Origin of the sequence: Mesorhizobium sp. CA5 (assembly GCF_020165105.1) — a bacterium.
GTDB lineage: Bacteria > Pseudomonadota > Alphaproteobacteria > Rhizobiales > Rhizobiaceae > Mesorhizobium.
In genome coordinates this window covers 1-56372 of the sequence record NZ_JAIUHJ010000018.1, presented here as the reverse complement: position 1 = coordinate 56372, position 56372 = coordinate 1, and the positions used below count along the sequence as shown (strand labels likewise).

At 63.7% G+C, this 56372-nt stretch carries 55 protein-coding genes, 1 tRNA gene and 1 other RNA gene (1 of these 57 running past the window's edge); 38 read left to right on the top strand and 19 right to left on the bottom strand.

Translation table 11 applies throughout. The annotated features are described in order from the left end of the window. From LB529_RS21870 to LB529_RS21855, 4 genes are all read right to left on the bottom strand, one after another. Positions 1-465, bottom strand: the 5' portion of a protein-coding gene (locus LB529_RS21870; RefSeq protein WP_224712318.1) for an RNA polymerase sigma factor. 78 nt of this gene lie to the left of the window's left edge; the window shows 465 of its 543 coding nt (coding positions 1-465); the start codon lies at positions 463-465; its stop codon lies off the left edge, out of view. Positions 466-510: 45 nt separating this feature from the next. Continuing rightward, entirely contained in the window at positions 511-954 is a 444-nt protein-coding gene (locus tag LB529_RS21865) for an EF-hand domain-containing protein (RefSeq protein ID WP_224712317.1), read from the bottom strand. Between the two features lie 155 nt (positions 955-1109). Beyond that, positions 1110-1298, bottom strand: a complete 189-nt coding sequence (locus LB529_RS21860; RefSeq protein WP_095766010.1) for a YodC family protein — start codon at positions 1296-1298, stop codon at positions 1110-1112. 1511 nt (positions 1299-2809) lie between these two features. Continuing rightward, positions 2810-2885 (bottom strand) — tRNA-Thr (locus LB529_RS21855). A 338-nt stretch (positions 2886-3223) separates the two neighbouring features. Here LB529_RS21855 and LB529_RS21850 point away from each other — a divergent pair. Next, positions 3224-4420, top strand: coding sequence for a hypothetical protein (locus tag LB529_RS21850; RefSeq protein WP_224712316.1), 1197 nt, complete (start codon positions 3224-3226; stop codon positions 4418-4420). 107 nt (positions 4421-4527) lie between these two features. On the opposite strand, the gene LB529_RS21845 is transcribed toward LB529_RS21850, so the two are convergent. Both LB529_RS21845 and LB529_RS21840 read right to left on the bottom strand, forming a co-directional pair. Continuing rightward, the gene (locus LB529_RS21845; protein WP_224545203.1) at positions 4528-6129 is read right to left on the bottom strand and encodes a cisplatin damage response ATP-dependent DNA ligase; all 1602 of its coding nucleotides are present in this window, start codon (positions 6127-6129) and stop codon (positions 4528-4530) included. Between the two features lie 235 nt (positions 6130-6364). Next, positions 6365-7375 (bottom strand): ligase-associated DNA damage response exonuclease, encoded by a 1011-nt coding sequence (locus LB529_RS21840; RefSeq protein ID WP_224712356.1) that lies wholly within the window; start codon positions 7373-7375, stop codon positions 6365-6367. A gap of 110 nt (positions 7376-7485) precedes the next feature. Between LB529_RS21840 and LB529_RS21835 the strand changes: the two genes are divergently transcribed. The 3 genes from LB529_RS21835 to LB529_RS21825 all read left to right on the top strand — a co-directional run bounded on the left by LB529_RS21835 (position 7486) and on the right by LB529_RS21825 (position 9530). After that, on the top strand, positions 7486-8430 hold the full coding sequence (locus LB529_RS21835) for a methyltransferase domain-containing protein (RefSeq protein ID WP_224712315.1): 945 nt from the start codon (positions 7486-7488) through the stop codon (positions 8428-8430). Between the two features lie 135 nt (positions 8431-8565). Then, positions 8566-8940 (top strand): hypothetical protein, encoded by a 375-nt coding sequence (locus tag LB529_RS21830; protein ID WP_224712314.1) that lies wholly within the window; start codon positions 8566-8568, stop codon positions 8938-8940. A 59-nt stretch (positions 8941-8999) separates the two neighbouring features. Next, positions 9000-9530: an AAA family ATPase gene (locus tag LB529_RS21825; protein WP_224712313.1), complete on the top strand. Its 531-nt coding sequence runs from the start codon at positions 9000-9002 to the stop codon at positions 9528-9530. On the opposite strand, the gene LB529_RS21820 is transcribed toward LB529_RS21825, so the two are convergent. From LB529_RS21820 to LB529_RS21790, 7 genes are all read right to left on the bottom strand, one after another. Then, positions 9527-10468 (bottom strand): 2-hydroxyacid dehydrogenase, encoded by a 942-nt coding sequence (locus LB529_RS21820; RefSeq protein ID WP_224712312.1) that lies wholly within the window; start codon positions 10466-10468, stop codon positions 9527-9529. The two genes, LB529_RS21825 and LB529_RS21820, sit on opposite strands and share 4 nt — an antisense overlap. 40 nt (positions 10469-10508) lie before the next feature. After that, positions 10509-12137 carry an ABC transporter ATP-binding protein gene (locus LB529_RS21815; RefSeq protein ID WP_224712311.1) on the bottom strand — a complete coding sequence of 543 codons (1629 nt, stop codon included), beginning with the start codon at positions 12135-12137 and terminating at the stop codon, positions 10509-10511. Continuing rightward, on the bottom strand, positions 12134-13273 hold the full coding sequence (locus LB529_RS21810; protein ID WP_224712310.1) for an ABC transporter permease: 1140 nt from the start codon (positions 13271-13273) through the stop codon (positions 12134-12136). The genes LB529_RS21815 and LB529_RS21810 overlap by 4 nt, the downstream gene beginning before the upstream one ends. After that, positions 13273-14367 carry a microcin C ABC transporter permease YejB gene (locus LB529_RS21805; protein WP_224712309.1) on the bottom strand — a complete coding sequence of 365 codons (1095 nt, stop codon included), beginning with the start codon at positions 14365-14367 and terminating at the stop codon, positions 13273-13275. The genes LB529_RS21810 and LB529_RS21805 overlap by 1 nt, the downstream gene beginning before the upstream one ends. 30 nt (positions 14368-14397) lie before the next feature. After that, a complete protein-coding gene (locus tag LB529_RS21800; RefSeq protein ID WP_224712308.1) occupies positions 14398-16275 on the bottom strand; it encodes an extracellular solute-binding protein in 1878 nt (625 codons plus the stop codon). Continuing rightward, positions 16275-18155, bottom strand: coding sequence for an extracellular solute-binding protein (locus LB529_RS21795; protein WP_224712307.1), 1881 nt, complete (start codon positions 18153-18155; stop codon positions 16275-16277). The genes LB529_RS21800 and LB529_RS21795 overlap by 1 nt, the downstream gene beginning before the upstream one ends. A 255-nt stretch (positions 18156-18410) precedes the next feature. Further along, the gene (locus LB529_RS21790; protein ID WP_140687576.1) at positions 18411-19082 is read right to left on the bottom strand and encodes a c-type cytochrome; all 672 of its coding nucleotides are present in this window, start codon (positions 19080-19082) and stop codon (positions 18411-18413) included. Positions 19083-19275: 193 nt separating this feature from the next. Here LB529_RS21790 and LB529_RS21785 point away from each other — a divergent pair, with 193 nt between their 5' ends. Further along, positions 19276-20004, top strand: coding sequence for a 3-deoxy-manno-octulosonate cytidylyltransferase (locus LB529_RS21785; RefSeq protein WP_224712306.1), 729 nt, complete (start codon positions 19276-19278; stop codon positions 20002-20004). A gap of 9 nt (positions 20005-20013) precedes the next feature. After that, entirely contained in the window at positions 20014-20877 is an 864-nt protein-coding gene (locus LB529_RS21780; protein ID WP_224712305.1) for a prephenate dehydratase, read from the top strand. 251 nt (positions 20878-21128) lie between these two features. Here LB529_RS21780 and LB529_RS21775 read toward each other — a convergent pair whose 3' ends face one another. The 3 genes from LB529_RS21775 to LB529_RS21765 are packed head-to-tail and all read right to left on the bottom strand — an operon-like array spanning position 21129 to position 22847. Beyond that, positions 21129-21431 carry a Dabb family protein gene (locus tag LB529_RS21775; protein WP_224712304.1) on the bottom strand — a complete coding sequence of 101 codons (303 nt, stop codon included), beginning with the start codon at positions 21429-21431 and terminating at the stop codon, positions 21129-21131. Positions 21432-21441: 10 nt separating this feature from the next. After that, positions 21442-22383: an NAD(+) diphosphatase gene (nudC, locus tag LB529_RS21770; RefSeq protein ID WP_140843770.1), complete on the bottom strand. Its 942-nt coding sequence runs from the start codon at positions 22381-22383 to the stop codon at positions 21442-21444. 44 nt (positions 22384-22427) lie between these two features. Next, on the bottom strand, positions 22428-22847 hold the full coding sequence (locus LB529_RS21765) for an HIT domain-containing protein (protein ID WP_140629353.1): 420 nt from the start codon (positions 22845-22847) through the stop codon (positions 22428-22430). Between the two features lie 183 nt (positions 22848-23030). On the opposite strand from LB529_RS21765, the gene ffs reads away from it, so the two are divergent. The 12 genes from ffs (at position 23031) to LB529_RS21705 (ending at position 36004) form a co-directional block, all read left to right on the top strand. Next, positions 23031-23127: signal recognition particle sRNA small type (ffs, locus tag LB529_RS21760), an RNA gene on the top strand. A 106-nt stretch (positions 23128-23233) separates the two neighbouring features. Further along, positions 23234-25048, top strand: a complete 1815-nt coding sequence (locus LB529_RS21755) for a DNA polymerase III subunit gamma/tau (RefSeq protein ID WP_224712303.1) — start codon at positions 23234-23236, stop codon at positions 25046-25048. A 22-nt stretch (positions 25049-25070) separates the two neighbouring features. Beyond that, positions 25071-25394: a YbaB/EbfC family nucleoid-associated protein gene (locus LB529_RS21750; protein WP_095765991.1), complete on the top strand. Its 324-nt coding sequence runs from the start codon at positions 25071-25073 to the stop codon at positions 25392-25394. A 217-nt stretch (positions 25395-25611) separates the two neighbouring features. Then, positions 25612-26592, top strand: a complete 981-nt coding sequence (locus LB529_RS21745; RefSeq protein ID WP_224712302.1) for a cell wall hydrolase — start codon at positions 25612-25614, stop codon at positions 26590-26592. Positions 26593-26792: 200 nt separating this feature from the next. Further along, entirely contained in the window at positions 26793-27398 is a 606-nt protein-coding gene (gene recR, locus LB529_RS21740) for a recombination mediator RecR (RefSeq protein ID WP_224707701.1), read from the top strand. 191 nt (positions 27399-27589) lie between these two features. Beyond that, complete coding sequence (locus LB529_RS21735; protein ID WP_224712301.1) at positions 27590-28867, top strand: lytic murein transglycosylase; 1278 nt, start codon at positions 27590-27592, stop codon at positions 28865-28867. A 266-nt stretch (positions 28868-29133) separates the two neighbouring features. Continuing rightward, the gene (locus LB529_RS21730; protein ID WP_224712300.1) at positions 29134-30771 is read left to right on the top strand and encodes an ABC transporter substrate-binding protein; all 1638 of its coding nucleotides are present in this window, start codon (positions 29134-29136) and stop codon (positions 30769-30771) included. Between the two features lie 15 nt (positions 30772-30786). Further along, the gene (locus LB529_RS21725; protein ID WP_224631245.1) at positions 30787-31854 is read left to right on the top strand and encodes an ABC transporter permease; all 1068 of its coding nucleotides are present in this window, start codon (positions 30787-30789) and stop codon (positions 31852-31854) included. A gap of 196 nt (positions 31855-32050) precedes the next feature. Further along, positions 32051-32971: a nickel transporter permease gene (gene nikC / locus LB529_RS21720; RefSeq protein ID WP_224712299.1), complete on the top strand. Its 921-nt coding sequence runs from the start codon at positions 32051-32053 to the stop codon at positions 32969-32971. After that, positions 32968-33804 (top strand): ABC transporter ATP-binding protein, encoded by an 837-nt coding sequence (locus LB529_RS21715; protein ID WP_095765985.1) that lies wholly within the window; start codon positions 32968-32970, stop codon positions 33802-33804. Before nikC ends, LB529_RS21715 begins: the two co-directional genes overlap by 4 nt. Next, the gene (locus tag LB529_RS21710; protein ID WP_224712298.1) at positions 33801-34547 is read left to right on the top strand and encodes an ABC transporter ATP-binding protein; all 747 of its coding nucleotides are present in this window, start codon (positions 33801-33803) and stop codon (positions 34545-34547) included. Before LB529_RS21715 ends, LB529_RS21710 begins: the two co-directional genes overlap by 4 nt. A gap of 179 nt (positions 34548-34726) precedes the next feature. Further along, on the top strand, positions 34727-36004 hold the full coding sequence (locus tag LB529_RS21705) for a 4-aminobutyrate--2-oxoglutarate transaminase (RefSeq protein WP_224526736.1): 1278 nt from the start codon (positions 34727-34729) through the stop codon (positions 36002-36004). A 46-nt stretch (positions 36005-36050) separates the two neighbouring features. Here the strand turns inward: LB529_RS21705 and LB529_RS21700 are convergent, their stop codons facing one another. Genes LB529_RS21700 through LB529_RS21690 form a run of 3 tightly spaced genes read right to left on the bottom strand, consistent with a single transcriptional unit; the run spans position 36051 to position 37904 of the window. Further along, positions 36051-36377, bottom strand: coding sequence for a type II toxin-antitoxin system RelE/ParE family toxin (locus LB529_RS21700; RefSeq protein ID WP_224526733.1), 327 nt, complete (start codon positions 36375-36377; stop codon positions 36051-36053). Positions 36378-36381: 4 nt separating this feature from the next. After that, entirely contained in the window at positions 36382-36612 is a 231-nt protein-coding gene (locus tag LB529_RS21695; protein WP_224526731.1) for a type II toxin-antitoxin system ParD family antitoxin, read from the bottom strand. Positions 36613-36650: 38 nt separating this feature from the next. Next, on the bottom strand, positions 36651-37904 hold the full coding sequence (locus tag LB529_RS21690; RefSeq protein WP_224712297.1) for an NAD(P)/FAD-dependent oxidoreductase: 1254 nt from the start codon (positions 37902-37904) through the stop codon (positions 36651-36653). 416 nt (positions 37905-38320) lie between these two features. Here LB529_RS21690 and LB529_RS21685 point away from each other — a divergent pair, with 416 nt between their 5' ends. The 20 genes from LB529_RS21685 to LB529_RS21590 form a co-directional block, all read left to right on the top strand. After that, positions 38321-39610: an imelysin family protein gene (locus LB529_RS21685; protein ID WP_224712296.1), complete on the top strand. Its 1290-nt coding sequence runs from the start codon at positions 38321-38323 to the stop codon at positions 39608-39610. Between the two features lie 93 nt (positions 39611-39703). Further along, on the top strand, positions 39704-40015 hold the full coding sequence (locus LB529_RS21680; protein ID WP_224712295.1) for a (2Fe-2S)-binding protein: 312 nt from the start codon (positions 39704-39706) through the stop codon (positions 40013-40015). Beyond that, a complete protein-coding gene (bfr, locus tag LB529_RS21675) occupies positions 39981-40466 on the top strand; it encodes a bacterioferritin (RefSeq protein WP_224712294.1) in 486 nt (161 codons plus the stop codon). Before LB529_RS21680 ends, bfr begins: the two co-directional genes overlap by 35 nt. A 129-nt stretch (positions 40467-40595) precedes the next feature. Then, entirely contained in the window at positions 40596-42080 is a 1485-nt protein-coding gene (locus LB529_RS21670) for a di-heme oxidoredictase family protein (RefSeq protein ID WP_411962567.1), read from the top strand. Positions 42081-42100: 20 nt separating this feature from the next. Continuing rightward, the gene (locus LB529_RS21665; protein ID WP_224545244.1) at positions 42101-43174 is read left to right on the top strand and encodes an imelysin family protein; all 1074 of its coding nucleotides are present in this window, start codon (positions 42101-42103) and stop codon (positions 43172-43174) included. Positions 43175-43178: 4 nt separating this feature from the next. Continuing rightward, the gene (locus tag LB529_RS21660; RefSeq protein ID WP_224545228.1) at positions 43179-44285 is read left to right on the top strand and encodes a DUF1513 domain-containing protein; all 1107 of its coding nucleotides are present in this window, start codon (positions 43179-43181) and stop codon (positions 44283-44285) included. Between the two features lie 139 nt (positions 44286-44424). After that, on the top strand, positions 44425-45180 hold the full coding sequence (gene tsaB / locus LB529_RS21655; protein ID WP_224545229.1) for a tRNA (adenosine(37)-N6)-threonylcarbamoyltransferase complex dimerization subunit type 1 TsaB: 756 nt from the start codon (positions 44425-44427) through the stop codon (positions 45178-45180). Beyond that, entirely contained in the window at positions 45180-45674 is a 495-nt protein-coding gene (rimI, locus tag LB529_RS21650; RefSeq protein WP_224545230.1) for a ribosomal protein S18-alanine N-acetyltransferase, read from the top strand. Before tsaB ends, rimI begins: the two co-directional genes overlap by 1 nt. A 128-nt stretch (positions 45675-45802) precedes the next feature. After that, positions 45803-46603, top strand: coding sequence for a lysophospholipid acyltransferase family protein (locus LB529_RS21645; protein ID WP_224545231.1), 801 nt, complete (start codon positions 45803-45805; stop codon positions 46601-46603). Positions 46604-46749: 146 nt separating this feature from the next. Then, positions 46750-48159: a tRNA (N6-isopentenyl adenosine(37)-C2)-methylthiotransferase MiaB gene (gene miaB, locus LB529_RS21640; RefSeq protein ID WP_224712293.1), complete on the top strand. Its 1410-nt coding sequence runs from the start codon at positions 46750-46752 to the stop codon at positions 48157-48159. A gap of 84 nt (positions 48160-48243) precedes the next feature. Continuing rightward, entirely contained in the window at positions 48244-49236 is a 993-nt protein-coding gene (locus tag LB529_RS21635; protein ID WP_411962568.1) for a PhoH family protein, read from the top strand. Between the two features lie 11 nt (positions 49237-49247). Continuing rightward, the gene (gene ybeY, locus LB529_RS21630) at positions 49248-49745 is read left to right on the top strand and encodes an rRNA maturation RNase YbeY (protein WP_224712292.1); all 498 of its coding nucleotides are present in this window, start codon (positions 49248-49250) and stop codon (positions 49743-49745) included. A 27-nt stretch (positions 49746-49772) separates the two neighbouring features. Next, positions 49773-50846 carry a hemolysin family protein gene (locus LB529_RS21625; protein WP_224712291.1) on the top strand — a complete coding sequence of 358 codons (1074 nt, stop codon included), beginning with the start codon at positions 49773-49775 and terminating at the stop codon, positions 50844-50846. Positions 50847-50858: 12 nt separating this feature from the next. Continuing rightward, positions 50859-51329: a VOC family protein gene (locus tag LB529_RS21620; protein ID WP_224712290.1), complete on the top strand. Its 471-nt coding sequence runs from the start codon at positions 50859-50861 to the stop codon at positions 51327-51329. Positions 51330-51514: 185 nt separating this feature from the next. Beyond that, positions 51515-53101 carry an apolipoprotein N-acyltransferase gene (lnt, locus tag LB529_RS21615; protein ID WP_224712289.1) on the top strand — a complete coding sequence of 529 codons (1587 nt, stop codon included), beginning with the start codon at positions 51515-51517 and terminating at the stop codon, positions 53099-53101. 139 nt (positions 53102-53240) lie between these two features. Further along, positions 53241-53663 carry a helix-turn-helix domain-containing protein gene (locus LB529_RS21610; RefSeq protein WP_140545192.1) on the top strand — a complete coding sequence of 141 codons (423 nt, stop codon included), beginning with the start codon at positions 53241-53243 and terminating at the stop codon, positions 53661-53663. A 162-nt stretch (positions 53664-53825) separates the two neighbouring features. Beyond that, positions 53826-55091: a methionine adenosyltransferase gene (metK, locus tag LB529_RS21605; RefSeq protein WP_095765968.1), complete on the top strand. Its 1266-nt coding sequence runs from the start codon at positions 53826-53828 to the stop codon at positions 55089-55091. After that, positions 55088-55798 (top strand): tRNA (guanine(46)-N(7))-methyltransferase TrmB, encoded by a 711-nt coding sequence (gene trmB, locus LB529_RS21600; protein WP_224527093.1) that lies wholly within the window; start codon positions 55088-55090, stop codon positions 55796-55798. Before metK ends, trmB begins: the two co-directional genes overlap by 4 nt. A gap of 174 nt (positions 55799-55972) precedes the next feature. Continuing rightward, positions 55973-56215, top strand: coding sequence for a CopG family ribbon-helix-helix protein (locus LB529_RS21595; protein WP_224526699.1), 243 nt, complete (start codon positions 55973-55975; stop codon positions 56213-56215). Then, positions 56212-56372 (top strand): type II toxin-antitoxin system RelE/ParE family toxin (locus tag LB529_RS21590; RefSeq protein ID WP_224527091.1); only part of this gene is annotated, 161 nt, incomplete at its 3' end. The genes LB529_RS21595 and LB529_RS21590, both read left to right, overlap by 4 nt.

Below are 56372 nucleotides of genomic sequence, written 5' to 3'. Positions count from 1 at the left end.
GACGCTGACCTGCATGGCGCCGGCGGCCTCGATGTTGGACAGCTCCTGATAATACACCAGCACGATGGCCTCGCGCTGGCGTGGCGCGATCCGCTGCAGCGCTTGGTTGACCCTGCGTTCTTCGTCGCCCGGCATGACATCGGGAAGCGGCGCCTCGTCCGCCACCTCCGGCAGCTCGTCCGTCGTCCATTCGCGCCGGCGCCGCAGCCGGTCGTAGCAGAGGTTGAGCGCGACGCGGTGAATCCAGGTGTCGAAGCGTGCGTGCCCCTGGCGCCAGCCCGAGGCATGGCGCCAGATGCGCACGAAAGTCTCCTGGGCGACGTCCTCTGCTTCCGCCGGGTCGCCAAGCATCCTGGCGGCCAGGGCCAGGATGCGCGGCAGCTTGCGCGCCACCATCGCCTGCACCGCGGCGGTGTCGCCGGTGCCGATGCGGCGTACCAGTTCCTCGTCCGGATCGGCGCCCATCACGTCGGGCGCTCGCGGCTGTCATTGTGCGGCATAGCCTCTTGGTCATTGCTCCTGATTGGGAGCGGTTTTATGGCCCGGCCTCTCGTCGGCGCCGAGCACGCCGTCGCTATTCTTGTCGAGCCTGGCGAAGCGCTCGGCGAGAAAGGCGTCGAGCTCGCCCCTGTCGACGAAACCGTCCTTGTTGGCGTCGATGCGCGCGAAGGATTTGGCCGGATCGCCCTTGGCCTTGCGCGCGGTCTGGAAAGCGGTCCATTCGGTGAGGCTGACCTTGCCGTCATTGTCTGTGTCGGCCCGCATGAACGCCCTTTCCCGGCGCGCCTCGAACTTTTCCAGCGTCAGGCCGGATTTGGGTTGGTCAGACTTGCCGGCCGGAGCCGGGCTGCTCGGCGCCGTCTGGGCCGGGGCAGGGAGCGGCGTCGTTGTCTGGGCGACCGCGGCCGCGGTCTGCAGGCCAAGGGCAACGACGAATATGGTGGGGCGCATCATGCTCTCGTCTCCGGTTGGGCGCGGCCATTGGCGGCCACGCTTCAGCCGTTGAACGCGAGACAGAGCAAAATCCGTCGGTCTTTTTCGACCGGACACCAACCTACCGGATCCGGCGCAGCCGGATCGAAGGATTGCTAAGGACAGGAGGGCGACGGCTATCTCGGCTGGTCGACCGCCACCAGCTGGTCCTGCTTGAAACCTGCATGTTGCGGCGTCCAGACGTCGCCCTCGCGGTTGAACCAGTGGCACAGATACGTGCCGGAAGCCGCCCCGTCGCTGACAGTCATTTCGGGGCCTCCGGACTTCAGCCTGACGACGTCTCCGGTCTTGAAACTATTGGGCATTTCGACCTCCCATGCTGACAAAGGGAGTTTCCCACCAACAGCTGTTCCCGACAATGGCCGAGATGCGCCGATCACGTGGTGCAGGAGGAAGGCGTGAGAATGATGCCGCTTGTGAAACACGCCAGGTAGCACCGTAGGCGTGGCCAGATCATGTCGAGGCTTTGGAGCCGAAGCGAGCGACCCGATCGCTCCTTGGGTTCAATCGGTGTCGCGCCGTGGGGCCGGCGGCTGTGCCGATTGGCTGTCTTCTGCGGCCGGGCGGACGGTCATGGACCTTTCATCGGGCCACAATGCCTGTGCCTTCATCACCGCCGCCAAAAGATTGTCTGCTTCAACGCTTCCGATTTCAGTTAGAAGCTGTCTGCTGCCCCCTGCTCTGAAACCGACGTGATAGACCGTCCAACTCCTCATTGCATTTCCGACAAATTGCGTCACGGCACGGGCACGCGGATGGAAGCCCGGCTCGCTTTTGTGGTTAGGATTTTGAGGTCCGCAAGCCGGGCATGCACCGACCGATAGGGCGGGGGGCTTGGGGTTATCAGCCGGTGCGATCGCGAGACTGTCTGATTTGCCCGCCAGCCCACAATCGACCGAGGTCCATCCTGCCGAACGCATTGGTCCGAAAGGACCAAAGATATAGCCCCTTATTCCGTTGGGGCAGGTTGCCCCCGCTGGTGACTTTTTGTCATCCGCCGATGGCCCATGGTTCACGGCAGACCGCTCAAGCGCTCGGCCTCCGCTAATGCGCCTGGGCAGAGATGGCGGGGACCGGCGAATCGCGGGACGTGAACCGCTGGACCTCACAGGCCCAGCATTTCGCCGGAGCCTGTGAGGAAGATCCGCCCTAGCCCCCGTTAGCAGGTGCCGGTGCCGGTTTGGCGGGAGCGGCGGGCTTGGAGACGGACGGTGCGGACGGCGCCTCAACCTTGGGCGTGTTCACGCTAACGTTCACATCCTTACCTCCGCCCCCATTTATGTTTATCACCCCCGTGAAGAATAGTAGGGCAACAACTGCGATGATGCCAAGGATTATCGCAACGGCTGTTCCGCCACCACCAGAGTTTACGACTGTAGGGCCGTCAGACATGGCTTTTCTCCTTTTCTTGAGTTCTCACTCGGAAGAAAAGAGAACTTTGTGGTATTTGTTCCGCACTCGGGCCACAGTCTTAAAGTACATACGACCGAAGTCCATTGACTGGAATGCCCAGACGGTTGTCGCCGAGCTGTGACAGAATGAAAAAACCCGCCGGCCGAAGCCAGCGGGTGAAGGTGGTTGGGCTCGGCCCCGCCAGGACCGAGCGCCCTATCATGTGCACACGGCCGAACTGGTCGCGCCTACAAATGTTAGGGCTAAAGGAAATTCCGAAGCACGGTCTAGGCGAGCAGGGAGAAAGTTAGCTGATCAGACGGTGAAGTTCGCGGTCGCTCAGGTCTACAGCCTTCGGCATCAGGTGTTTCTGTGCGGTTTCTGTACAAATCCGGCGAGGCGATCGGCTAAGTTATTGGAAATTTGGTGCCGCTTGCGTGACTCGAACACGCGACCCCATCATTACGAATGATGTGCTCTACCAACTGAGCTAAAGCGGCCCGGGAAGCGTCAGGCTTCCAGAATGGGCTGGGTGATAGACTCAACCGCTCGCTAATTCAAGATGGGCAGCGGTGAATTTCCGGCCTCGCCGGCGGCAATTCCGATCTACGGTTACCGCGCGATGGGCGCCGGCGCGGCCCGCGGCGGCGTGCGGGTAAGCGGTCCTTCGCATCCGGCTGGCCGGCGCGGCTGCAGCCGCGGTGACGAAAAATGTTGATTCTTCAACAAAAAATGCCGAAATGGCTTTGGCCGGCAAGGCAGCCGCTCGCCGTTGATCGATCGGTCGTCTGCGGCTGACGACCAGACAACCGGGAGCGAACGCGCAGAGGGAGCTCGCTTGGACCCCATCGAGAAAGCGATCCGCAATGCCTTCGAGAAAGGCAATGCCGAGGACCGGGCGTTCCGCGAGAGGGTCTATCGATCCGCCTTTGCCGCGCTCGACCGCGTCCTGCAGGCCAATCCGAACGTCACGGTCGAGGCCGCCATCAGCCGCCGCAAGGCAGTCCAGGCCAAGATCACCGAGATCGAATCGGAGTTCCTGCCGGCCGTGCCAGAGGTGACGCTGCCGCCGGAAAACGTAGCGCCCGCCGGCAATGGCGCACCGGACCCCCGCGTCGAAGCGCCGTCCGAATCGGCCGCGCCGTCTGTCGACGCGCCGCTGCCGCCGTCGCAAACCGCGCCCTCGCCCTCGATCACCGTCGACGGCCCGGTCCAGCCCGATGCGTCGGACCGGCCGCGTGCGCGTGTGCTGCCGCGCGTGCCCGACATCATGCCGGATGAGACAGCGCTTCCCGATGCGCCCTCGCTCGATGATTCGCCGGGTGCTCCCATCGGCAACGGCGCGCAGGTCGCGCCCGACCGCGACGAGCGGCGCATCAGGGGCCGGCGCTTGCCGCTCACCGCGATCTTCGTCGTCGCGACATTGCTCGCGGCCGCCGGCATCGGCCTCTACTTCGCCAAGCAGACCGGTGTCTTCAAGACGGCGGCCGAGCTCAACACCGGCCCGCCGGAGCCGGCGCCGGCGCTGGACGACGAGGACTCCTCGCAGCCGACCGAGCCAGGCTCGCCGCAGAAACCGGGCGAAGCCGACCAGTCGAAGAACTGGATCAACGTCTTCTCGCCCGCCGACCCGACCCATGTCAGCGCGCCGTCCGACGCCGCCGCCGAGGTGATGAAGGACGACACCGGCCAGTTCCTGCGCATCCGCTCGGGCGCGTCCGGTTCGGCCATCGCCTTCGATGTCGGTCAGGGCGTGCTGGAGAAGCTTGCGGGCAAGCATGCCATGTTCGACATCGTCGCGCGTTCGGAAGAAGGCAAGGAGACGCAGATCTCGATCGACTGCAATTTCGGCGATCTCGGCGATTGCGGCCGCAAGCGCTACGCGGTCGGCCACGAGCGCAACGAATATCTGTTCGACGTGCAGTTCCCGAACAAGCATCCGGGCGCCGCCGGCACGATCGCCGTCAATTCCGATTTCGACCAGAAGGGCAAGTCGGTGGATATCTACGAGATACGCGTCTCGATAGCGCAGTGATCGCGCCGCTCTATCCGCCAACGCAGGCGCTGCACCCCACCCGCGCCTTCGGCGTGGGGAAGGTCGGCGCGAAGCGCCGGGTGGGATGAAGCGCCGGCGCTCGATCTTTAGCTATCCAGCAATGCCTGCAGCGTCTCGATGCGGTCGGCTTCCGCCGCCGGCTTGTCCCAGCGCAGCCGTGAGATGCGGGGAAAGCGCATCGCGACGCCCGATTTGTGGCGGGTCGAGCGGTTGAGGCCTTCGAACGCCACCTCCAGCACCAGGCCGTTCCTGCGGTCGGCGCGCACCGAGCGCACGGGCCCGAAACGCTCGATCGTGTTGTCGCGCACATATTTGTCGATTTCTCTCAGCTCCTCGTCGGTGAAGCCGAAATAGGCCTTGCCGACCGGCACCAGCTCTTCCGAGCCCTCCGGACCGGACCAGACGCCGAACGTGTAGTCGGAATAAAAGCTCGAACGCTTGCCATGGCCGCGCTGCGCATACATCAGCACCGCGTCGATGGTGTGCGGGTCGCGCTTCCACTTGAACCACGGGCCTTTCGGCCGGCCTGCAAGATACGGCGAATCCCAGCGCTTCAGCATCACCCCTTCGATGATCGGATGCGGCGGCGCCTGGCGCAGCCGCTCCAGCGTCTCCCAATCGGAAAACGCGACCAGCGGCGAGAGATCGAAGCGGCTCGGGTCGAGGGTTTTGACGAAAGCCTCGAGCCGCTTGCGGCGCTCGGCGAAAGGCAGCGCGCGCAGGTCCTCGCCGTCGATCTGCAGCGCGTCGTAGCAGCGCATGAAGGCCGGATATTGCTGCTGGATCTTTGGCGACACGCTCTTGCGGTTTAGTCGCTGCTGCAGGTCGGAGAAGGTTCCGGTCGCCTCGCGCGGGTCGCCGACCAAAAGCTCGCCGTCCAGCGCCGCCTCGAAATTCATCGCGGCGGCAAGGTCCGGGAAGGCGCCCGACACGTCGTCGCCGGTGCGCGAATAAAGCCGGCGCACACCGCCTTCGCACACCGCCTGCACGCGTATGCCGTCCCACTTCCATTCCGCCGCATAATCGGCCGGATCGAGCTTTTCGAGGTCGCCGTCGTCGACGGCATTGGACAGCATCACCGGACGGAACAGCGCCAGCGCGGCGCTCGTCGGCTTTTCCGCCCGGCCCTCGAGCCAAGCGAACAGCTCGGTGTAAGGCGGCGCCAGCCCGTGCCAGAGCTCCTCGATCTCAGCGACGTCGACTTGGCCAAGGTCGGCCAGCGCCTGCTTGGCGAGCCGCGCCGACACGCCGATGCGCAAGCCCCCGGTGACCAGCTTGATGATGGCGAAGCGCGCCGAGATGCTGGCGTCGTCGAGCAGCCGTGACAGAACCTTCGGCCCGTCGGAGCGGCTCGCCGCCTGCAGTCTGCCGACCACCTCGGCAAGCGTCGGCACATGATTGGGGATGTGCCCTTGTGGTTGCGGCCAGACCAGCGACACGGTCTCGGCGAGGTCGCCGACATAGTCGTAGGAATAGCCGAACAGCACCGGATCCATGCGCTCGACCACCAGCGCGCGCAGCATCGCCGGCTTCACCGCCGCGATCGAGAGATCGCCGGTGATGGCGGCGAGCGCCAGACCGCGATCGGGATCCTCGACGCTGCGGAAATAATCAGTCAGCAGCGTCAGCTTGCCGTTGCGCGACGGCGTCAGCACAAGGCGGTCGAGGAGCTCGGCGAAGCGGTTCATGGGCGGCACGCCAATGACGAAGGCCGGCGCGAGGCACCCCCCTCTGTCCTGCCGGACATCTCCCCCGCAAGGGGGGAGATTGGCAGCTTCGGTGCTGTCGCATCTCCCGCGACGTTGGAAATTGGCGAAGGCCGTCGCGACATCCGATCTCCCCCCTTGCGGGGGAGATGGCCGGCAGGCCAAAGGGGGGTGTGAAGGATCGCGGCGGTGGCGATTTTCTTATGCGCGTACGCCATCAATCGCCCTCATCCTCATACCCTACGAGATGCAGCGGCCGCGCCGCGATGCCCTCCAGCTCGCACCAGCGCACCAGCGCCTCCTCGCGGCCATGCGTGACCCAGATTTCCTCCGCGCCGGTTTCCTTGATCGTGATGATCAGCTCGTCCCAATCGGCGTGGTCGGAAATGATCAGCGGCAGCTCGACCCCGCCCTGCTTGGCGCGCTGGCGGATGCGCATCCAGCCCGAGGCGAAGCAGGAGATCGGATCCGGGAAACGCCGCGCCCAGCGATCGGCGAAGGCCGATGGCGGGCCGACGACGATCGCGCCGGCGAAATCGGCCTTGCCGCGGCTTTCCACCGTCCCCGGCTCGAGCTTGCCGAGATCGATGCCTTGGCTCTGATAATATTCGCTGAGCTTGGCCAGCGCGCCATGGATATAGATCGGCCTGTCGTAGCCGGCGTGGCGCAACAGCCGCATCACGCGCTGCGCCTTGCCGAGCGCATAGGCGCCGATCAGATGCGAGCGTTCGGGAAATTGCGCCGCCGATTTGAGCACGCGCGCGATCTCGTCCTGGTCCGGCGGATGGCGAAACACCGGCAGGCCGAAGGTTGCTTCGGTGATGAAGACATCGCATGGGATAGGCTCGAACGGCAGGCAGGTGGCGTCCTTCTGCCGCTTGTAGTCGCCGGAGGCGACGATGCGCATGCCCCCGTGCTCGACGCAGATCTGCGCCGAGCCCAGCACATGCCCGGCCGGATGGAAGGTGACGGCGACGCCGTTGATGTCGATCGTCTGACCGAAAGCAGCCGCCTGCGTGGTCCCGGCGAAATCCTCGCCGTAACGCAGCCCCATGATGTCGAGCGTCTCTTGCGTGGCCAGCACCGAGCGGTGGCCGGAGCGCGCATGGTCGGAATGGCCATGCGTGATCAGCGCCCGCCCGACGGGCCGCACCGGATCGATGAAGAAATCGCCGGGCGGGCAGTAGAGGCCCTCCGGCCGGGGCTTGAGCAGGTCGCTGGCGCGCATGGCTTTGAACATAGTGGCTAAATTCCGCGCGGGAAGCCTGTTGCAAGAGACTGCTGACTCGTCCTACAGCCCCTTGCCGGCCCCGCCTCGCCGGTGGGATTCTTCAAAAGATGAAACCGCTCCAGGCCTCGTCGGGCGATTTGAACGCCGATCGCCGCGCCGATTTCGCCGAGATGCTGCTCGCCTCTGGCGAGCCGGCGCAGGCGGCCGAACTTTTGCTTGGCGCGCTGGAACTGGCGCCGCAATGGGCGGCGGGCTGGTTTCGCCTCGGCGAGATGCAGGAGGCGGCAGGCCTGCTCGACCAGGCCGTGCAGGCCTGGGCCATGGCGCTGAAGCTCGAGCCCGCGGACCGCCTTGGCGCCGCGCTGAAGCTTCAACTGATCGGCAAGGCGCCCGCCGCCGAGGCGCCGCCCAGCGCTTTTGTCGAGACCTTGTTCGATCACTACGCCGACAGTTTCGAGGACTCGCTTGTCGGGAAGCTCGGTTATGGGCTGCCGGATTTTCTCTGGCGCGCCATAAGCAAGGCACGGCCCGGCCGGTTCCGGTTGGCCCTCGACTTCGGCTGCGGCACCGGCCTGATGGGCGAGAGGCTGCGCCCGTTCGCCGACCGACTGGAGGGCTACGACATCTCGGCCGGCATGCTGAGGAAGGCGAAGGCCAAGGGCATCTACGACCGGCTGGCCAAGGCCGACCTCCAGCATTTCTCTTACACAGGCGCCAAGGCCGACCTCGTGGTCGCGGCCGACGTGTTCATCTATCTGGGCGCGCTCGAACGCATTGTCGGCGCGGTCGGGAACATACTTGCCGATGGCGGCCTGTTCGCCTTTTCGCTCGAGACGCTTGCCGGCGGCGGCGATTTCGCCCTTTTGCCGTCACGGCGCTATGCCCATTCCGAGGCCTATGCGCGGCGCGTGCTTCGCGCCAACGGGCTTGCAGTCCTGTCGCTGGAAAGCACGGTTATCCGGCACGACCGGCGGGATCCGGTCGAGGGCCTGGCTATTGTGGCTGGGTTTCCCGCTGCAGCCGCCGAGCTGGGGAATCCGGCAACGGCATGAGGTCGACCTTGCTGCGAAAAAGCCCGAATGGCATGGTCGGGGTTGCGCGGGGCGGATACCGAGTCTTTGTTTTTGCGCAATTCCGGACGGAAAACCACGACGCACTTTTCCTGGAATTGCCCTAGGGAGATATCCATGCGCTGGATCATGGTTGCGTTGGCGTCTTGCCTGACGGTCTCCGGCTGTGTCGGCGGCACGTCGATGGCCGAGCGTCAGGACGAGGATGTCCAATCCTCATTGCAATACGACGATGTGCCTTGCGATCAGTTGCTGGCGCAGCGCAATCAACTGGCGCGGCAGAACAATCTGCCCGTCACCGCCAAGCCGGGCTTCTCCAATCCGGCCATGGGCTTCGGCCCGTTCCTGCCGGATGTGCGCTCCAAGGCGCAGCGCGCCAGCAACAAGGCGAGCGGCGAGATCGACGCCATGAACCGCTCGATCGAACGCCGCGACTGCGGCAAGCCGAAGAAGAAGGAGACGCTCGGGCTGCCCGGTTCGAAACCTTCCTGAGCCCCGTTTGACGCTCGGATGGACCGGCGAGCGTTTGATCGCGCTTGAAAGACCGCCCGATGAACCTCTCAGACCTTGGCGACCGCATCTGCATCCTAGGCCCGTCCAATAGCGGCAAGTCCACCCTTGCCGACGCGATAGCGCGCAAGCGCGGCCTGGAAGCCGTTCACCTCGATCAGCTCTTTCATCTGCCCAATACGGATTGGGAGCAGCGTCCGAGGGCCGAATTCATTGCTCTGCACGATGCCGCGATAGCCGGCGAGCGCTGGGTGACGGACGGGAACTATTCGGTTTGCATGCCGCAGCGACTTCGGCGGGCGACAGGCTTGATTCTGCTGGATAGCTCCACGGCCGCGAGTCTTCTGCGCTATTTAAGGCGAACGCTGTTCGAGAAGGACAGACTCGGCGCTCTGGAAGGCGGGCGCGACAGCATCAAATGGGACATGATCCACCACATCGCCGTCACCACGCCGCGAAACCGCAGGAAATACCGGGCGATGTTCGACGCGCTCGATCTGCCGAAGCTGCAGCTGTCTTCGCTGCGGGCGATCAAGCAGCGCTTCCGCGACTGGGGTCTGACTCCCGATTAATACCCCGCCTTGCGGTCGACCAGGTTCTCGAGCTTCTCGCCGCGCTCGAAGGCGGCCATCTGGCGAAGCATGATCGGCACCAGATGCGCCGGGTCCGACGTCGCCGCCGCATGCGGCGTGACGAACACTTTCGGATGGCTCCACAGCGGGCTGGTCTTCGGCAGCGGTTCGACCTCGAACACGTCGAGGCTCGCTTCCTTCAGCGTGCCGTCGTCCAGCGCGCGCAAAATGTCGGCGTCCTTCTGCAGCGGTCCGCGCCCGGCATTGATCAGCACCGCGCCGCCAAGCCCGTTGCGCCGGCGCAATTCCTTGAGCAGTCCGTAATTGACGATGCCTTGGGTCTGCGGCGTGAGCGGCAAGAGCACAACCAGGATGTCAGTGGCATTGAGGAAGGGGATCAGCCCCGCCTCGCCGGCATAGGTCGAAACGCCCTTCATCCCCCGCTCGCTGCGCGACCATCCGTTGACGGCGAAACCGAGCGACAACAACGCCGAAGCCGCGGCGCGGCCAAGACTGCCAAGCCCCATGATGCCGACGGAGACGTCGCCCGCCACCCGTTGCGGCGGCTCGTGCCAGATCTTCTTTTGCTGCTGGGCCCGGTAAAGCGAGGCCTGCCGATGGTGGTCGAGCACGCGCCAGACTACATATTCGACCATGTGCTGGGTAAGATTGTCGGCGACGACCTTGACGATCGGAACGTCGGGCAGGCCGGGATCGGCAAAGATGTGGTCGACGCCGGCGCCAATGGAGAAGATGGCGCGCAGATTGGGCAGCGACTTGAGAAGGTTGGGCTTCTGCTTCCACACCACCGCATAGGTGATCGAAGGATCGTCGGCGCCGTTCGGCTCCAGCACGACCTCGCGCTCGGCCGACAGCAGCTCGTGCCAGCGCTGCGGGTGGATGCCCGTGAGGGCAAGCAGGATTTTGCCTTTTTCCATTCTCGGATTTTTCTTCCCTGTTTCGCCGGTGCGGATCCGGCTACTCGCTGACCACGCCGGTCGGCGCGGTCTCGATCTTGAAGGCCGCCGCCATCAGCGCCCGCGTATAATCGGTTTGCGGGCTGCTGAAAATCTGCTCGGAAGGTCCCGCCTCGACGATCCGGCCATTGCGCATGACGATGACATCATTGGCAAGGGCTCGGACGACCTTGAGGTCGTGGCTGATGAAGAGGTAAGCGAGATTGTGCTTGGCCTGCAGGCTGCGCAAAAGGTCGACCACCTGCGCCTGCACGCTCATGTCGAGCGCGGAGGTCGGCTCGTCGAGCATGACGAAGCGCGGGTTGAGCACCATGGCGCGGGCGATGGCGACGCGCTGGCGCTGGCCGCCGGAGAATTCATGCGGATAGCGGTGGCGCGTTTCGGGATCGAGGCCGACCTCTTTCAGCACGGCGACCACCTTGTCGTCGCGCTGGTCGGCCGAGAGCTTCGGCTCGTGGATCTTCAGTCCTTCCTCGATGATCTCCGAAATCGACAGGCGCGGGCTGAGCGATCCGAACGGATCCTGGAAGACGATCTGCAATTCGCGCCGCAGCGGCCGCATGGCGCCGAAGGAGAGCTGGTTGATGTCGCGTCCGTTGAAATTGATCGTACCGGTCGAGGAGATCATCCGCGCGAGCGCTAGGCCCAGCGTCGTCTTGCCCGAGCCGGATTCGCCGACGACGCCAAGGGTCTGGCCGGCCCGCACCGTGACGTCGATGCCGTCCACGGCCTTCACATGGTCGACCGTGGTCCGGAAGAAGCCTTTCTTGATCGGGAACCAGACTTTGATGTCCTTGCCGGTCATGACGGATTTGGCGCCCGGGTCGGTTGTGGGTGGCTTGCCCTTCGGCTCGGCCGCGAGCAGATGCTTTGTATAGTCATGCCGCGGATTGGCGAAGATTTCCCTGGTCGGGCCGCTCTCCACGATCTTGCCCTTGGTCATGACGCAGACGCGGTCGGCGATCCTGCGCACGATGCCGAGATCATGCGTGATGAACAGCAGCGACATGCCCTTGCGGGCTTTGAGCTCCGCCAGCAATTCCAGGATCTGCGCCTGCACGGTAACGTCGAGCGCGGTCGTCGGCTCGTCGGCGATCAAAAGCTCCGGCTCGTTGGCCAGAGCCATGGCGATCATGACGCGCTGGCGCTGGCCGCCGGAGAGCTGGTGCGGATAGGCGTCGAGGCGTTTCTGCGGATCGCGGATGCCGACCTCGGTGAGCAGTTCCAGCGTGCGCGCGCGGGCGGCTTGATCGCGCAGGCCCTGATGCAATTGCAGCACCTCGACGATCTGCTGCTCGATCGTGTGCAGCGGGTTGAGCGAGGTCATCGGCTCCTGGAAGATCATGGTGATCTTGTTGCCGCGCACGCCGCGCAACGCCTTCTCGTCCATGGCGAGCAGGTTGGCCCCGCTGAACAGGATTCTACCCGACGGATGGCTGGCTGCCGGATAGGGCAGGAGCTTCAGCACCGACAGCGCCGAGACCGATTTGCCCGAGCCGGATTCGCCCACCAGGGCCAGCGTCTCGCCCTTGGCGATGTCGAATGAGATGTGATCGACAGCGATCGCCTGCTTGCCGCCTTGCGCGAAGGCGACGCTCAGGTCTTGGACGGAAAGCAGGGCTTGGCTCATTTGAACGTCTTGCGCGGATCGAAGGCGTCACGCGTCGCCTCGCCGATGAAGACCAGCAGCGACAGCATCAGCGAGATCACGATGAAGCCGGAGATGCCGAGCCAGGGGGCGTTGAGGTTGCGCTGCGCCTGTTTCAGCAATTCGCCGAGCGAGGCCGAGCCCGGCGGCAGGCCGAAGCCGAGATAGTCGAGCGAGGTGAGCGTCGAGATCGAGCCAGAGAGCAGGAAGGGCAGGAAGGTCAGCGTCGCCACCATCGCGTTCGGCAGCAGGTGGCGGAACATGATGGTGAGGTTTGGCACGCCCAGCGCGCGTGCCGCGTTGACATATTCGAAGTTGCGCGCGCGCAGGAATTCGGCCCGCACCACGCCGACCAGCGCCACCCATGAAAACAGCAGCATCAGGCCGAGCAGGATGAAGAAGCCGGGCGGCAGGATGGCCGAGATGATGAGCAGCAGATAGAGCACCGGGATCGCCGACCAGATCTCGATGAAACGCTGGAAGAGAAGGTCGGTCCAGCCGCCGAAATAGCCTTGCACCGCGCCGGCCGCGACGCCGATCAGCGACGAGCCGAGCGTCAGGATCAGGCCGAACAGAACCGAGATGCGGAAGCCATAGAGCACCCGCGCCAGCACGTCGCGGGCCTGGTCGTCCGTGCCCAGCCAGTTCCAGTTGCCGACGGTGCAGTTGGCATCGGCGTCGCCTTGCGGATACTGGCTGCAGCGGGTCTTTTTGTCGTAAAGCCAGGACGGCTTGGCCGGCGCCGGTTCCGGAATGGCGTTGTTGACCGTCTGATAGGAGTAGCGGACCGGTGGCCAGATCATCCAGCCGTTGGAGTTGATCTCGTCCTGGATCACCGGATCGCGATAGTCGGTGACGGCATAGAAACCGCCGAACTTCTCCTCCGGATAGGCGACCAGGACCGGAAACAGGATCTCGCCCTTGTAGGAGGCGACGATCGGCTTGTCGTTGGCGATCAGCTCGGAAAACAGCGACAGCACGAACAGCAACAGGAAGATCCAGAGCGACCAGTAGCCGCGCCGGTTGGCCTTGAAGTTCTGCAACCGCCGCTGGTTGAGCGGCGACAGAAATGGCCTGCGGGGCCGAACCGGGGCGCTTTGGATCGCGGCCTCGGCCATCAGATGTCTCTCCGCTCGAAGTCGATGCGCGGATCGACCCAGGTGTAGACCAGGTCGGACAGAAGGCCGACAAACAGGCCAAGCAGCGAGAAGATGTAGAGGGTGGCGAACACCACAGGATAGTCGCGGTCGATCACCGACTTGAAGCCGAGCAGGCCGAGGCCGTCGAGCGAGAAGATGTTCTCGATCAGCAGCGAGCCGGTGAAGAAGGCCGAGATGAAGGCGCCGGGAAAACCGGCGATGACGATCAGCATGGCGTTGCGGAACACGTGGCCGTAGAGCACCTTGTGTTCCGACAGCCCCTTGGCGCGCGCCGTCACCACATATTGCTTGCGGATTTCTTCGAGGAAGGAGTTCTTGGTGAGCAGGGTGGTCGTCGCGAAAGCCGAGAGCACGAGCGCCGTCAGCGGCAGCGTCATGTGCCAGAAGTAATCGGCGATCTTGCCCGGCCAGGACAGCTGATCCCAATTGTCCGAAACGATGCCGCGCAGCGGAAACCAGTCCCAGAACGAACCGCCTGCGAACAGCACCATGAGCATGATGCCGAACAGGAAGCCTGGAATGGCATAGCCGACGATGACGACGCCGCTGGTCCACACGTCGAAGGTCGAGCCGTCCTTCACCGCCTTGCGGATTCCGAGCGGGATCGAGATCAGGTACGACAACAGCGTGATCCACAGGCCGATGGAGATGGAGACGGGCATCTTCTCCAGGATCAGGTTCAGCACCGAGATATCGCGGAAATAGCTGTCGCCGAAATCGAAGCGGATATAGTTCCACAGCATCATGCCGAAGCGCTCGAGCGGCGGCTTGTCGAAGCCGAACTGCTTTTCCAGCTTCTTGATGAATTCGGGATCGAGCCCCTGCGCGCCGCGATATTTCGAGCCGACATCGCCGGCAACGTCGAAATTGCCGCCGGCGGCGTCGCCGCCACCGCTGCCGAGGCGGTCGTTGCCGCCCTGGTTGGTCAGCCGGGCGATTACCTGCTCGACCGGCCCGCCCGGCGCGAACTGGATGACCGCGAAGGAGATCGCCATGATGCCGAACAGCGTCGGGATCATCAGAAGAATGCGGCGCAGGATATAGGCGCCCATCAGGCGACGGGCCCCGCGCGAACAGTGATGTCAGGCTTTGCCAATCTTTGCCGCCTTGCCCTTGTCGAACCACCACAGCGCCTCGACCGGAAAGCCGAAATCGGGTTTCTGTTCGGGGAAGCCGAACATGTCCCAATAGGCGCTTCGGTGATTCGCCAGATACCAACTTGGAATCCAATCGCGCCGCGCGCGCAAGGCCCGGTCCAACGCGCGCATGGCGGTGGTCAGGCTTTCACGATCCTTGGCGGCGCCGACGGCATCGATCAGCGCATCGATTGCCGGGCTTGCAACGCCCGACAGGTTGCGTGAACCCGATACTGAGGCGCTGCGCGAATGGAAGAAAATTTCCAGATCGTCGCGGGTCGGCGTGGCGCTGAAATTGAAGGCCGCCGAGAGCAGGTCGAAATCGAATGTCGATTGCCTGAGCTGGTATTGCGCCGAATCCACCAGGCGGATCGAGGCATCGATGCCGATGGCCTTCATGTTGGCGACCCAGGGCGAATAGACCTGCACGAATGTTTCGTCGTCGACCAGGAATTCGGCGGCCAGCCGCCCGCCCTTGTCGTTGACCACGAAATCGCCGGAGCGTTTCCAACCGGCCTGTGCGAGCAGTTTCAGCGCCGCGCTCAGCTGCTTGCGGTCTCGTCCGGAGCCGTCCGACGGCGGTTGCGTCACCGCCTCGCCGAAGGTCTCTGGCGGCAGCTGGTCGCGCAACGGCTCCAGCAGCGCCAGCTCCTGCGGCGTCGGCATGCCCGCGGCCCGAAAGTCGGATTTTTCGAAGCAGGATTGCGAGCGCTCATAGGAACCGTAAAAGAAGTTGCGCCGTGTCCATTCGAAATCGAAGCAGAGCGCGATCGCTTGCCGCACGCGTGGATCCTTGAACTGCTCACGCCGCTGGTTGACCGCGGTGGCCTGCATGGATGGCGTGGTTTCAGCCGGGAACTCATGCTTGATCACCTTGCCGGCGGTAAAGGCCGGAAAATCGTAGGCCGTCGCCCAGACGCGCGACGTGAATTCCTCGCGGTAGAGGATCTCGCCCTTCTTGAAGGCCTCGAAGGCGGCCGTGCGATCCTGGTAGAATTCGATGCGGATGCGCCCGAAATTGTTCAGGCCGCGATTGACCGGCAGGTCGTTGCCCCAATAGTCGGCCACCCGCTCATATTCGATCCAGGCGCCCGCCGACCAGCGGCCGACCTTGTAGGCGCTTGAGCCGAGCGGCGGATTGAGCTGCGAGGAATCGAACGGGTTGGCCGTAAAGAAGGCCTTCGAAAGGATAGGGAATCCGACGACGTTGAGGATGGTGCGGGCCGACTGCTTGCCGGAGAATTTGAGCTCGACCGTGTGGGTGTTCTTCGCCACCGCGTCATCCAGATGCGTCAGCGACAGCGCATAGTCCGGATGCCCTTTGTCCTTCAGCAGCTTGAAGGTGAAGGCGACGTCTTCGGCGGTGAGCGGCGTGCCGTCATGGAAGCGCGCCTGCGGGCGCAGCGAGAAGGTGAAGGTGTTGCGGTCGTCGGAAATCGTGACACTCTCGGCGATCAATCCATAGGCCGCATCCGGCTCGTCAAGCGCCCGCACCATCAAGGAATCGAAGCACATTTCCATGCGCTGCGGGGAATCGCCCTTGGGGACGAACGAATTCAGCGTGTTGAAGGTCTGCGGGCTCTGGTTGGCGCCCCAGTTGGGCGGCGAGAAGTTGAAGGTGCCGCCTTGCGGCGCATCGGCATTGACATAGTCGAAATGCGTGAAGTCAGGCTTGTATTTCAGATCGCCGAAGGCCGACAGGCCATGCAGCCTGATGCCGGTCGGGGTATCGGCAAAGGCGCGGCCGGGCAGCAACGCGGCGGCCGTGGCCGCGGCGCCGAGCGCCAGGAAGTCGCGGCGACGAAGCAAAGTCCGCCGCTCCATCAATTGACGCCTTTGTACTTGGCGGCCAGCGCCTTTTCCTTGGCCGTGTCGATCCACCAGGAATCGATATCGGCGCCGCGGTAGCTGGGCTGCGTCTGCGGCATGCCGAACTTGTTCCAATAGGCCAGCCAAACCACCGCGCGATAGTATTGCGGAACGACGTAGTAGTTCCACAGAAGGATGCGGTCGAGTGCATGGGTCGAGGCGACGAGGTCGTCGCGGTCGGTGGCGAAGATGATGCGGTCGACGAGCGCGTCGACGACCGGGTTTTTGATGCCGGAATAATTGCGCGATCCGGGCGTGTCGGCGGCCTTCGAGCTCCAGAAATCGCGTTGCTCGTTGCCGGGCGATTCCGACTGCTGTAACTGGCTGGTGATGACGTCATAATCGAAATTATTGACGCGGTTGATGTACTGCGTCTGGTCGATCATGCGCAGATTGGCGTCGACGCCGATCTTGCGCAGATTGGCGATCCAGGGGCTGGAGATCACTTGATCGGTGTCGTTCCAGCCAAGGATCTCGAATTTGAGCGGTTCGCCGGTCTTGGCGTTCACCATTTTGCCGCCCTTGATCACCCAGCCTGCCTGGGCAAAGAGGTCGACCGCCTGCTTCAGATATTTCCGTTCCGCCTGCGGCGAATCGTAGACCGGCAGCTTGAACTCTTGCGTGAACAACTCGGGCGGGAGCTTGTCGCGGTATTTTTCGAGGATTTCCAGCTCCTTGCCCTGCGGCAGTCCGCTCGACGCCAGCTCCGTACCCTGGAAATAGCTATGGGTGCGTGTGTTCGAATTGTAGAACAGCGTGCGGTTCATCGTTTCGAAGTCGAACGGAAGCGTCAGAGCCTCGCGCACGAGGCGGTCTTGGAACAGCGGTCGTCTCTGGTTGAGTATGAAGGCCTGCATGGGTTCCGGCGAGGTGGTCTTGAACACCTGCTTGACCACGTCGCCGGCGCTCACCGCCGGAAAATTATACGCCGTATTCCATCGCCGAGAGCTGTTTTCCGGCTTGATGTCGTCCAGCCCACCCTTGGTGAAGGCCTGCCAGGCGGCATTATCGTCGAGAATGTAGGTGAAGCGCTGGACGTCGAAATTCTCGCGGCCGATCTTCACCGGCAGCTTGGCGCCCCAATAATCCGGCACGCGCTGCCAGACGATCTCCGAGCCCGGCTTGAAGCTGGCGATCTTGTAGGCCGCGGAGCCCAGCGGCGGCTCCAGCGTCGGCCTGGTGATGTCTCGCTTCTTGCCGCTGGAGTCGGACCCTTCCCACCAGTGCTTTGGCAGCACCACCAGATCGCCCATGATCTTGGGCAACTCGCGGTTGCCTTTCTGGTTGAAATGGAATTCGACCTCGCGGTCGGAGATGGCTACAGCGTCGGTGACGTTCTCGAAATAGCGGTTGTATTGCGGGGCGTTCGCTTTCAGCACATTGAACGACCAAACCACGTCGTCGACGGTGATCGGCTGGCCGTCATGCCATTTTGCTCGCGGATCGAGCCGGTAGGTCGCGGACGAATAGTCGGCCGGATATTTGTAGGCCTCGGCGACCAGCGGGTGGCTGACGCTGCCCTCGTCGGTCGCCTGGTCCATAAGCGTGTCATAGAGCAGCCCGCCGCCGAAACCGACCAGCCCCGCGGCCGGCGATCCCTGCACAATGTAGGGGTTGAAGCTGTCGAAGGTGCCGGTGACCACGGAGTTGTAGGTGCCGCCCTTCGGCGCATCTGGATTGACGTAGTCGTAATGCTGAAAATTCTCGCCATACTTCGAAGGTCCGATCAGCGACGACGTCGTGCGCCATTCATCGGCGAAGCCGGCCTGCAGGCTGGCGGCGAAGGCGAGCGCGAACGCCGATGCGAAAAGCGTGCGGAAACGGCCAACCTTCATGCGTTCTCCTCGTCGCGAACTCCAGAGCGGTTCATCGGTTTCCGGAAACGACAACCGCTCTATCGCTTTGTTTCGAAGCAATTCCGGACGGAAACCGGTTCTCCCTTCCTGGAATTGCTCTGTCCACCCGCAATTTAGATCATTTGACGCGGGTGGAAACCGCAAGTGCCGCCTTTGTCGCGGTCCATGCAGCTTTCCTAACAGAAAAGCCGGGATGAACCCGGCTTTTCCAAGGAAGTCTCTATGACGAATTGTTTATTGAGCGGGCGCGGCGGGCTTGGCCGGAGCGGTTCCCTCGGCCGGCTTGGCCGGCGCGGCGCCTTCGGCGGGCTTCGCGGGTGCGGCACCTTCCGCCGGCTTGGCTTCCGCCGAAGCACCCGGCTGCGGCAGCGGCTTCGGATTGTCCGACAGCGTACGCAGATAGGCGATCACATTGGCGCGGTCTTCATCCTTCGGCAGGCCGGCGAAGCCCATCGCCGTGCCCTTCACGAACTTCTTCGGCGAGGTGATGAAGTGGTTGAGATTGTCGTACGTCCAGTGCTCCTGGCCGCCCTTGGAGAAATCCTTCATTCCGGCCGAATAGGCGAAGCCTTCATGCTCGGCGACGGGGCGGTCGACGATGTCCCAAAGGTCTGGACCGACCTTGTTCGGACCGCCTTTCTCGCCGGAATGGCAGGCCTGGCATTTCTTGAAGATCGCGGCGCCCGCCTCGGCATTGGCGGTGGCGAGCAGGTCGGCGATCGGCTTGGCTTCCGCCGCGGGAGCAGCCGGACCGCCTTCGGTCGGTTCCTGTGCTTCGATGGCGAAGCCGGGCTTTTCGGGCGTCGGCGAGGCGAACAGCCCGTCCGAGACGAGGCCTATGGAAAAGACGATGAAGCAGGTTCCAAGAAATCCGCCGAGCAGCTTGTTGACTTCGTTGGAATCCATACGCCCCTTGCTCCCTTTTCCGGCGGACCGTCCCGTCCACTCCGTCCGTCGGTATCGCGAACTGCCCTGAAAGGCCAGTCAAACCGCGCGGAAACTAGGTCTTTTGCTCTGGCGTTGCAACACCTATAAGGGCGCTTCCAGTGAGACCTTTTGCCACTTTTCCATCCGCTTTTTTCGGCCGCCCTGAAATCCGATGTCGACCTTGATCCTGATCCCCGCCCGCATGGCCTCGACGCGCCTGCCGGGCAAGCCGCTGGCCGACATTGCGGGCGTGCCGATGATCGTCCATGTCGCCCGGCGCGGAGCCGAGGCCGGGCTTGGCCGCGTGGTGGTGGCGACCGACACGGAAGCGGTCGCGCAGGCCGTGCGGGCGCATGGTTTCGAGGCTGTCATGACCCGCGCGGATCACGAATCGGGCTCCGACCGCATCTTCGAGGCGCTGACGGCGCTCGACCCCGAAAAGCGGGTGAAAACGATCGTCAACGTCCAGGGCGATCTGCCGACCATCGCCCCCGAAATCATCGGCGCGTCGCTGCGGCCGTTTGAGGACAAATCGGTCGATATCGCCACGCTCGGCGTCGAGATCGTGCGCGACGAGGAGAAGACCAACCCCAATGTCGTCAAGATCGTCGGCTCGCCGCTGTCGTCGACACGGCTGAAAGCGCTCTACTTCACCCGCGCCACCGCGCCCTGGGGCGAGGGGCCGCTCTACCATCATATCGGCCTCTATGCCTATCGGCGCGCCGCGCTGGAACGTTTCGTCGCGCTGAAGCCGTCGCCGCTGGAGCGTCGCGAGCGGCTGGAGCAGCTGCGCGCGCTGGAAGCCGGCATGCGCATTGACGCCGAGATCGTCCATTCCGTGCCGCTCGGCGTCGACACGCCGCATGATCTCGAGCGGGCAAGACAGATCCTTTCAAATTGAGATATCGGCATGGCTGACAAGACCAACAGAATTTCCTTCCAGGGCGAGCCCGGCGCCAATTCCGACACGGCCTGCCGCAACATGTTCCCGTCGATGGAGCCGTTGCCGTGCCCGACCTTCGAGGATGCCTTCAACGCGGTCGAGACCGGCAAGGCCGAGCTCGCCATGATCCCGATCGAGAACACGATCGCCGGGCGCGTCGCCGACATCCACCACCTCTTGCCGGAATCGAAGCTGCACATCGTCGGCGAATATTTCCTGCCGATCCATTTCCAGCTCATGGTGCTGCCGGGCGTGAAGCGCGAAGAGATCAGGACCGTCCACAGCCATATCCACGCGCTCGGCCAGTGCCGCAAATATATCCGCAAGAACGGCTGGAAGCCGGTGGTCGCCGGCGACACGGCGGGTTCGGCCAAGATGGTGTCGGAGGTGAAGGACCGCACCATGGCCGCGCTGGCGCCGGCTCTGGCGGCCGAGCTCTATGGGCTCAACATCATTGAGAAGAATGTCGAGGACACCGATTCCAACGTCACCCGCTTCGTCATACTGACCAAGAACAAGCAATGGGTGGAGCGCCCCGCGCCGGACGCAAAGATGATGACCACCTTCATCTTCCGTGTCCGCAACGTCCCGGCCGCGCTCTATAAGGCCATGGGCGGCTTCGCCACGAACGGTATCAACATGACCAAGCTCGAGAGCTATCAGCTTGGGGCCTTCACCGCGACGCTGTTCTACGCCGACATCGAGGGCCACCCGGACGACCCCCTGGTCAAGCTGGCGCTCGACGAGCTGCGCTTCTTCTCGCGCGAAATGCGCATTCTAGGCGTCTATCCAGCCAGCGCCTCGCGCGAGCAGTGGAAGGTCGCGGATTAGGGCTAGCTTCGAGGTTGGCCGAGACAACGCCGCTTCGTCATCCACGGGCGGAGCAAGGAGCGAAGCGACGCGCGCAGACCCGAGGATCCATTCCGTTACGCCGGAGCGCCGCCCAACAGTCCAGAATTCTGCTCCGCTGCACCCTTCCGCCGAGGTCACGACATGGATTCCAGGGTCTCGCTTCGCTATCCCTGGAATGACGATGTCACGGGCATTCCGGCTAATCTCGGACGCCGCCGCTCAATCCCATCTCAGCCGAACCCCAGCGGCACGTAGTCAATCTCCATGAACTTCTCGACCTCGGGCACCCAGCGGTCGCGCACGAAGGCGACATGGTCGGGGTGCTCGTTGTAGCGCGTGTAGGCCGCCTGGTCGGCGAATTCCATCGAGAAGCCGAACTGGTAGTCGTTCTTCGGGCTCACCTGCCGCAACTGCTCGAAATGCGTGACGCCCTTGATCCCGGTCAGGATATTCTTCGCATCGTGGAGGAAGCGTTTCGTCTCCAGCGATTGCAGCGGATGCTTCAGCGTGAACACGACGGTGTGGCGGATCATGTCTCGGCTCCTATTCGCTGTCGACCCAGGCGCGGATGAGGTGATGGGCGATCGCCCCTTTCGGCGGTGTAATCAAGCCGTCGGCATGCTGCCTGTCGAGCATGGAGCGCACCTCGTCGCGGAAGAACCAGCGGCAGTCCTCCAGCTCGTTGAGGTCGGCCTGGATATCCTCGTTAAGCGGCTCGCCGAAACAACCGATCATCAGCGAATACGGGAACGGCCAGGGTTGGCTGGCGTGGTAGACGACGCGGCCGAGCCGGATGCCGGCCTCTTCGAGCGTCTCGCGCCGTACCGCCGCCTCGATTGTCTCGCCCGGCTCGATGAAGCCTGCAAGCGCCGAATACATGCCCGGCGCGAAATGCCTGCCGCGCCCCAATAGGCATTTCTCGCGCGTCACCGTCAGCATGATTGCCACCGGATCAGTGCGCGGGAAATGGTCGGTGCCGCAGGCAGGGCAATGGCGCCGGTAGCCGCCGGCGCGCATCTCCGAGCGGTTGCCGCATTTGGAGCAGAAGGCATGGCTTACGTGCCAGGCAAGCAGCGCCGCGCCTTGCGCCAGCGCGCCGGCCGCCGCCTCGTCGACCAGCCCTTGCATATAGACGGAACGATAGTCGATCGCCTTGATCGTCTCGGGCAGCTTTTCCGGCTCGATGCCGGCGGGCACGGCCAGCACCGGCCCGCTGTCAGAGAAGCCGAGCAGCACGCCGCGATCGAGTGCGGCTTCGAAAGCTCCACTCTCATCCGTCCTGAACCAGGGGTCGAACGTGCCATCCTCGAGTTTGAGATAGAGCCGGCCGGCATGCATCAGCATCAGCCGCGCGGCCTGGTCGGCCAGCGCTTTTTCGACCGCATCATCGGCGCGGTTCTCGGACTGCCGATCGATCCGGTTGCCGGCGAAACCGACGAATTGGCTGGGCTCGCGCAAGGGCGCGTCGAACAGGTGAAAGCTCATGGAGACTCGGGTGGGCTCGATGTGCGGAATGGACACTGGTCAGCTTATAGCGCCGCCTTGATCGTTTCGGCAAACCGCCTGATATCGGAGCGCTGGTAGGGCTCGCGTATGCCATAGCCCCAGACCGGTCCCGGCCAGCCGGGATCGCCCTCCGAGCGGGCGACGACGTGGACATGCAGCTGACGCACGATGTTTCCGAGCGCGCCGGTGTTGATCTTGGTGCATCCGGTCACCCGCTTCAGCGCCTGCGCCACCATATTGGTCTCGAAGGTCAGCATCGCCTGGTCGAGCGGCGTCAGGTCGTGAATTTCCTCCACGCCCGGCCGCTGCGGCACCAGAACCAGCCATGGCCAGCGGCGGTCGTTCATCAGCCTGAGCTCGCAAAGGCCAAGCCACATAAGCTGCTCGCTGTCCGCCTCCAGCCGGGCGTCCAGCGTGAATCCGGCCTCGAGGCCCGGCAGCATGAGCGTTTCCTTCGCTTTTGTTGCAAGCATTTTCCAAACCAGGAACGCTAGAGCGGCGGCAGGGTGGCTGCAAGCGATTCATTGACCGCCATTATCGATTTGAAGGACTTTCCGCCTTCGATGCGGTTGCGGGTTCCGGCTCGGCCCTTGCATTTCGCTGCCGAATTGCCGATATGGAGCGCGGGAGGTTGGTGGTGGACGATCCACTCGCCAACCGGGTCAGGTCCGGAAGGAAGCAGCCCTAACGAGCCCGGAACGGGTCATTGTTCCAGCCTCCCACCTCTTCGCCTTTCTCCCGCGACATTGACGGCGCCAAGCCGTGCGGGTGAGACTATGCGCAGGAATCGGCCGCCTTCCGTCGCGGTCCTGGGAGCTTTTGACGGCGAATGAGCGAAGCCGGAAATTTGGGGCCACAAAGCCTGGAGACTGGCAAGGCCGCCGCTTATCGCGTCCTGGCGCGCAAATACCGCCCTTCGAATTTCTCCGAGCTGATCGGCCAGGAGCCGATGGTTCGCACGCTGACCAACGCCTTTGCCACCGGCCGCATCGCCCAGGCCTGGATGCTGACCGGCGTGCGCGGTGTCGGCAAGACGACGACCGCGCGCATTTTGGCGCGGGCCCTGAACTACAAAACCGCGACCGTCGACCAGCCCTCCGTCGACCTTTCGATTCTCGGCGAGCATTGCCAGGCCATCATGGAAGGCCGCCATGTCGACGTCATCGAGATGGACGCCGCCTCACATACCGGCATCGACGACATCAGGGACATCATCGACCGGGTGCGCTACGCACCGGTCTCGGCGCGCTACAAGGTCTACATCATCGACGAAGTGCACATGCTCTCCACCCAGGCCTTCAACGGCCTGCTGAAGACGCTGGAAGAGCCGCCGCCGCACGTCAAATTCATCTTCGCCACCACCGAGATACGCAAGGTTCCGATAACGGTCCTGTCGCGTTGCCAGCGCTTCGATCTCCGCCGCATCGATGCCGGCGCGCTTGTCGGGCATCTGTCCTCGATCGCGGCCAAGGAAGGCATTGCCGTCGACGACGAGGCGCTGGCGATGATCGCGCGGGCCGCCGAAGGCTCGGCGCGCGATTCGCTCTCCATCCTCGACCAGGCGATCGCCCATGGCAGTGGCACGGTCAGCGCCGAGGCGGTGCGAGCCATGCTCGGCCTTGCCGACCGCGCCCGCATCATCGACCTGTTCGAGCATGTCATGAAGGGCGATGTCGCAGCGGCCTTGGCCGAATTCCGCGCGCAATACGACACCGGCGCCGATCCGGCCGCCGTGCTTACCGATCTTGCCGAGTTCAACCACCTCGTCACCCGCCTGCGCTTCGTGCCGGCGGCAGCCGACGATGCTTCGCTTTCCGAGGATGAGCGCCGGCGCGGCGCCGAATTCGCCGGCACGCTTTCGGTGCGCGTGTTGTCGCGGACCTGGCAGATGCTGCTCAAGGGTATTCCTGAGGTGCAGTCTTCCAACCGCCCTGTCAGCGCCGGCGAAATGGTGTTGATCCGCCTGGCGCATGCCGCCGACCTGCCGACGCTGGACGAGGCGTTGAAATCGCTGGAAGGTGTGGCCCCGCAGTCGAATGTGGCGCCGCGCGCCAACGGAGCACCCGCGGGGTCCGGCAATGGCAGCGCAACTGCTGTCGCGCAGACCCGGGTGCCAGCTTCCCCCGGCGGCGCGCAGACGATGCGCCTGGTCGAGGCGCAGCCTGTGCCGGAGACCTTCGTTCCCGCGCCGGAGCCGGTCGCCGAGGCGCCTGTCGTTCCAGTGAAATCGCTGGCCGACATCGTTGCGCTTGCCGATGCCAATCGCGACATGGCCTTCAAGGTGCTGCTGAAACGCTGCGTGCGGCCGGTTCGCATCGAGCCCGGCCGGCTCGACGTTGCCTTGACTAACGACGCGCCGAAGATGCTGCTCAACGACCTCACCGCCAAGCTGCGCGCCTGGACCGGGCGCAACTGGCTGGTGTCGCTGTCGAAGGAAGAAGGCGGCCAGACATTGGCGGAGATGGAGACGACGAAGCGCGAGAATGCCTTCTCCGACGCCAAGAGCGATCCCGTAGTCGCGGCCATTCTCGCCCGTTTCCCTGGCGCCAAGATCATCGATGTGCGCATCCCGGACGTGCCGGAAGTGGATGAAGCCGAGGCCGACCTACCGGTCGAGCCGGCGGCCGATGACGACGAGACCTGAAACATTTTTAGAGGACCAACCGATGAAAGATCTTCTCGGCCTGATGGGCAAGGCGAAGGAAATGCAGGCCAAGTTCCAGGCCATGCAGGACGAGATCGCCACGCTTGAAGCCACCGGCCAGGCCGGCGGCGGTCTGGTCAGCATCACGCTGACCGGCAAGTTCGAAATGAAGACGCTGAAGATCGATCCGTCTTTGATCAAGGCGGACGAAGCCGAGATCCTGGAGGACCTCATCCTGGCCGCCCACAATGACGCCAAAAATAAGGTCGAGCAGATCATGCAGGAGAAGACCAAGGCGTTGACGGCAGGCTTGCCGATCCCGCCCGGAATGAAATTGCCTTTCTGAGGCGGTGTCCGCCAGTTAATTGATTATGAACGGAAATTGAGTCCAGCCTGCAATATTAACCATTTTGCCGGCAATGCTCACGGGCTCATTTCGCGGCATTCATAAAGTTTTACCCAAGTCCAGAAGTTGCTAACCTTCTAGCCATCTTTTTGCCTGAAAGAGTCTCATTCTTGCCATATCTCGGGGCGGGCTGGCATCTGGACATGAGGCTTTTTTGGTGATCGCGACGCGATGGAAGACGCCGCTGCTGCTTATCGGCATCGTCACTTCCCCCTTGCTCCTGGCCGGTTGCAGCCAGACCACTTCCTCCCATGGCATGTCGGTGTCGGGTCTGACCGACGCCCTTACGCCGAGCTTCCTCAGCTCGCGCTCCTACACGATGAAGGACAAGGAATGCCTGCAAAGGGCGATGTTCTTCGAGTCCAACCGGTCGAGCCGTGACGGCATGATCGCCGTCGGCACGGTCGTGATGAACCGGCTGCGCTCGGGCCAGCATGGGAACACCATCTGTCAGGTTGTCGGCGAGCCGGGCCAGTTTGCTCCGGGCGTCATGACCCGGCCGATGAACTCGAAGGCCCTGCCGGATGTCGAGGAGGCGGCCGATGCTGTGCTGAGAGGCGAACGCAAGGCCAAGCTCAAGAACACGATGTATTTCCACACCGCCGGCCTGCGTTTTCCCTACAAGAACATGCATTACACCATGGTTGCCGGCGGCAACGCCTTCTATGAGAAGCGCGGCCGCAATTGGCAGCCGCTGCCGGACGAGCCGATGGTCGCCATGAACGTGGGCGACCAGCAGAAGTCTGACCGGCAGCAGCCCGCCGCCGCTCCGGTGCTCGTGGCTTCCGCCGAGCCGATCGTCAGGACGATCGTCCGTCCGGACCCGGCGAAGCAGGCCGCCTTGGCTGCGGCCGCGCGGACCGAAGACGCTTCCGCCGAACAGACCTATGTGACGGCTTCCGTTCCACCTTCTGCCAAGTCCGGCCGCCTCGCGCAGAAGCCGACGGTCGTGGCAATGCAGGAGCCGATGGCCGAACCGGACGCCTCGCGTTTCGGCGGCACGCTCAAGGGCCGCTACGTCTCTTCGGTGCCCAGCGCGCCGCAGGAAGCGTCGATGGGCTTCCAGTCGACACCTGAGAACACCGACGCCATCGGCGCGATGATCGCCAGCCAGGATCGGCCGCTCGAAACCAACTGAACCCGATTTCATCCAATACAGGGCCCGCCATGGCGCCATGGCGGGCCCTGTGCCCTTGCTGGCTGTTCCAAACCGCTCTGAAAAATCCTGGATCAGTCCACCGTTTCAAGAAGCGGCGAACTGATCCATCTTTTCGCTGCACGCAATTTCGGACGGAAAACCGCTTCGCACTTTTCCTGGAATTGCTCTAGATCAGGGCGATGTCGAAGAGAATCGCCGGTCCGGAAATCGAACGCCTGATCCAGCTCCTGGCCAAGGTACCGGGGCTAGGGCCGCGCTCGGCCAGGCGCGCAGCGCTTCATCTCATCAAGAAGAAGGAACAGCTGCTCGAGCCCCTGGCTGCCGCCATGAGCGAAGCGGTCGACAAGGTGCGCATCTGCTCGACCTGCGGCAATGTCGATACCGCCGATCCTTGCATGATCTGCACCGACCCACGCCGCGACGCCGGCACGCTGATCGTCGTCGAAGACGTCTCGGACCTTTGGGCGCTGGAGCGTGCGGCGGCGATGAACGTGCGCTATCACGTGCTCGGCGGCACGCTGTCGCCGCTCGACGGTATCGGTCCGGATCAGCTCAACATCCGCTCGCTGGTCGACCGCGTTGCCGGCGGCGAGGTGAAGGAAGTCATCCTCGCCGTCAATGCCACCGTCGAGGGGCAGACGACGGCGCATTATTTGACGGATCAGTTGGCGGGTTCTGATGTGAAAGTGACGCGGCTCGCGCATGGCGTGCCGGTCGGCGGCGAGCTCGATTACCTGGACGAAGGCACGCTGGCCGCGGCGTTGCGGTCGAGGACGGCGTTTTGAGGGGACTGGAGAGGGCGCGCGTGACAGATGTTATTCCTCGAGATGCTGCGCTCCGTCACACCCCCCTCTGCCCTGCCGGGCATCTCCCCCGCAAGGGGGGAGATTGGCAGTTTCTTTGCCGGCGCTTTTATCCCCACGTCGGCGATTGGCGAAAGCCTGCGCGACATCTGATCTCCCCCCTTGTGGGGGAGATGTCCGGCAGGACAGAGGGGGGCGCGACAGAACGCCAGCCTTCCAGATGGGTCGTCCTTTCCTTTCTGACGGCGTTGATCGCTCTCTTCATTACCACCCCCACCCATGCCGCCCCCATCGACGACCAGTTCCAGGCCTGGCTTCAAACCGACCTCTGGCCCGAAGCCAAGTCCAAAGGCATCTCCAAGAAGACCTTCGACGCGGCCTTCCTCGGCGTGAAGCCGAACTTGAAACTGCCCGATCTGGTCCTGCCCGGCGAGAAGCCGACGACGCCTGAGAAGCAGCATCAGGCCGAGTTCGGCCCGCCGGCCAGCTACTTCGCCGAGAAGGTGGTTCGGGCCGTCACCTCGGGCGGAAGGACGCGCGAGAGCGCCAATGCCCGGACGCTCGGGCTGATCGAGAAGCGCTATGGCGTTCCGGGCGAGATCGTGCTGGCGATCTGGGGCCGCGAGACCGGCTTCGGCGCGGCCAAGATGCCTTACGACGCCTTCGAGGTGCTGGGCACCAAGGCGTTCATGTCGACCAAGAAGGATTTCTTCCGCACCGAGGTGCTGGCGGCGCTCGAAATCGTCGAGCGCGGGCTGGCGCCGGTCAATGCGATGAAATCGTCCTGGGCTGGTGCGCTCGGCCAGCCGCAATTCATGCCGACCTCCTTCTTGAAGCACGCCGTCGATTTCGACGGCGACGGCCGGCCCGACATCTGGAATTCGACGCCCGATGTGCTCGCCTCGATCGCCAACTATCTCGTCCATTATGGCTGGGTGAGGGGGCGCGGCTGGGGGGCCGAGGTGACGGTGCCGGCAAATGTGTCGTGCTCGCTCGAAGGACCCGACCGGGGCAAGAGGATCTCCGATTGGGTGGCGATGGGCATCAGGCGCGTCGACGGCAAGGCATTTGCGGCGAGCGAATTGAAGGCCGAGGGCTTGCTGCTGATGCCGGCCGGGCGCAGCGGTCCGGCCTTCGTCGTGACGCCGAACTTCTATGTGCTGAAGCAATACAACAACAGCGACCTCTACGGCCTGTTCATCGGTCATGCCGCCGACCGCATCGCCAAGGGCGACGCCGCCTTTGTCGGCGGCTGGGGCGCGGTCGGCGATCTCCACCGCTCCGATATCGCCGCCCTGCAGCGGGCGCTGGAGGCCAAGGGCTACGATGTCGGCAGCGCCGACGGCCTGCCCGGCTTCAAGACCCGCCGCTCGATTGGTATCTGGCAGGCAAAGAACGGCAAGCCCGCCACCTGCTTTCCCGATGCCGCGCTGGTCGCGCAGCTGAAATAGCTGCCTCTTGAGGGGCCGATCCTGGTAAATTTTTGCGGATTGGCGGCTTCAATTAGCCGGCGCATGGGTCGACTCATGGGGCTCGTCTGGTCCCCCGATATAGCGTCTCGCAAAATGTCCGTTGCCGGTTCGAGAACCGCTGAATAGGGTGTTGACCAACTGGACAAAAAACACGACGGTAAGCGGTCAAAGCCGCAGCCGGCCTTGCAAAGAACAATACAGCCCTGAGCCGGGAACTCAGGTCAACAAAACAGGGAACGATCACTATGATGCTGGAAAATTTTGCTCTCCGCTCGCGCGCCTTGCTTGCGGGCGCCGCGCTGTCCGCGCTGCTCGTCGCGCCCGCTTTCGCGGTCACGCCCGCCGATACGCTGGTCGAGGGCTTTGCCATCGACGACATCATCTCGATGGATCCGGGCGAAGCGTTCGAGCTGTCGACGGCCGAGGTCACCGGCAATACCTATGATCTCCTGGTCCGCCTCGATCTCAGCGACACCTCCAAGGTCAAGCCCGATCTCGCCGAGAGCTGGACCGTTTCCGATGATGGCCTGACTTATACGTTCAAGCTGAAGCCCGGCATGAAATTCGCCTCCGGTAATCCGATCACCGCCGCCGACGTCGCCTATTCCTTCGAACGCGCCGTCAAGCTCGACAAGAGCCCGGCCTTCATCATCAACCAGTTCGGCATTACCGGCGACAACGTCACCGAAAAGGCCAAGGCCGTCGACGACACTACCTTCCAGTTCGTGGTCGACAAGGCCTATGCCCCGAGCTTCGTGCTCAACTGCCTGTCGGCCACCGTTGCTTCGATCGTCGATGCGAAGCTGGTCAAGGAGCATGTCGCCGCCGTCACGCCAAGCGCGGACTACAAATGGGACAACGATTTCGGCAATGCCTGGCTGAAGACCGGCTATGCCGGTTCGGGCCCATACAAGCTGCGCGAATGGCGCGCCAACGAGGCCGTCGTCCTGGAGCGCAACGACAATTACAATGGCGAGAAAGCCAAGCTCGCCCGCGTCATCTACCGCAACATGAAGGAAAGTTCGGCGCAGCGCCTGGCGCTTGAAGCCGGCGATATCGACGTTGCCCGCAATCTCGAGCCGAACGATCTCGACGCCATTGCCAAGAACGCCGATCTCATCACCACCAGCGCGCCGAAGGGCACGGTCTACTACATCAGTCTCAACCAGAAGAACCCGAACCTCGCCAAGCCCGAGGTGCGCCAAGCCTTCAAATATCTGATCGACTACGACGCGCTCAGCACAACCATCCTCAAGGGCATCGGCGAAATCCACCAGTCCTTCCTGCCCAAGGGCGATCTCGGCGCCATCGACGACAACCCGTTCAAGCTCGATGTCGCCAAAGCCAAGGAATTGCTTGCCAAGGCCGGCCTGCCGGAAGGCTTCAAGGTGACCATGGACGTGCGCACTGGACAGCCGACCACCGGCATGGCGGAATCGATCCAGCAGACGCTCGGCCAGGCCGGCATCAAGCTGGAGATCATTCCGGGCGATGGTAAGCAGACGCTGACCAAATACCGCGCCCGCAACCACGACATCTATATCGGCAACTGGGGCCAGGACTATTTTGATCCGAACTCCAACGCCCAGACTTTTGCCTCCAACCCGGACAATTCCGACAACGCCAAGATCAAGACGCTGGCCTGGCGCAATGCCTGGGACATTCCGGACCTGACCAAGGAAACCGAGGCGGCATTGCTGGAGAAGGATGCGGCCAAGCGCGCTGATATGTACAAGGACCTGCAGCAGAAGATCATGGACACCAGCCCCTTCGTCATCATCCACCAGCAGCTGGAAGTGGCGGGGCTGCGCAAGAACCTCCAGGGCTTCAAGCTCGGCCCGAGCTTCGATACCAATTTTGTCTGGGCGGTGTCGAAGCAGTAACCCCGGGCGCCACGCGTGAGCGTAGCTGAAAACCAGGCGGCGGCCGGGCGCGGCAGCGCCCGCGCCGTGGCCATCCTATCGTCGCTCGGCCGCTTTCTGATCATTGCGGTGACGACCTATCTCGGTCTGCTCGCGGTGACCTTCTTCATCGGCCGAGTCATCCCGATCGATCCGGTGCTGGCCGTTCTCGGCGACCGGGCGCCGACGGCCGTCGTCGAGCGCACGCGCCGCGAGATGGGTCTCGACCTGCCCTGGATCGAGCAGTTCTACCTCTATGTCAAAAGTGCGTTGAGCGGCGACTTCGGCACGTCGGTGCTGACTACCAATCCGGTGATGACGGATATCCGCCGCGTTTTCCCGGCGACCATCGAACTGGCGACGCTGGGCACGATCATCGGCGCAGTCATCGGCGTGCCGCTCGGCGTGCTGGCCGCCGTCAAGCGCGGCAGCTTCATCGACCAGATCGCGCGCATCGTCGGCCTCATCGGCTATTCCGTGCCGATCTTCTGGCTGGGGCTGCTCGGACTGGTGCTGTTCTACGCCAAGCTGCAGTGGATCGCCTTTCCGGCGCGGCTCGATGTCGTCTACGAATACACTTTCACGCCGATCACCGGCTTCTACCTGCTCGATGCGGCGATCCAGGGGCAGTGGGACGTCTTCTACGACGCCTGGCGCCACATCGTCCTGCCGGCCTCGCTGCTCGGCTATTTCGCGCTTGCCTATATCAGCCGCATGACGCGTTCCTTCATGCTGAACGAGCTGGCGCAGGAGTATATCGTCGCGGCGCGTGCGAAAGGCCTGTCGGAGACGCGCATCATCTGGGGCCACGCGCTGCGCAACGCCGCCGTGCCGATGGTGACTGTGATCGCGCTTTCCTACGCCAACCTGCTCGAAGGCTCGGTGCTGACCGAGACCGTCTTCTCCTGGCCCGGCATCGGCCTCTACATCACCAACTCGCTGCAGAACGCCGACATGAACGCCGTGCTCGGCGGCACCATCGCCATCGGCTCGGTCTTCATCGCCATCAACCTTTTCTCCGATCTGCTCTACCGGCTGCTCGATCCAAGGACGAAGACCGGATGATCGGAGCTATTGCCGTTTTGGGCTTGGCCGCGGCCAACCACCCCCGCTCCGGCCCTTCGGGCCACCTCTCCTCGTGCCTGGGGGAGAGGACGAGCCGGTCGCACGCCTGGCGCCTTTCCTCACGCCCGTCGAACGGGGGAGAGGTGGTCTGCGAAGCAGACCGGAGTGGGGGTCGACAGCTTCACGAGTCACCCTCATGACCGTCTCCGTTCCCCTCTCGCGCCGCGAATGGCTGCTCAGCGATCGGCCGGCCTCGCGCCTGCAGGCAAGGCTCGGCCGCGCCTATGTCGCCTGGGGGCGCTTCTCCGCCAATCGGTTGGCGCTGGTCGGCATGCTGATCATCATCGCGCTGCTGGTGGTCGCTGCCTTTGCTGATGTGCTCGCACCTTATTCGCCGACCGTTGGTGATCTCAAGAACGCCCGACTGCTGGCGCCCAGCGCCGCGCACTGGTTCGGCACCGACGACCTCGGCCGCGACATCTATTCACGCATCGTCTATGGCTCACGCTGGACGCTTTATGTGGTGATCCTCGTCGCCATCATCGCCGCGCCCATCGGCCTGCTGGTTGGCACGATCGCCGGTTATGCCGGCGGCTGGACCGACACGATCCTGATGCGCATCACCGACATCTTCCTCGCCTTTCCCAAGCTGGTTCTGGCGCTGGCTTTCGTTGCCGCGCTCGGCCCCGGCATCGAGAATGCCGTACTGGCGATCGCCATCACCTCATGGCCGCCCTACGCGCGCATCGCGCGCGCCGAGACGCTGACGGTGCGCAATTCCGACTACATCAAGGCGGTGCAGCTGATGGGCGCCTCGCCCTTCCGCATCGTGCTGCGCCACATCATGCCGCTCTGCATCTCCTCGCTGATCATCCGCGTCACGCTCGACATGGCCGGCATCATCCTCACCGCCGCCGGCCTTGGTTTCCTCGGTCTCGGCGCGCAGCCGCCATTGCCCGAATGGGGCGCGATGATCGCATCCGGACGCCGCTTCATCCTCGACCAGTGGTGGGTGGCCGCAGCCCCAGGTGCCGCCATCCTCATCGTCAGCCTTGGCTTCAACCTGCTCGGCGACGGCCTGCGCGACGCGCTCGATCCCCGGAGTGGCGACCAATGAGCGACACGCTTCTCGAGGTCGACGATCTGCGCGTCACCTTCCCGACCCGCACCGGCCTCGTGCAGGCGGTGCGCGGCGTCTCCTTCTCGCTCGGTCGCGAGCGGTTGGGCATCGTCGGCGAAAGCGGCTCCGGCAAATCGCAGACCGGCCGCGCCATCATGGGGCTGACCCCGCCGCAGGCTGAGGTTTCGGCGACGAAACTCGCTTTCGACGGCATGGATCTGCTTTCCATATCGCCGCGTGAGCGCCGGGCGCTGCGTGGAAACCGCATCGCCATGATCCTGCAGGACCCGAAATATTCGCTCGATCCGGTCATGACCATCGGCCGCCAGATCGTCGAGACGCTGCGCACGCATGAGAAGGTCGGAAAGACCGAAGCGCGCGAACGGGCGCTGGCGATGCTGCAGGCGGTGCAGATCCGCGACCCGGCCCGCGTCTTCGACCTTTACCCGCATGAGGTCTCGGGCGGCATGGGCCAGCGCGCCATGATTGCCATGATGCTGGTCACCGGACCCGAATTGATGATCGCCGACGAGCCGACCTCGGCGCTCGACGTCACCGTGCAGCTCGACGTGCTCAATATCCTCGACAAGCTCGTCGCCGAGCGCGGCATGGGGCTGATCTTCATCTCGCACGATCTGCGCTTGGTCTCCTCCTTCTGCGACCGCGTCGTCGTCATGTATGCCGGCAAGGTGGTCGAGCAGATCAAGGCTTCGGAGCTGCGCGACGCTCAGCACCCTTACACGCGCGGCCTGCTCAACTGCATGCCCAGAATCGGCTTCGAGCGCCATCCGCTGCCGGTGCTCGACCGCAAGCCGGAGTGGGCGGCATGACGGCTTCCATCACTGTCGAAGGGCTGGAAGTGGTCTTCGACCGGTTTCGCGCGCTGAAGGGCGTCAGCCTCGAAGTCAGGGAAGGCGAGTCCTACGGGCTCGTCGGCGAAAGCGGTTCCGGCAAGTCGACGCTGCTGAGAGCAATCACAGGTCTCGCGCCGGTTTTCTCGGGCACCATTACCGTCAAGGGCAAGACGCTCGGCAAAACTCGCGACAAGGCGTTCTATCGCGAGGTGCAGATGGTCTTTCAGGATCCGTACGGCTCGCTGCATCCGCGTCAGACCGTCGACCGCCTGCTGCAGGAGCCTCTGGCCATCCACGGCATTGCCGACGGCGAGAAGCGCATCGAGCGTGCGCTGGACGAGGTCGGGCTTGGCAAGGGCTTCCGCTTCCGTTACGCGCACCAGCTCTCCGGCGGCCAACGCCAGCGCGTCGCCATTGCGCGTGCGCTGATCCTCGAACCTTCGATCCTGTTGCTCGACGAGCCGACCTCGGCGCTCGACGCCTCGGTGCAGGCGGAGGTGCTGAACCTGCTGGAGGAGGTCCGGCGGCGCCGCAAGCTCACCTTCCTGATGGTCAGCCACGACCTCGCCATCATCACCCATATGTGCGAGCGGCTGATGGTGATGCAGAACGGCGAGGCCGTGGAGACGCTGACCGCGAGCCAGCTGATCGGCCATCGCGTCAGCGAGGATTATACGCGCAATCTGTTGAGGGCCAGCGAAGGATTTGTGAGGGCTTAGCCCGCAATGCCAAGCCGCGTCCCTGCCCAGGTGTACTGGGAGGCTATCTGGGGCAGGCCCAATTGACTGGACCACGTGCCGACTTGAGCAAAACGTGAAATAAGGTCAGAAGGGATTTCAACGGCATCAAACGAGAACGGGCCCAGTCTCGATGAGGGATGGCCCGATTGAGGGATGAGATGAAGAATTCAGCCATTTCCGAACGCAAGAACCAGTCGATCTCGCGCGGCGTCGGCATGACGACACAGATCTACGCCGAACGCGCCGAGAATTCGGAAATCTGGGATGTCGAAGGCCGCCGCTACATCGACTTCTCGTCCGGCATCGCCGTCGTCAACACCGGCCACCGCCACCCGAAGGTGATCGAGGCCGTCAAGGCGCAACTTGACCGCTTCACCCACACCTGCCACCAGGTCGTACCCTATGAAAGCTACGTGCATCTCGCCGAGCGCCTGAACGGCCTGCTGCCCGGCAAGTTCGACAAGAAGACCGTGTTCGTCACCACCGGCGCCGAGGCGGTCGAGAACGCAATCAAGATCGCCCGCAACGCCACCGGCCGTCAGGCGGTCATCGCCTTTTCAGGCGGCTTTCATGGCCGCACCTTCATGGGCATGGCGCTGACCGGCAAGGTCGTGCCCTACAAGGTCGGCTTCGGCGCCATGCCCGCCGATGTCTTCCACGCCCCGTTCCCGGTGGCGCTGCACGGTGTCTCGGTCGCCGATTCGCTTGCCGCGCTCGACAAGCTGTTCAAGGCCGATGTCGATCCGGGCCGCGTTGCAGCCATCATCGTCGAGCCGGTTCAGGGCGAGGGCGGCTTCTACGAGGCGCCGCGCGATTTCATGGCAGCGCTGCGCAAGATCTGCGATCAGCACGGCATCCTGCTGGTCGCCGACGAAGTGCAGACCGGCTTTGCCCGCACCGGCAAGATGTTCGCCATGGATCATCATGACGTGGCGCCCGACCTCACCACCATGGCCAAAAGCCTCGCCGGGGGCTTCCCGCTGTCGGCCGTCACCGGCCGCGCCGAGATCATGGACGCGCCCGGCCCCGGCGGGCTCGGCGGCACCTATGGCGGCAGCCCGATCGGCGTTGCCGCCGCGCACGCAGTGCTCGACGTCATCGAGGAGGAAAAGCTCTGCGACCGCGCCAATGCGCTGGGCGCGCGGCTGAAGCAGCGGCTGGTATCGATCCGCGAGGACGTGCCGGAGATCGTCGACATCCGCGGTCCGGGCTTCATGAACGCGGTCGAGTTCAACGACGTGAAGAAGGGGCTTCCGTCAGCGGAGTTCGCCAACGCGGTCAGGCTGAAGGCACTGGACAAGGGCCTCATCCTGCTCACCTGCGGCGTCTATGGCAACGTCATCCGCTTCCTGTCGCCGATCACCATCCAGGACGGCGTCATGACCGAGGCGCTGGATATCCTGGAAACCTCGATCCGCGAGGCGCAGGCCGCCTGAGGATGGTGCGGTGCTCTTCTGACGGTCTGCGCCGGCGCGCAAGCCGTCAGGAGCCCGGATTTTGTAACCAGGATGGGATATCCATCTTGGCGTGAAGCACGCGCCACACATCGATGTGGTCTGCCTGTTCAATATAGAAGATCAAATATGGATGACGCTTGAGCGGCAGGCTGCGTAGGCCGGGCAACCCAACTTCATAACTATATCTCAGAGAGCCTGATGCCGGGTGGCTGGCTATTAACTTGTAGGCATTCTGAAGGTCCTCGACATAGCCTAACGCCACGTGCGAACCAGCTTCACGTGCATAATAATCGACAGCGTCCTCGATATCGCGCAGAGCAAGCCTTCGAGGAATAATTGGCTTGGTGGCCACTAACTTATTGGCCCTGCGCTCGTTTCCTCAACGCTGCGAAATAATCATCGTCAACGGGCTCACTCGGCGCGGACGACGCGCCCTCTAGGAGCAAGCGGCGCAAAAGTTGACGATCCTGATCCTGGCGGATCAATTCACGCACATATTCGCTGCTCGTGCCATAGCCTCGATCAGTCACTTGCTGATCGACAAAATTCTTCAAGCTATCCGGCAGTGAAATGTTCATCGTGCTCATTCAGCCACTTTATGATCTATGGCAAAAATTGGCAATCTCTACGCGCTCGCCCTTGCCGGTTCGTCCCGACTGAAGGCCGCAAGCGCCGCCTTCAGCGCATCCGGCCCGCCTGCCACCGTTTGCGGCGTCGGCGAGAAGCCGGCGCCGAGCATCTTGCGGCCAAGCATGTGGTCGGCCGGGCGGTTGACGGATTCGATACCGAGCAGCCGGTTGCCCGCATAGTGGTAGATCGAGAACTTGTTCTCGGCGAGATCGCCCAGCACGACATGGTGATCGCCGCCTTGGGTCAGGCCCACCATCTGCAGCTTCATGTCGCCGATATCCGACCAGAACCACGGCACGGCCGAGAAGGGCTCGCCATGGCCGAGGACGGTGCGTGCGGCAAGCCGCGCCTGGTCGGTGGCGTTCTGCACCGATTCCAGCCGCACGTCGCCGCCGGTGAACCAATGCCGGTAGGAGGCCGCGTCGCCGATGGCGAGGATTTCGGGAACAGAGCTTTGCATATGCTGGTCGACGCGGATGCCGTTGCCGGTTGCCAGGCCGGCGGCTTCAGCCAGTTCGACATTGGGCACCACGCCGATGCCGATGATCACCATCTGCGCCGGCAGGCGTTCGCCGCCCGACGTGATCGCGGCCGCGACGCGGCCGCCTTCGCCTTCCAGGCGGGCAATGGTGGTGCCGGTCAGGATGCGCACGCCGATCGCTTCCAGGCGCTGGCGCACATGCGCGGCGATGACCGGCGCCACGGCGCGGCCGAGCAGCCGGTCGACCGCCTCGACGACGGTGACGTTGCGGCCGGCCGCTCTCAGCGTCGCCGCGATCTCCAGGCCGATGAAGCCGCCGCCGAGAATGACCACGTCCTCGCTTTGCGCGCTGAGCTCGCGGATCAGGCGCGCATCGGCCAGCGAGCGTAGCGAGATCACGCCAGCAAGGCCGGCGCCGTCGAGCTTGAGCAGGCGCGGCCGCGAGCCGGTGGCAAGCACCAGCCGGTCGAAGGCAAGCGTTCCACCGCCTGCGACATTCAGCCGGCTCGCGCGGGCATCGATGCCGTCGATGCGCACTCCCGGCCGGTAATCAATGTTGTTGCCGGTGTAGAAGGCTTCGCCGCGCAAGGGCTGCGGCTTGGCCTCGGCGTCCTTGATGAAGGTCTTGGACAACGGCGGCTTGTGATAGGGCAGGTCCTGCTCGTCGCCGACCAGGACAACCGGCCCTTCATAGGCCTCTTCGCGCAGGCTGGCGGCCGCCTGCACGCCGGCATGGCCCGCACCGACAATCACAACCCCGTTGGTCATCGCAATCCTTTTTGGCCAGCAAATTTAGGCCCTTGCGCCAAGTGGCGATTGTCCGTCACCGCCGCAAGGGCCGCGCATCGGGTCGCACCCAGAATGGCTGTCTGTCAATCGGGCCCAGCGAGGCAGCCCTGGGCTTAAAAGTTGATATTCGTAGTTTAGAATAATTCTAAACTATTGTTTCAATTGATTTTTTCTGTCTCGCCAGTTGACTCCAAGCCTCTCCGTCGCTTTATGGAGAACTGCGCGCAAAGCGCATTCCTTTGATGTCTGGGCCTTGAACCCTTTCGATTGGAGGCAAGTGGGTGTCTTTTTATCGCGAACCGCGCATCGACGCGGCCACCATTTTTCCCGGCATGATTGTGCCTCGGCGCGGGTGGGCGCCTTTTGTTGAATTTCCAAAGAACTGGAGAAGGATGATGACGGCACGTAATGGCGGCAGGCTGGCTGCGATCTGCGCCACGGCTGCGCTGACGGCGGCGGTGTTCGTGTTGCCGGCGAAAGCCGAAACGGACGCCAAGGCGGTGATCAAAACCTATGCCGACATCGCTTTAGCCAAATATGAGGATTCGCTGACCACTGCGCAGGCGCTGGATAAGGCGGTGGATGCGCTCATTGCCAGCCCCTCGGCAGACACGCTGAACGCCGCGCGCGAGGCCTGGAAGGCGGCGCGCATTCCTTACCAGCAGACAGAAGTCTACCGCTTCGGCAACAAGATCGTCGACGACTGGGAAGGCAAGGTGAATTCGTGGCCGCTGGATGAGGGCCTGATCGACTATGTCGCCAAGAGCTATGGCACCGAGTCGGACGAAAACGCGCTCTATACGGCCAACGTCATCGCCAACAAGGAAATCGAGATCAACGGCAAGAAGGTCGATGCCTCGAAGCTGACGCCCGAGTTCCTCTCCGGCACGCTGCAGGAGGCCGGCGGCGTCGAAGCCAATGTCGCGACCGGCTATCACGCCATCGAATTCCTGCTCTGGGGCCAGGACCTGCATGGCACCGGCCCTGGCGCGGGCGAGCGGCCTTATACGGATTACGACCTCAAGAACTGCACGGGCGGCAATTGCGACCGCCGCGCCGAATATCTGAAGTCGGCAAGCGACCTTCTGGTGTCCGACCTGCAGGAAATGGTCGGCAACTGGAAGGAAGACGGCGCCGCGCGCAAGAACCTCACCGAGGGCGATGCGAATGCCGCCATCTCCACCATCTTCACCGGCATGGGCTCGCTCTCCTATGGAGAGCTCGCCGGCGAGCGCATGAAGCTCGGCCTGTTGCTGCACGACCCGGAAGAGGAGCACGACTGCTTCTCCGACAACACCTACATCTCGCATCTCTATGACGCGGTCGGGATCCGCGACGCCTACCATGCCAGCTACAAGCGGCTCGACGGCTCCGTGGTCTCGGGTCCGTCGGTGTCCGACATGGTGAAGGCCGCCGATCCGGCGATCGACAGGGAGCTGTCGGGCAAGCTCGACACCACCGTCGCCAAGATGGAGGCCATCCAGGCGCGTGCCCTTGCCGGCGAGGCCTATGACCAGCAGATCGCCGAGGGCAACACGGAAGGCAACGCCACGGTGCAGGCGGCGATCGACGCCCTCATCGACCAGACCAAGTCGATCGAGCGCGCCGTCGGCTCGCTCAAGCTGAACCAGATCGCTTTCGAGGGTTCCGACAGCCTCGATGCGCCCGACAAGGTGTTCAAGTAAGATCGGGCATGATCCCAAAAACCGGTTTTTGGACAGGATCATGTGAAACCAGCCAAGCGGCGCCGGAACGGCGCCGTCAGCCAGAGCAAGTAGATGCTGATCTGCCATTGCAACATCATCACCGAAAAGGAGATCGAGCAGACGATCGTCGGCCTGCTGGACGAGGATCCCTGGCAGCTGATCGTGCCCGCGAAGGTCTACCACGCGATGGCCAAGCGCGGTCGCTGTTGCGGCTGTTTCCCAAATGTGGTGGAAACGATCATTCGGGTCACCGAGAATTACCACGCCCGCTCAGAGGTGGGGGGCGTGGACATCGTTTCACACCTGGATCGCGTGCGAGGCTTGCGCGGCCAATACGGGAGCAGAACCCATGAAAGGCGAACCGCAGGTCATCGAGCGGCTTAATGAAGCTCTGTTTCTCGAGCTTGGAGCCGTCAACCAGTACTGGGTGCATTACCGTCTGCTCGAGGATTGGGGCTACACCAAGCTGGCAAAGAAGGAGCGGGCGGAATCGATCGAGGAGATGCATCACGCCGACCGGCTGATCGCGCGCATCATCTTCCTCGAGGGTCACCCGAACCTGCAATCCGTCGCGCCGTTGCGCATCGGCCAGAACGTCAAGGAAGTGCTCGAATCCGATCTCGCCGGCGAATATGACGCGCGCACCGCCTACAAGCGCTCGCGCGAGATCTGCCAGGACGAAGGCGATTTCGTTTCGATGAAGCTGTTCGAGGATCTTTTGGCGGACGAGGAAGGACATATCGACTTCCTGGAAACGCAGCTCGATCTGCTTGCTTCGATCGGCGAGGAAAAATACGGCCAACTCAATGCCGACGCGGCCAACGAGGCGGAGTAAGGACATGCGGGAATGCGGCGCCCCGTAGATTTTTCGCGCCGCGCGTGGCGGGCCGGGATTCACGGCTTGCCGTCCCAAAAGACCCCGCGATACCGGATTGGTCGCGGGGCATGGCTTTTGCTGGCGATCATGCCTTCCGCATCCGCCTTGGCCGGTGAGCCCGCCGCTCTGCCGACAAGCCGCACCGACCTGACGCCGAAGGACCAGGCGCGGGTTCTGGCGGTCACCAGGCCAACGGCCGATTTCACCAGGCCGGAGCCGTTCGAGCTGATGCAGGGCGGCGCCGGCACCTCGCGCAAGGACATCAACCGCGATGCCTTCTCACAATCCTCCGCCAATATCACCTTCGAAGAAGAAGGAACCTTCAAGCTCGGCAACGCGCTGTTTCGCAAGAACTGGGTGTCGTCGCCGTCCTCGACCCAGGCTTCGGACGGGCTCGGCCCGCTCTTCAACGAACGCGCCTGCCAGAACTGCCATCTGAAGGATGGCCGCGGGCGTCCTCCGGAAGGCGATGCCGGATCGACATCGATGTTCCTGAGACTCGCGCGCGATGCCGGCAGCGCCGAGGAAAGGGCCGCGCTCACCGATCATAAGCTGCTGAACTTTCCCGATCCCGTCTATGGCGCGCAACTGCAGGACCTTGCGGTTCCCGGGCTCAGGGGTGAGGGCCGGATGCGCGTCGATTATCAGGAGCAAAAAGTTACGCTCGGCGACGGTGCCGTCGTTTCACTGCGCAAGCCGAGCTATACGATCGAAAATCTCGGCTACGGTCCGCTCGATCCGCGCACCACGCTGTCGCCGCGCCTGACGCCGCCGATGATCGGGCTGGGCCTGATCGAGCAGATCGCGCCGGCCGATATTCTCGCCAATGCCGATCCGGACGATCGCAACAGTGACGGGATCTCGGGCAGGCCGAACATGGTGCGCGACGAGCTGAGCGACGCGGTGACCTTGGGCCGCTTCGGCTGGAAGGCGCAGACCGCCTCGATCCGCCAGCAAACGGGCGATGCCTTTGCTGGCGATATCGGCATCTCGACGCCGGAAATGCCGAAGCATTGGGGGGATTGCACCGAGGCGCAGACGGATTGCCTGGCCATGCCAAACGGGGTGCAGCAACGCCTCGGCACGGCCGAGGCGTCGCCGCCGGTGATGGACCTCGTCACCTTCTATTCGCAGAACCTGGCCGTGCCGGCGCGGCGCGACATCGGCAAGCCGGACGTGCTCGCCGGCAAAAAGCAGTTCTACGAGATGGGCTGCATTGCCTGTCACACGCCGAAATTCGTCACCATGCGCGGCACGCCGAACAAGGCGCAGGCCTTTCAGCTGATCTGGCCCTATTCCGACTTCCTGTTGCACGACATGGGCGAGGGCCTTGCCGATGGGCAGCGGGTGGGCGAAGCCACGGGGACCGAATGGCGCACCCCGCCGCTCTGGGGCATCGGGCTTACCGCGACGGTCAACGGCAATGCCTTTTACCTGCATGACGGCCGCGCGCGTACGCTTGCTGAGGCGATCCTGTGGCATGGCGGCGAGGGACAGAAGGCGCGCGACCGCTTTGTCGGTGCCGCCGCGGCCGATCGCGACGCGCTGATCAAATTCCTGGAGTCCCTCTGATGTCGAAACGCGTCGCTCTGATGTCGAAACGCATGGCCCTTGCTCTTCCGTTCCTTCTGGCCGCAGTGATGCCGGCATCGGCTGCGGTCAAGGCTTCCGATGTCATCGGCCGCGCGATCGACGGCTTCGTCCGCCCCGCCTATGCCAGCCTCGATGAGCATGCGGCGGGCCTGACCAAGGCGATGCACCAGCTTTGCGAAGCGCCGTCCAAGGAGAAGCTCGAAGCGGCTCGCGCGGCGTTTTCAGGCACGGTCGAGGCCTGGTCGGTAGCCGAGATCATCGCCTTCGGGCCGATCAAGGAGAACAACCGGCTGGAGCGCATGCTTTATTGGCCGGACCGCAAGAGCATCGGCCTGAGGCAAGTGCAGGCCACGCTCGCATCCAAGGACCCATCAGACATCGATCCGGCGCAACTGGCGCAAAAGAGCGTCGCCATGCAGGGCCTCGGCGCGCTCGAATATGTGCTTTACGGCGACGGCGCCGAAACGCTTGCCGGGAAAGACGATCCTTACCGCTGCGCCTATGGCGCGGCGGTTGCCGGCAATATCGAAACGATGGCGGGCGAGGTGCGCGACGCCTGGCAAAAGCCCGATGGTTTCGCGTCGCTCTGGGCCAATCCGGGGCCGAAGAACCCGCTCTACCGCGACGGCAACGAAGCGGTGACGGAACTGGTCGGCGTCTTCATCAACGAGCTGGAAATGATCCGCGACGTGCGGCTCAAGGGATTTCTCGGCGCGAAACCCGATGCCGATAAGCCGAAGCAGGCGATCTACTGGCGCTCGCAGAACACGACGGCCTCACTGGCCGCAAACCTGTCCGGCATCGACCAGCTGTTCCAGGCCTCCAGGCTCGGCGACGCGCTGCCCGCCGACGCGCAATGGATGGCAGAGTCCATCCACATCCAGCTCAGCAACGGCGTGACGACAGCGAAATCCGTTGCCGGTCCGATCGACAAGGCGCTCGCCGACCCCGCGCTGCGCGGCAAGCTCGAGCATTTCGCGCTGATCACCTCCAGCCTGTCGACCTTGATCGGCACCAGGATGACCGCCGAGTTCGGCCTGACCGCCGGCTTCTCGTCGCTGGATGGGGATTGATGCCGTGAGAACCGCCCTCATCCACCGCCGCGATTTCCTGCGGGCAGCGGGCGTGGGCTTCGCCGCCGCCATGGCGCCGCGCGCATGGGCTGACACGCTTGCCGCGGATGCGGTGTTTGCCACGGCCTTCGTCAAGCGCGACGGCAGCTTCGGCGCCGCCGTGCTCTCCGAGGCGGGGAAAATCCTGCATACGGTCGATCTGCCGGATCGCGGCCACGACGTCACTTTCGATCCGGTGTCGAAGCGCTCGGTGGTCTTTGCCCGCCAGCCCGGCACCTTTGCGGTGGTCTTCGACCATGCCGGCCGCGACAAGCCGCTGACCATCGCCAGCATCGCCGGCCGGCATTTCTTCGGCCATGGCGTGTTCTCGCCTGACGGCGCTCTGCTCTACGCTACGGAGAACGACTTCGACAACGCGGCAGGTGTCGTGGGCGTCTACGATGCGCGGGCGAAATTCAATCGCGTCGGCGAGTTCCCGACCTACGGCATGGGACCGCATGAACTGCTCCTGCTTGGCGATGGCCGCACTTTAGCCATCGCCAATGGCGGCATCGAGACCCATCCCGATTTCGGTCGCGCCGAACTCAACATCGCGACAATGAAGCCGTCCTACACGCTGGTCGACCGCGTCACCGGCGACCTCATCGAAAAGCACGAACTGCCGCCGGCGCTGCATCAGCTTTCGATCCGCCACATGGATCGCGACCAGGTGGGCACCGTCTGGTTCGGCTGCCAGTATCGCGGGCCGGCGACCGACCGGCCGGCGCTGGTCGGGCGCGCCGCGCGCGGCAAGGAGCTCGAGCTCCTGGAGATGCCGCAGGACGTGCTCTCAGGCTTGCGCAATTATGTCGGCTCGGTCGCCGCCAATGGCGCAACGGGCACCGTCGCCATCACCTCGCCGGAGGGCAATTCGCTGGCCGTCATCGATGCCGCCAGCGGACGCGTGGTCACGACAAGAGCGCTGGTCGAGGTCTGCGGCGTCGCGCCCGACGGCTCCGGCTTCATGGCGACGACCGGCGCCGGCGAGATCGTCGGTGGCGACGGCGCCACCCGTTCCGAACCGGACTATGTCTGGGACAATCACACGCTGTGCATCGCGGCCACGGCCTGACAACACCAAGATGCCGCTGTGGCGCTGAACCGAAGCCGCTTAACATTTCTCCGCCCTGGCCCTTGCGGCGGCGGCCTATGCCGGGCAGAGGGAATTGTGTTTCGATCCAGTTCGTTAACCGGCCTATGAAGCTGCCCGTATGAAGCTGCTTGCCATCGATTGCGCTGCCAATCTCTGCGCCGCCTGCGTCTATGACGCGGGCGCGGGGAAGGAGCTTGGCCGCGAAGTGCGCGACCTAGGCAAGGGGCATGCCGAGCATCTGATGGCCGTCATCGAGACGGCCTTGAAAGCGGGCGGCATCGGCTACCCTGATCTCAACGCCGTTGCCGTCTCGATCGGACCCGGCTCGTTCACCGGCCTGCGCGTCGGCGTCTCGACCGCGCGCGGCCTGGCGCTGGCGTTGAAAATCCCGGCGATCGGCGTGACGACGCTGGAAGCCCTGGCGGCGGAGGGTGCGAAAACTTTTCCCGAGCGCGCGGTGCTTGCCGCGCTCGACGCCGGCCGCGACGAAATCCACGCGGCGCTCTACGATAAAGCGTTAGCGGAGGCTTACCGACCTTCAGTGATCACGCTTTCCGTGGCGGCGATCATGGCCAACGGCGCCGATGCCGTCCTTGTCGGCACCGCTGCGCCACAGATTGCCGCAGCGGCGGGACGGGCCTTCGACACCGGCCCGGTTGCCGCCACCGCCGACATCGCGACCTATGCCAGGCTGGCGTCGGCCAGAGGGCCGGGCGAAAAGCCCAAGCCGCTCTATCTGCGCGGCGCCGACGCCAAGCCGCAGGCGGGCTTCATTCTTCCAAGACAGGACAACAGTCCAAAGGAAAACCATGATCCCAAAAAGGGGGAGGCGGTTTTGCGGAAAAGTCGTGGTCCAAAAGGAAACGACGCCTGATGCGCATACCGTTCTTTCAGCCGCGCCGCAGGGAATATGCCTTGGAACCGCTGACGGTTGCCGACAGCGCTGCCGTCTCGGAGCTGCATCGCGAGGATTTCGTGCGGCCCTGGACCGATGGCGAGTTCGCGGCGCTGCTCGAACAGGACACGGTGTTCGGCTACGCCGCGCGCGAGACAGGGCAGGGATCGAAACCTCCGGTCGGTTTCGTGCTGGCGCGGCTCGCGGCCGGCGAGGGCGAGATCCTGACCGTGGCCGTCGCCCGTAGCCATCGCCGACAGGGCCTTGGCTGGCAATTGATGGATGCGGTGCTGCGCGAGCTTCATGCGCAGCGCGCCGAAGCGCTCTTCCTTGAGGTCGACGAGACCAATGCGCCGGCGATCGCGCTTTATCGCAGGCTCGGCTTCATCCAGGTCGGTCATCGGCCCAACTATTATCGCTCGACCGAGCACGGTCCGACCGGCGCGCTTGTCATGCGCCGCGATCTTCGCTAGCCACAGTCGCGCATGACCCCGAAAATCGGCTCCGATTTTCGGAAAGGGATCATGCGCCAAGCGGGAGTGTTACAGCGTCCTTTGCGCGCCCTAAGGCGCGCGGCACTGTAATGTTGGGGCCGGAGCGAATGATCAAGAAATTACGGATTTTCCTGGCGCTCTTCTATGTCGTCGTCTGTTCACTGGTGCTGGTGCCGCTGCAGATACTGTCGATGAAGACGGGACTCTGGCCCGAGATCTTCATCCTGAAAATCTGGCATCGCATGATCCTGAGGGCGCTGGGCATGCGGGTGCATGTGAAGGGCGCGCTGGCCAGGGAACGTCCGCTGCTGATCGCGGCCAACCATATCTCCTGGACCGACATCATGGTGCTCGGCTCCTTTGTCGATGTGAAGTTCATCGCCAGGGCCGACATGGAAGGCTGGCCGCTGATCGGCATGCTGTCCAAGTTGCAGCGCACCGTCTACATCGAGCGCGAGCGCAAGCGCACCTCCGGCGACCAGGCGAGCGAGATCGCCAAAAGGATGGCAAAAGGCGACGCCATGGTGCTGTTCGCCGAAGGTTCGACCGGGGACGGCAACCTTGTGCTGCCGTTCAAGAGCACGCTCTTCGGCGCCGCCTCGATGGCGATTTCGGAAGGTGCGGCGGACCAGGTCTTCATCCAGCCCGTGGCGATCGCCTATACGCGCCTGCATGGCATGCCGATGGGCCGCCGCCATCGGCCGATGTCCGCCTGGATCGGCGACCAGGATTTGATGCCGCACCTGAGAACCCTGCTTGCCGAAGGCGCGATCGATGCCGAGGTGCATTTCGGCGAGCCTGTGCCGTTCTCCAAGGGCTCGAACCGCAAGGAAACGGCACGGCTGATGGAAGCCAAGGTGCGCGAGATGATGCAGGCTGTCCTCGCCGACCCGGCCAAGAGCCGATAGCCGATGCATTTCGCCAAAAGTGCGTAGCGGTTTTGGGATAACGACATACATAAAGAAAAAAAGACCTGAAGCGCGTCCTGTCGGGACGACCTGCTTCAGGCAGATTCGTCTGTTTTTTGTCACGGAAAGGCGCTAGAAGCCGCCCGATGGATTTGAACACGATTGAAAGCCACGGCATCGGCGCTGCTGCCGAGCACTCGGCCGGCACGGACCGGACGGCGAAAAAGGTCTTCGTCAAGACCTATGGCTGCCAGATGAATGTCTACGATTCCCAGCGTATGACCGATGCGCTGGCGGCCGACGGCTATGTCGCCACCGACGCCGTCGAAGATGCGGATCTTGTGCTGCTCAACACCTGCCATATCCGCGAAAAGGCGGCGGAAAAGGTCTATTCCGAGCTTGGCCGCATTCGCGACATGAAGGCCGAACGCGCCGAGGCCGGCCGCGAATTGCTGATCGGTGTCGCCGGCTGCGTGGCGCAAGCCGAAGGCGCCGAGATCATCCGCCGCTCGCCAGCGGTCGATCTGGTCATCGGCCCGCAGACCTATCACCGGCTGCCCGACGTCCTGGCGAGGGTCCGTGGCGGCGAAAAGATCGTCGAGACCGAATACGCCGTCGAGGACAAGTTCGAGCATCTGCCGCAGCCGAAGCGCGCCGAGCTTGCCAGGCGCGGCGTCACCGCTTTCCTGACGGTGCAGGAAGGTTGCGACAAATTCTGCACCTTCTGCGTGGTGCCTTACACGCGCGGCTCCGAGGTTTCGCGCCCGGTGGCGCAGATCGTCGCCGAGGCCGAGCGCCTCGCCGAGGCCGGCGTGCGCGAGGTGACGCTGCTCGGCCAGAACGTCAATGCCTGGCACGGCATCGGCGAAAATGGCGAGGAATGGGGCCTTGGCCGCCTGCTGTTTCGTCTGGCGGAAATCCCCGGCCTGGCGCGGCTGCGCTACACCACCAGCCATCCGCGCGACATGGACGACGAATTGATCGCCGCGCATCGGGACCTGCCGGCGCTGATGCCCTATCTGCATCTGCCGGTACAGTCGGGGTCCGACCGGATTTTGAAGGCGATGAACCGGCGCCATACGGCGCGCGACTATCTGGCGCTCATCGAGCGCATTCGCGCCGCCCGCGCCGATATCGCCATGTCCGGCGACTTCATCGTCGGCTTCCCCGGCGAGACGGATGAGGATTTCGAAGCGACACTGAAATTGGTACGCGAGGTGAACTATGCCTCGGCTTTCTCGTTCAAATATTCGCCGCGCCCCGGCACACCGGGTGCCGAAATGGATGGCCATGTCTCGGAAGCGGTGAAGGACGAGCGTCTGCAGGCTCTGCAGGCTCTGCTTCTCAGGCAGCAGCAGGATTTCGGCTTGAGCCTGGTCGGCAGGACCATCGGCACGCTGATCGAGAAGCCTGGCCGGCAGGCAGGGCAGAAAGTTGGCCGTTCGCCCTGGCTGCAGCCCGTTATTGTTGACGACAAGGCCGGCGGAATCGGTGACATTATCGACGTACGAATCACAAGGACCGGCTACAATAGCCTGTTCGCCGAACTGGCCTGACGGGCCTCGGCAGATGAGGAGAGACGGTTGAGCGCTGCTGAACTGAAGAATCCGCCCCCGAACCAGGCGTCCGGGGCTTCCGACATGGCGCACATCGTACTGACCTTCGACAACAACAAGCTTGCCAGCGCCCTTTACGGTCAATTCGACGAGAATCTGGCCCGGCTCGAGCAGAAGCTCGGCGTGGATATCCGTTCGCGCGGCAACCAGCTTGCGATCAAAGGCTCGGCTCCGGCCGCCGAGCAGGCGCGCCGGGCGCTGGATACGCTCTACGGCATCCTGCAGAAGGGCGTCGACATCGGCCAGTCGGATGTCGACGGCGCCGTGCGCATGGCGATTGCCGCCGACGACCAGCTGACGCTGCCCACCTTGGAGCGCAAGGGCAAGGTTTCGGCCGCTCAGATCGCGACGCGCAAGAAGACGATCTATGCCCGGTCGCTGACGCAGGACGCCTATATGCGAGCGCTGGAGCGCTCGGAAATGGTCTTCGGCATCGGCCCGGCCGGCACCGGCAAGACCTATCTGGCGGTCGCGCATGCGGCCATGCTGCTCGAACGCGGCATGGTTGAGCGCATCGTGCTGTCGCGCCCGGCCGTCGAGGCCGGCGAGCGGCTGGGCTTCCTGCCCGGCGACATGAAGGAGAAGGTCGACCCCTATCTGCGGCCACTCTACGACGCGCTCTACGACATGATGCCGGCCGACAAGGTCGAGCGCGCGATCGCCGCCGAAGTCATCGAGATCGCGCCATTGGCCTTCATGCGCGGCCGCACGCTGGCGCATGCGGCGGTGATCCTCGACGAGGCACAGAACACCACGCCGATGCAGATGAAGATGTTCCTGACCCGTCTCGGCGAGAACTCGCGCATGATCGTCACCGGCGATCCGACCCAAATCGACCTGCCGCCCAACACCAAGTCGGGGCTGGTCGAGGCGCTGCGCATCCTCGACGGCGTGCCGGGCATCGTCACGGTCCGCTTCAACGAAGGCGACGTGGTGCGCCACCCGCTGGTCGCCGAGATCGTCAAGGCTTATGACCGCGACGGCAAGCTGGCACGAGGCCTCGGCGCCGAAAGCTGATCAAAGGCCGCATGGCTGCAGACAACAAATCCTCTGCCGGAATCCCGGTCGACATCGATATTTTCATCGAGGCCGGCGCTTGGCCCGCGGAAGCCGAGTTGACGCGTTTGGTCGAGCGCGCCGTTGCGGCCGCTTTTGCCGAGACCGGCGCGGGCGGCGCTTCCGAGCTCAGCGTCGTTTTTTCCGACGATGCCCATATCCAGGCGCTCAATGCCGAATGGCGCGGCAAGGACAAACCCACCAACGTCTTGTCTTTCCCGGCTTTTTCGTTTTCGAAAGGCGGCAAGCTGCCGCCGATGCTGGGCGATATCGTGCTGGCTTCCGAGACGGTGTCTCGCGAGGCGGCACTGGAAGACAAGCCGGTTGCGAACCATATCAGCCATCTCGTCATCCATGGCCTGCTGCATCTTCTGGGCCATGATCACGAGACCGACGCCGAGGCCGAGGAGATGGAAGCGATCGAGCGCGCCGCGCTCGCGAGGCTTGCCATTCCCGATCCCTACGCGTAACAAAAAAGCTCAATTGACCCGATGGCGATGAACGACACCCCAGAAACTGCCGCCCGTCCGGACGCCGGCAGTGCTGCCAAGCCTTCCGAAAAGACGGAAGAGGGCTCCAGTCCGAGTATTCCCACCGGCAGCGCGGCCGCCGAGCCGACGCATGCCGGTCCTTCCCTCTTCGATCGCGTGCTTGGCCTGTTCCGGCACCGCAACGGCACCAGCCTGCGCGAGGAAATCGCCGGCGCGCTTGCCGAAACGGCGACCGATGCCGGCGCCTTCTCGCCCGGCGAACGCGCCATGCTCAACAACATCCTGCGCCTGCGCGAGGTCCGGGTGGAGGACGTCATGGTGCCGCGCGCCGACATCGAGGCGGTCGAGATCAACACGACGCTTGGCGATCTGCTTGGGCTGTTCGAGCAGTCCGGCCATTCGCGCATGCCGGTCTATTCCGAGACATTGGACGATCCGCGCGGCATGGTCCACATCCGCGACGTACTCGCCCATATCACCAAGGTCGCCCGCGTCAAGAAGGGCCGCAGCAGAGCGAAGGCGCCGGTGTCGACCGCGCTCGACCTTGCTCAGGTCGACCTTGCGCGCACCATCGGCGATCTCAGCCTGATCCGCCCGGTTCTGTTCGTGCCGCCCTCGATGCTTGCCTCCGACCTGATGGGGCGCATGCAGACGACCCGCACGCAGATGGCGCTGGTCATCGACGAGTATGGCGGCACCGACGGCCTCGCCTCGCTGGAGGATATCGTCGAGATGGTGGTCGGCGACATCGAGGACGAGCATGACGACGACGAGCCGATGATCACGCAGACCGGCGACGGCGTCTTCGTCGTCGACGGCAAAGCCGAGATCGACGAGGTCGCCAAGATGATCGGCGAGGATTTCGCCGCCGGCGAGCATGGCGAATATGTCGACACCATCGGCGGTATGATCTTCAACACGCTCGGCCGCGTCCCCGCTCGCGGCGAAGTGGTGCAGGCCATCCCAGGTTTCGAGTTCCACGTGCTCGACGCCGACCCGCGCCGCGTCAAGCGCGTGCGCATCGTGCAGAGCCAGAAAGGCGAGCGTCGCCGCCGCGCCGCGCGCACCGAGCAGGCCTGACACCGTCGCGACATGCCCGTCGACGATCCTTTCAAGCATGCCGTTCTCGGCTCAGGCGTCTTCTATAAAGATCCGCGCGCCGCATTGACCTGGCTGCAGGCGGCCTTCGGCTTCGAGCCGAGCATGGTGGTGAGCGACGCCGACGGCCGGCTTGTCCACGCCGAAATGCGTTTCGGCGACGGCTACATCATCGTCGATTGCGAATGGGCCGAGCATGTCGCCAGCCCGGCCTCGGTCGGCGGCAAGAACACCCAGGCCGACTATATCCGGCTGCGGCAAGATCTCGACGCTCATTGCGAAAAGGCACGTGCGGCCGGCGCGGAAATTCTTCAGGGACCGACGGATCATTTCTACGGCGAGCGCCAATACCGCGCCCGCGATCCCGAGGGTCATGTCTGGACGTTCAGCCAGACCGTGCGCGTTGTCCCGAAGGACGAGGCCGAGCGGCTGAGCGGCCTGCGGATCGAGGGCTGGCACAACTGAGCATTTTGCACCCAACCGGAATCGCTTGGCGTTGCAGAATTGCGGCCAAGGCAAAGAGCTATGGCGGGATACTGGTTCCCGCTATAGCGCGACGGCGCATCAGGCTGCGCTTATCTGGGGTTTGGATCGGGCGGCGCAGCCTGTTAAACCTCTAGCTCCCTGATTCGCGCGACTTGGGAAGCTTGATGCAGCGCTTTGCCGGCCGGATAATTCTGCTGTGGGGGTGGCGGCGGGCGCTGGTGGCGTTTGCCGCCGGAGCGCTGGCGGTGCTTGCCCAGGCGCCTTACGATTTCTTCGCCGTCTGCTTCGTTTCGTTTCCGGTCCTTGTCTGGCTGCTCGACGGCGCCACCGGCGAGGCGTCAGATGGCTGGTTGAGGCGCCTGAGGCCGGCCTTCGCCGCTGGCTGGTGGTTCGGCTTCGGCTATTTCCTGGCCGGCCTCTGGTGGATCGGCCAGGCATTGCTGGTCGAGGCCGATACGTTCGCTTGGGCCTTGCCCTTCGCCGTTGTCGGCATCCCCTTCGCGCTGGCCTTCTTCTATGGTTTCGCCACGGTCGTGGCGCGGCTGTTCTGGAGCAGCGACATTGGTCGTATTGCGGCGTTAGCCTTCGGCTTCGGGCTCGCGGAATGGCTGCGCGATTTCCTCTTCACCGGCTTCCCGTGGAATGCCGTCGGCTATGCCGCAATGCCGGTGCCGCTCCTGATGCAGAGCGTATCGGTGACCGGCATGATCGGCATGAATGCGCTCGCGGTCTTTGTCTTTTCGCTTCCGGCGCTCATCGCCGCGCGCCGCCATCTCAAGCTCGGCCTCGCCTTGTTTGTCATCCTCGTCGCCGCCCATGTCGGCTTCGGCTATGTCAGGCTTGCGGCACCGGTCGAACCGAGCCGCGCGATCGACGTCCGTATCGTCCAGCCCGCTGTCGATCTCAGCGAGAAGTGGGATGCCTCGGTACGCGACCGCATCTTTGCGACTTTGCTGGGGATATCGGGGAAAGCGCCGGAACAGGGCCGTGCCAAGCCACAGCTTATCCTGTGGCCGGAGACATCGGTGCCGTTCCTTTTCACCGAGCGTCCGGACGCGCTGACTGCGCTGGGCGACATGCTGGCCGACGGCCAGATGCTGATAGCCGGTGTCGTGCGCGAAGAGGGCGGATCGGCCAATGCCGGCAGCCGCTATTACAATTCCGTCGTGGCGATCAACGAGAAGGGCGAGATCGTCGATGCCGTCGACAAGGTGCATCTGGTGCCCTTCGGCGAATATCTGCCCTTCGCCGACTTGTTCGAACGCTTGGGCATAGGCCAGCTTGTTGCCGGGCCGATGAATTTCGCCGCCGGCAACGAACGCCATCCGATCGGCGTGCCGGGCGGCCTGCGTGCCGCTCCGTTCATCTGCTACGAGGTGATCTTTCCCGATCTCGTCGCTGCTGACGCTGCATCCGCCGACTTGATTGTGAACGTCACCAACGATGCATGGTTCGGCGACACGCCGGGCCCGTATCAGCACTTCAGGCAGGCCCAAATTCGGGCGGCGGAGAATGGAATGCCTCTGTTGCGCGCGGCTAACAATGGCATATCGGCCGTCGTCGATTCGCGCGGGCGCATTGTCGATGCGCTTGCCGTCGACGCGCGCGGCGCTATCGACGCGCATGTGCCCGTTTCTGGGCGCTCCCTCCTGCCCGCCGAACAGCGACGCATTAACGGATTGCTGATCATGTTGCTGTTTGCGCTGATTGCCTTCACACTGAATGTAAGGCAGCGGCTACGGGTGAATTGACAGTCGGCACATTAGAAACTCATACTGTAACGCCTAAAATTTTCTCGAAGTCGGTTGGAGGGTTCTGTTGGGGCAGGTGGCTCCGGCTTCATATGGGCGGAACAAATAGAAAAAGCCGGAAAAATTCGGCGAGGAAAAAATGACAGAAGAGAACAAGAAGAAGCCGAATCCGATCGACATCCATGTCGGGAGCCGCATCCGGCTGCGTCGCAATATGCTTGGAATGAGCCAGGAAAAGCTGGGTGAAAATCTCGGCATCACCTTTCAGCAGATCCAGAAGTACGAGAAGGGCACAAACAGGGTTGGCGCCAGCCGCCTGCAGGCGATCGCTTCCATCCTGAGCGTTCCTGTCGCCTTCTTCTTCGAGGATGCTCCGGGCGAGGAGCCCGCCGGCGGCACCAGGGGATTTGCCGAAGACTCCTCGATGGCGTTCGCCATTGAATTCTGCGGCAGTCCCGAAGGGCTTCAGCTCAACCGGGCCTTCGTCAAGATCGGCGACGTCAAGGTGCGCCGCAGGATCATCGATCTGGTGAAGGCGCTTTCCGCCGAGGACGCCGATTGATTTGCCTGATGCCGCCGGCGGTTTCATGCCGCCGGTGGCATAGCCGACCTTGCCTACATTCATGCCAGATCCGTCGCGCCGCTTGACGAGCGGCGCCCGGCACCGCTAACACGTGGCGCGCCAAAATCGGCAGCTTGCCGATCTTTTCAAGAGGGGACACCCGTGACGCGGCAGAACTATCTCTTCACCTCGGAATCCGTCTCCGAGGGTCATCCCGACAAAGTCTGTGACCGTATCTCCGACGAGATCGTCGATCTGGTCTATCGCGAAGCCAAGAAAACGGGCATGGATCCGTGGAAGGTGCGCGTTGCCTGCGAGACGCTGGCCACCACCAACCGCGTCGTCATCGCCGGCGAGGTCCGCGTCCCGGACACGCTTTTGAAGAAGGACAAGGCGGGCAACGTCCTCAAGGACGCGTCCGGCCACCCTGTGGTCAACCCGGCCAAGTTCAAGTCGGTTGCCCGCAAGGCGATCCGCGAGATCGGCTACGAGCAGTCCGGCTTCCACTGGAAGACCGCCAAGATCGACGTGCTGCTGCATGGCCAGTCGCCCGACATCGGCCAGGGCGTCGACAATGCCGCCGACCGCCAGGGCGAGGAAGGGGCCGGCGACCAGGGCATCATGTTCGGCTACGCCTGCCGCGAGACGCCCGACCTGATGCCGGCACCGATCTATTACAGCCACAAGATTCTCGAGCTGCTGGCAGCGGCACGTCATGAAGGCAATGGCGAGGCCGGCAAGCTCGGCCCGGACGCCAAGAGCCAGGTCACCGTGCGCTATGCCGACGGCAAGGCGGCGGAAGTCACGCAGATCGTGCTCTCCACCCAGCATCTCGATGCGAACTGGGACTCCAAGAAGGTCCGCAAGGTGGTCGAGCCCTATATCCGCGAGGCGCTTGGCGACTTGAAGATCGCCGAGGACTGCAACTGGTACATCAACCCGACCGGCAAATTCGTCATCGGCGGACCTGACGGCGATGCCGGCCTCACCGGCCGCAAGATCATCGTCGACACCTATGGTGGCGCAGCCCCCCACGGCGGCGGCGCCTTCTCGGGCAAGGACACCACCAAGGTCGACCGTTCGGCCGCCTATGCGGCGCGCTATCTTGCCAAGAACGTGGTGGCGGCCAAGCTTGCCGACCGCTGCACCATCCAGCTCTCCTACGCCATCGGCGTCGCCCAGCCGCTGTCGGTCTATGTCGACCTGCACGGCACCGGCAAGGTGGACGAAGCGAAGCTCGAGGATGCGCTGCGCAAGGTGATGGACCTGTCGCCGTCGGGCATTCGCCGTCATCTCGACCTCAACAAGCCGATCTATGCAAAAACCTCGTCCTACGGCCACTTCGGTCGCAAGGCCGGTCGCGACGGCTCCTTCTCCTGGGAAAAGACCGATCTTGCCAAGGCGCTCAAGGACGCCGTCGCCGCCTGACGCCAGCGGACGCAAAGGATAGGCCGAGCCGGGCGACCGAGGGATTCTTCGGTCGCCGGCACGGCAAGACTATACGCCCGCAGCAGGCGATCGCCCTCGAAAGCGGCCTGCGCCAATACCTTATCGACCTGACGGCGCAAGCGCCAGCCGATCTCAGGACCTTGTTCAAGGCACAGGTTTCGGTGCTCCAGCTGGAAATCGGCTTCGGTGGCGGTGAGCATCTCCTGCATCGCGCGACGGAAGCGCCGGCAACCGGTTTCATCGGCGTCGAGCCCTTCGTCAACGGTATGGCTAAGATGATGACGGCGCTTGCCAAGGCGCCGCTTGCCAATCTCAGGGTCTATGACGACGACGCCACGCGCCTGCTCGACTGGCTGCCGTCTGGCTCGCTCGACGGCATCGACCTGCTCTATCCCGATCCGTGGCCGAAGAAGAAGCACTGGAAGCGGCGTTTTGTCGGCGCCGCCAATCTCGACCGCTTTGCCCGGGTGCTGAGATCCGGCGGCAGGTTCCGCTTCGCCTCCGATATCGACAGCTATGTGAACTGGACGCTGCTTGCCTGCCGCGAACACGGCGCCTTCGCATGGCAGGCCGAGGACGCTTCCGGCTGGCACCAGCCCTATGACGGCTGGCCAGGCACCCGCTACGAGGCCAAGGCCATCCGCGAAGGACGGCGGCCGGCCTATCTGGCCTTCATCCGGAAATAGACGGCACCAAGGTGTCGTAATCAGCCGCTCTAGAAGCGGCCGATTCGGTCGAAAGCGGCCGGATCGATGCCGAGTTTCTTCAGGTCGCTGCGTCGCCGCTCCGCCTCACGGCATGCGGAGTTGACGAATCACTTTGGTTCTACCACATTCACAATGAACCAGAATGGAGACAGGATGATGAGCGCCTTCACCGTGCGGCTTCCGGATGAGACTGTGGCCAAGCTGGACCAACTGGCGGAAAAGGTGGATCGCTCTCGTTCCTACGTCGCCGCTCAAGCGATCGAAGACTATGTCGCCAGGGAAGAATGGCAGCTTGCCGAGATCGAGGCCGGCCTTGACGAAGCCGATCGAGGAGAATTCGCACGCGAGAAGGACTTGGCCGGCGTCATAGCGAAATACGTCAAGCCCGAACGATGAAGCGGACCCGCTGGACCCAGCGCGCCGTGCGTCGTCTCGACCAGGTTGGCGCTTTCATCGAAAAGGACAATCCAACGGCCGCGGCACGAGTGGTTGCCGGTATCGTTTCCTGTGCGGACAATCTCGCCGAGCAACCCGCCATGGGGCGGGTCGGGCG

Bases quoted from the DNA above. Each gene is read 5' to 3' on its own strand.
- LB529_RS21845 (WP_224545203.1), bottom strand. From the start codon at position 6,129: ATGAACCGCTTCGCCGAGCTCCTCGACCGCCTTGTGCTGACGCCGTCG.
- LB529_RS21625 (WP_224712291.1), top strand. From the start codon at position 49,773: ATGAACGACACCCCAGAAACTGCCGCCCGTCCGGACGCCGGCAGTGCT.
- tsaB (WP_224545229.1), top strand. From the start codon at position 44,425: ATGAAGCTGCTTGCCATCGATTGCGCTGCCAATCTCTGCGCCGCCTGC.
- nudC (WP_140843770.1), bottom strand. From the start codon at position 22,383: ATGAGCTTTCACCTGTTCGACGCGCCCTTGCGCGAGCCCAGCCAATTC.
- recR (WP_224707701.1), top strand. From the start codon at position 26,793: ATGTCGAAGAGAATCGCCGGTCCGGAAATCGAACGCCTGATCCAGCTC.
- LB529_RS21860 (WP_095766010.1), bottom strand. From the start codon at position 1,298: ATGCCCAATAGTTTCAAGACCGGAGACGTCGTCAGGCTGAAGTCCGGA.
- LB529_RS21840 (WP_224712356.1), bottom strand. From the start codon at position 7,375: ATGCGCGCCAGCGACCTGCTCAAGCCCCGGCCGGAGGGCCTCTACTGC.
- LB529_RS21595 (WP_224526699.1), top strand. From the start codon at position 55,973: ATGATGAGCGCCTTCACCGTGCGGCTTCCGGATGAGACTGTGGCCAAG.
- rimI (WP_224545230.1), top strand. From the start codon at position 45,180: ATGCGCATACCGTTCTTTCAGCCGCGCCGCAGGGAATATGCCTTGGAA.
- LB529_RS21765 (WP_140629353.1), bottom strand. From the start codon at position 22,847: ATGCTGCCGGGCCTCGAGGCCGGATTCACGCTGGACGCCCGGCTGGAG.
- LB529_RS21645 (WP_224545231.1), top strand. From the start codon at position 45,803: ATGATCAAGAAATTACGGATTTTCCTGGCGCTCTTCTATGTCGTCGTC.
- nikC (WP_224712299.1), top strand. From the start codon at position 32,051: ATGACCGTCTCCGTTCCCCTCTCGCGCCGCGAATGGCTGCTCAGCGAT.
- LB529_RS21825 (WP_224712313.1), top strand. From the start codon at position 9,000: ATGAACCTCTCAGACCTTGGCGACCGCATCTGCATCCTAGGCCCGTCC.
- LB529_RS21670 (WP_411962567.1), top strand. From the start codon at position 40,596: ATGCCTTCCGCATCCGCCTTGGCCGGTGAGCCCGCCGCTCTGCCGACA.
- lnt (WP_224712289.1), top strand. From the start codon at position 51,515: ATGCAGCGCTTTGCCGGCCGGATAATTCTGCTGTGGGGGTGGCGGCGG.
- LB529_RS21685 (WP_224712296.1), top strand. From the start codon at position 38,321: ATGACGGCACGTAATGGCGGCAGGCTGGCTGCGATCTGCGCCACGGCT.
- LB529_RS21620 (WP_224712290.1), top strand. From the start codon at position 50,859: ATGCCCGTCGACGATCCTTTCAAGCATGCCGTTCTCGGCTCAGGCGTC.
- LB529_RS21680 (WP_224712295.1), top strand. From the start codon at position 39,704: ATGCTGATCTGCCATTGCAACATCATCACCGAAAAGGAGATCGAGCAG.
- LB529_RS21800 (WP_224712308.1), bottom strand. From the start codon at position 16,275: ATGGAGCGGCGGACTTTGCTTCGTCGCCGCGACTTCCTGGCGCTCGGC.
- LB529_RS21780 (WP_224712305.1), top strand. From the start codon at position 20,014: ATGGCTGACAAGACCAACAGAATTTCCTTCCAGGGCGAGCCCGGCGCC.
- LB529_RS21730 (WP_224712300.1), top strand. From the start codon at position 29,134: ATGATGCTGGAAAATTTTGCTCTCCGCTCGCGCGCCTTGCTTGCGGGC.
- LB529_RS21810 (WP_224712310.1), bottom strand. From the start codon at position 13,273: ATGGCCGAGGCCGCGATCCAAAGCGCCCCGGTTCGGCCCCGCAGGCCA.
- LB529_RS21815 (WP_224712311.1), bottom strand. From the start codon at position 12,137: ATGAGCCAAGCCCTGCTTTCCGTCCAAGACCTGAGCGTCGCCTTCGCG.
- miaB (WP_224712293.1), top strand. From the start codon at position 46,750: ATGGATTTGAACACGATTGAAAGCCACGGCATCGGCGCTGCTGCCGAG.
- LB529_RS21755 (WP_224712303.1), top strand. From the start codon at position 23,234: ATGAGCGAAGCCGGAAATTTGGGGCCACAAAGCCTGGAGACTGGCAAG.
- LB529_RS21750 (WP_095765991.1), top strand. From the start codon at position 25,071: ATGAAAGATCTTCTCGGCCTGATGGGCAAGGCGAAGGAAATGCAGGCC.
- LB529_RS21820 (WP_224712312.1), bottom strand. From the start codon at position 10,468: ATGGAAAAAGGCAAAATCCTGCTTGCCCTCACGGGCATCCACCCGCAG.
- LB529_RS21695 (WP_224526731.1), bottom strand. From the start codon at position 36,612: ATGAGCACGATGAACATTTCACTGCCGGATAGCTTGAAGAATTTTGTC.
- LB529_RS21865 (WP_224712317.1), bottom strand. From the start codon at position 954: ATGATGCGCCCCACCATATTCGTCGTTGCCCTTGGCCTGCAGACCGCG.
- LB529_RS21610 (WP_140545192.1), top strand. From the start codon at position 53,241: ATGACAGAAGAGAACAAGAAGAAGCCGAATCCGATCGACATCCATGTC.
- LB529_RS21790 (WP_140687576.1), bottom strand. From the start codon at position 19,082: ATGGATTCCAACGAAGTCAACAAGCTGCTCGGCGGATTTCTTGGAACC.
- LB529_RS21805 (WP_224712309.1), bottom strand. From the start codon at position 14,367: ATGGGCGCCTATATCCTGCGCCGCATTCTTCTGATGATCCCGACGCTG.
- LB529_RS21835 (WP_224712315.1), top strand. From the start codon at position 7,486: ATGAAACCGCTCCAGGCCTCGTCGGGCGATTTGAACGCCGATCGCCGC.
- LB529_RS21715 (WP_095765985.1), top strand. From the start codon at position 32,968: ATGAGCGACACGCTTCTCGAGGTCGACGATCTGCGCGTCACCTTCCCG.
- LB529_RS21665 (WP_224545244.1), top strand. From the start codon at position 42,101: ATGTCGAAACGCATGGCCCTTGCTCTTCCGTTCCTTCTGGCCGCAGTG.
- LB529_RS21830 (WP_224712314.1), top strand. From the start codon at position 8,566: ATGCGCTGGATCATGGTTGCGTTGGCGTCTTGCCTGACGGTCTCCGGC.
- LB529_RS21785 (WP_224712306.1), top strand. From the start codon at position 19,276: ATGTCGACCTTGATCCTGATCCCCGCCCGCATGGCCTCGACGCGCCTG.
- LB529_RS21635 (WP_411962568.1), top strand. From the start codon at position 48,244: ATGGCGCACATCGTACTGACCTTCGACAACAACAAGCTTGCCAGCGCC.
- LB529_RS21710 (WP_224712298.1), top strand. From the start codon at position 33,801: ATGACGGCTTCCATCACTGTCGAAGGGCTGGAAGTGGTCTTCGACCGG.
- LB529_RS21690 (WP_224712297.1), bottom strand. From the start codon at position 37,904: ATGACCAACGGGGTTGTGATTGTCGGTGCGGGCCATGCCGGCGTGCAG.
- bfr (WP_224712294.1), top strand. From the start codon at position 39,981: ATGAAAGGCGAACCGCAGGTCATCGAGCGGCTTAATGAAGCTCTGTTT.
- ybeY (WP_224712292.1), top strand. From the start codon at position 49,248: ATGGCTGCAGACAACAAATCCTCTGCCGGAATCCCGGTCGACATCGAT.
- LB529_RS21795 (WP_224712307.1), bottom strand. From the start codon at position 18,155: ATGAAGGTTGGCCGTTTCCGCACGCTTTTCGCATCGGCGTTCGCGCTC.
- LB529_RS21775 (WP_224712304.1), bottom strand. From the start codon at position 21,431: ATGATCCGCCACACCGTCGTGTTCACGCTGAAGCATCCGCTGCAATCG.
- LB529_RS21705 (WP_224526736.1), top strand. From the start codon at position 34,727: ATGAAGAATTCAGCCATTTCCGAACGCAAGAACCAGTCGATCTCGCGC.
- LB529_RS21735 (WP_224712301.1), top strand. From the start codon at position 27,590: ATGTCCGGCAGGACAGAGGGGGGCGCGACAGAACGCCAGCCTTCCAGA.